Origin of the sequence: uncultured Gordonia sp. (assembly GCF_937858515.1) — a bacterium.
Taxonomy (GTDB): domain Bacteria; phylum Actinomycetota; class Actinomycetes; order Mycobacteriales; family Mycobacteriaceae; genus Gordonia.
Genome location: NZ_CALLZT010000060.1, coordinates 1 through 45,166, shown reverse-complemented (window position 1 = coordinate 45,166; position 45,166 = coordinate 1). Strand labels below are relative to the sequence as shown.

General features: G+C 66.3%; 43 protein-coding genes, 1 pseudogene and 2 CRISPR repeat arrays. Of the genes and pseudogenes, 17 read left to right on the top strand and 27 right to left on the bottom strand.

What is annotated here, in order from left to right; translation table 11 throughout:
* The 7 genes and pseudogenes from Q0627_RS05275 to Q0627_RS05245 all read right to left on the bottom strand — a co-directional run.
* Positions 1 to 143: pseudogene (locus Q0627_RS05275) on the bottom strand (50S ribosomal protein L2); the annotation flags it as partial.
* 33 nt (positions 144 to 176) lie between these two features.
* Complete coding sequence (gene rplW / locus Q0627_RS05270) at positions 177 to 482, bottom strand: 50S ribosomal protein L23 (RefSeq protein ID WP_291011810.1); 306 nt, start codon at positions 480 to 482, stop codon at positions 177 to 179.
* A 2-nt stretch (positions 483 to 484) separates the two neighbouring features.
* Positions 485 to 1,165 (bottom strand): 50S ribosomal protein L4, encoded by a 681-nt coding sequence (gene rplD / locus Q0627_RS05265; RefSeq protein ID WP_291011807.1) that lies wholly within the window; start codon positions 1,163 to 1,165, stop codon positions 485 to 487.
* The gene (gene rplC, locus Q0627_RS05260; protein ID WP_291011804.1) at positions 1,165 to 1,818 is read right to left on the bottom strand and encodes a 50S ribosomal protein L3; all 654 of its coding nucleotides are present in this window, start codon (positions 1,816 to 1,818) and stop codon (positions 1,165 to 1,167) included. The genes rplD and rplC overlap by 1 nt, the downstream gene beginning before the upstream one ends.
* A gap of 19 nt (positions 1,819 to 1,837) precedes the next feature.
* Positions 1,838 to 2,143: a 30S ribosomal protein S10 gene (gene rpsJ, locus Q0627_RS05255; protein WP_003938093.1), complete on the bottom strand. Its 306-nt coding sequence runs from the start codon at positions 2,141 to 2,143 to the stop codon at positions 1,838 to 1,840.
* A 397-nt stretch (positions 2,144 to 2,540) separates the two neighbouring features.
* Positions 2,541 to 4,151 (bottom strand): MDR family MFS transporter, encoded by a 1,611-nt coding sequence (locus Q0627_RS05250; RefSeq protein ID WP_291011802.1) that lies wholly within the window; start codon positions 4,149 to 4,151, stop codon positions 2,541 to 2,543.
* An 84-nt stretch (positions 4,152 to 4,235) separates the two neighbouring features.
* Entirely contained in the window at positions 4,236 to 4,670 is a 435-nt protein-coding gene (locus Q0627_RS05245) for a MarR family winged helix-turn-helix transcriptional regulator (protein ID WP_291011799.1), read from the bottom strand.
* A 196-nt stretch (positions 4,671 to 4,866) separates the two neighbouring features.
* On the opposite strand from Q0627_RS05245, the gene Q0627_RS05240 reads away from it, so the two are divergent.
* From Q0627_RS05240 to Q0627_RS05225, 4 genes are all read left to right on the top strand, one after another.
* Complete coding sequence (locus tag Q0627_RS05240; protein WP_291011859.1) at positions 4,867 to 5,574, top strand: GntR family transcriptional regulator; 708 nt, start codon at positions 4,867 to 4,869, stop codon at positions 5,572 to 5,574.
* A gap of 156 nt (positions 5,575 to 5,730) precedes the next feature.
* Positions 5,731 to 7,296 (top strand): NCS1 family nucleobase:cation symporter-1, encoded by a 1,566-nt coding sequence (locus Q0627_RS05235; protein ID WP_291011797.1) that lies wholly within the window; start codon positions 5,731 to 5,733, stop codon positions 7,294 to 7,296.
* A gap of 85 nt (positions 7,297 to 7,381) precedes the next feature.
* Positions 7,382 to 8,107 (top strand): aspartate/glutamate racemase family protein, encoded by a 726-nt coding sequence (locus tag Q0627_RS05230; RefSeq protein WP_291011856.1) that lies wholly within the window; start codon positions 7,382 to 7,384, stop codon positions 8,105 to 8,107.
* A 33-nt stretch (positions 8,108 to 8,140) separates the two neighbouring features.
* A complete protein-coding gene (locus tag Q0627_RS05225; protein ID WP_291011795.1) occupies positions 8,141 to 8,629 on the top strand; it encodes a hotdog fold domain-containing protein in 489 nt (162 codons plus the stop codon).
* A gap of 57 nt (positions 8,630 to 8,686) precedes the next feature.
* Here the strand turns inward: Q0627_RS05225 and Q0627_RS05220 are convergent, their stop codons facing one another.
* From Q0627_RS05220 to mftE, 4 genes are all read right to left on the bottom strand, one after another.
* Positions 8,687 to 9,529 carry a DUF559 domain-containing protein gene (locus Q0627_RS05220; RefSeq protein WP_291011793.1) on the bottom strand — a complete coding sequence of 281 codons (843 nt, stop codon included), beginning with the start codon at positions 9,527 to 9,529 and terminating at the stop codon, positions 8,687 to 8,689.
* A gap of 155 nt (positions 9,530 to 9,684) precedes the next feature.
* Complete coding sequence (gene mftG / locus Q0627_RS05215) at positions 9,685 to 10,962, bottom strand: mycofactocin system GMC family oxidoreductase MftG (RefSeq protein ID WP_291011791.1); 1,278 nt, start codon at positions 10,960 to 10,962, stop codon at positions 9,685 to 9,687.
* Positions 10,962 to 12,410 (bottom strand): mycofactocin biosynthesis glycosyltransferase MftF, encoded by a 1,449-nt coding sequence (gene mftF / locus Q0627_RS05210; protein ID WP_291011789.1) that lies wholly within the window; start codon positions 12,408 to 12,410, stop codon positions 10,962 to 10,964. Before mftF ends, mftG begins: the two co-directional genes overlap by 1 nt.
* The gene (gene mftE / locus Q0627_RS05205; protein ID WP_291011786.1) at positions 12,407 to 13,144 is read right to left on the bottom strand and encodes a mycofactocin biosynthesis peptidyl-dipeptidase MftE; all 738 of its coding nucleotides are present in this window, start codon (positions 13,142 to 13,144) and stop codon (positions 12,407 to 12,409) included. Before mftE ends, mftF begins: the two co-directional genes overlap by 4 nt.
* A gap of 198 nt (positions 13,145 to 13,342) precedes the next feature.
* On the opposite strand from mftE, the gene Q0627_RS05200 reads away from it, so the two are divergent.
* The gene (locus tag Q0627_RS05200; RefSeq protein WP_291011784.1) at positions 13,343 to 14,452 is read left to right on the top strand and encodes a CaiB/BaiF CoA-transferase family protein; all 1,110 of its coding nucleotides are present in this window, start codon (positions 13,343 to 13,345) and stop codon (positions 14,450 to 14,452) included.
* A 59-nt stretch (positions 14,453 to 14,511) separates the two neighbouring features.
* On the opposite strand, the gene Q0627_RS05195 is transcribed toward Q0627_RS05200, so the two are convergent.
* From Q0627_RS05195 to mftA, 5 genes are all read right to left on the bottom strand, one after another.
* The gene (locus tag Q0627_RS05195) at positions 14,512 to 15,324 is read right to left on the bottom strand and encodes a mycofactocin-coupled SDR family oxidoreductase (protein ID WP_291011781.1); all 813 of its coding nucleotides are present in this window, start codon (positions 15,322 to 15,324) and stop codon (positions 14,512 to 14,514) included.
* Positions 15,325 to 15,434: 110 nt separating this feature from the next.
* A complete protein-coding gene (mftD, locus tag Q0627_RS05190) occupies positions 15,435 to 16,646 on the bottom strand; it encodes a pre-mycofactocin synthase MftD (protein ID WP_291011778.1) in 1,212 nt (403 codons plus the stop codon).
* A 50-nt stretch (positions 16,647 to 16,696) separates the two neighbouring features.
* A complete protein-coding gene (gene mftC, locus Q0627_RS05185; RefSeq protein ID WP_291011775.1) occupies positions 16,697 to 17,986 on the bottom strand; it encodes a mycofactocin radical SAM maturase in 1,290 nt (429 codons plus the stop codon).
* A 71-nt stretch (positions 17,987 to 18,057) separates the two neighbouring features.
* The gene (gene mftB / locus Q0627_RS05180) at positions 18,058 to 18,402 is read right to left on the bottom strand and encodes a mycofactocin biosynthesis chaperone MftB (protein ID WP_291011773.1); all 345 of its coding nucleotides are present in this window, start codon (positions 18,400 to 18,402) and stop codon (positions 18,058 to 18,060) included.
* A complete protein-coding gene (mftA, locus tag Q0627_RS05175; RefSeq protein ID WP_291011769.1) occupies positions 18,402 to 18,506 on the bottom strand; it encodes a mycofactocin precursor MftA in 105 nt (34 codons plus the stop codon). Before mftA ends, mftB begins: the two co-directional genes overlap by 1 nt.
* 243 nt (positions 18,507 to 18,749) lie before the next feature.
* Between mftA and mftR the strand changes: the two genes are divergently transcribed.
* Positions 18,750 to 19,379, top strand: a complete 630-nt coding sequence (gene mftR, locus Q0627_RS05170) for a mycofactocin system transcriptional regulator (RefSeq protein WP_291011766.1) — start codon at positions 18,750 to 18,752, stop codon at positions 19,377 to 19,379.
* A 14-nt stretch (positions 19,380 to 19,393) separates the two neighbouring features.
* Here the strand turns inward: mftR and Q0627_RS05165 are convergent, their stop codons facing one another.
* The gene (locus tag Q0627_RS05165) at positions 19,394 to 20,506 is read right to left on the bottom strand and encodes a DUF6924 domain-containing protein (protein ID WP_291011765.1); all 1,113 of its coding nucleotides are present in this window, start codon (positions 20,504 to 20,506) and stop codon (positions 19,394 to 19,396) included.
* A 127-nt stretch (positions 20,507 to 20,633) separates the two neighbouring features.
* On the opposite strand from Q0627_RS05165, the gene Q0627_RS05160 reads away from it, so the two are divergent.
* Positions 20,634 to 21,689 (top strand): ferredoxin--NADP reductase, encoded by a 1,056-nt coding sequence (locus tag Q0627_RS05160; protein ID WP_291011763.1) that lies wholly within the window; start codon positions 20,634 to 20,636, stop codon positions 21,687 to 21,689.
* 51 nt (positions 21,690 to 21,740) lie between these two features.
* Here Q0627_RS05160 and Q0627_RS05155 read toward each other — a convergent pair whose 3' ends face one another.
* The 6 genes from Q0627_RS05155 to Q0627_RS05130 form a co-directional block, all read right to left on the bottom strand.
* Complete coding sequence (locus Q0627_RS05155) at positions 21,741 to 22,976, bottom strand: FAD/NAD(P)-binding oxidoreductase (protein WP_291011760.1); 1,236 nt, start codon at positions 22,974 to 22,976, stop codon at positions 21,741 to 21,743.
* A gap of 93 nt (positions 22,977 to 23,069) precedes the next feature.
* Complete coding sequence (locus Q0627_RS05150) at positions 23,070 to 23,693, bottom strand: hypothetical protein (RefSeq protein WP_291011758.1); 624 nt, start codon at positions 23,691 to 23,693, stop codon at positions 23,070 to 23,072.
* The gene (locus tag Q0627_RS05145; RefSeq protein ID WP_291011756.1) at positions 23,693 to 24,322 is read right to left on the bottom strand and encodes a hypothetical protein; all 630 of its coding nucleotides are present in this window, start codon (positions 24,320 to 24,322) and stop codon (positions 23,693 to 23,695) included. Before Q0627_RS05145 ends, Q0627_RS05150 begins: the two co-directional genes overlap by 1 nt.
* Entirely contained in the window at positions 24,319 to 24,843 is a 525-nt protein-coding gene (locus Q0627_RS05140) for a hypothetical protein (protein ID WP_291011753.1), read from the bottom strand. The genes Q0627_RS05145 and Q0627_RS05140 overlap by 4 nt, the downstream gene beginning before the upstream one ends.
* On the bottom strand, positions 24,840 to 25,412 hold the full coding sequence (locus Q0627_RS05135) for a hypothetical protein (RefSeq protein WP_291011750.1): 573 nt from the start codon (positions 25,410 to 25,412) through the stop codon (positions 24,840 to 24,842). The genes Q0627_RS05140 and Q0627_RS05135 overlap by 4 nt, the downstream gene beginning before the upstream one ends.
* Positions 25,413 to 25,558: 146 nt before the next feature.
* Complete coding sequence (locus Q0627_RS05130) at positions 25,559 to 27,484, bottom strand: hypothetical protein (protein WP_291011747.1); 1,926 nt, start codon at positions 27,482 to 27,484, stop codon at positions 25,559 to 25,561.
* A gap of 331 nt (positions 27,485 to 27,815) precedes the next feature.
* Here Q0627_RS05130 and cas6 point away from each other — a divergent pair, with 331 nt between their 5' ends.
* The 9 genes from cas6 to cas2 are packed head-to-tail and all read left to right on the top strand — an operon-like array spanning position 27,816 to position 36,481.
* Positions 27,816 to 28,505, top strand: coding sequence for a CRISPR-associated endoribonuclease Cas6 (cas6, locus tag Q0627_RS05125; protein WP_298808078.1), 690 nt, complete (start codon positions 27,816 to 27,818; stop codon positions 28,503 to 28,505).
* Positions 28,502 to 30,940 carry a type III-A CRISPR-associated protein Cas10/Csm1 gene (gene cas10, locus Q0627_RS05120; RefSeq protein ID WP_291011741.1) on the top strand — a complete coding sequence of 813 codons (2,439 nt, stop codon included), beginning with the start codon at positions 28,502 to 28,504 and terminating at the stop codon, positions 30,938 to 30,940. The genes cas6 and cas10 overlap by 4 nt, the downstream gene beginning before the upstream one ends.
* The gene (gene csm2, locus Q0627_RS05115; RefSeq protein ID WP_291011739.1) at positions 30,940 to 31,320 is read left to right on the top strand and encodes a type III-A CRISPR-associated protein Csm2; all 381 of its coding nucleotides are present in this window, start codon (positions 30,940 to 30,942) and stop codon (positions 31,318 to 31,320) included. The genes cas10 and csm2 overlap by 1 nt, the downstream gene beginning before the upstream one ends.
* A gap of 2 nt (positions 31,321 to 31,322) precedes the next feature.
* Complete coding sequence (gene csm3 / locus Q0627_RS05110; protein ID WP_291011736.1) at positions 31,323 to 32,048, top strand: type III-A CRISPR-associated RAMP protein Csm3; 726 nt, start codon at positions 31,323 to 31,325, stop codon at positions 32,046 to 32,048.
* Entirely contained in the window at positions 32,026 to 32,973 is a 948-nt protein-coding gene (gene csm4, locus Q0627_RS05105) for a type III-A CRISPR-associated RAMP protein Csm4 (protein ID WP_291011733.1), read from the top strand. The genes csm3 and csm4 overlap by 23 nt, the downstream gene beginning before the upstream one ends.
* Positions 32,970 to 34,088 (top strand): type III-A CRISPR-associated RAMP protein Csm5, encoded by a 1,119-nt coding sequence (gene csm5 / locus Q0627_RS05100; RefSeq protein ID WP_291011730.1) that lies wholly within the window; start codon positions 32,970 to 32,972, stop codon positions 34,086 to 34,088. The genes csm4 and csm5 overlap by 4 nt, the downstream gene beginning before the upstream one ends.
* Positions 34,085 to 35,149 (top strand): type III-A CRISPR-associated CARF protein Csm6, encoded by a 1,065-nt coding sequence (locus tag Q0627_RS05095; RefSeq protein WP_291011728.1) that lies wholly within the window; start codon positions 34,085 to 34,087, stop codon positions 35,147 to 35,149. Before csm5 ends, Q0627_RS05095 begins: the two co-directional genes overlap by 4 nt.
* On the top strand, positions 35,127 to 36,146 hold the full coding sequence (gene cas1, locus Q0627_RS05090) for a CRISPR-associated endonuclease Cas1 (protein WP_291011726.1): 1,020 nt from the start codon (positions 35,127 to 35,129) through the stop codon (positions 36,144 to 36,146). The genes Q0627_RS05095 and cas1 overlap by 23 nt, the downstream gene beginning before the upstream one ends.
* The gene (gene cas2, locus Q0627_RS05085; RefSeq protein WP_291011723.1) at positions 36,143 to 36,481 is read left to right on the top strand and encodes a CRISPR-associated endonuclease Cas2; all 339 of its coding nucleotides are present in this window, start codon (positions 36,143 to 36,145) and stop codon (positions 36,479 to 36,481) included. The genes cas1 and cas2 overlap by 4 nt, the downstream gene beginning before the upstream one ends.
* A gap of 48 nt (positions 36,482 to 36,529) precedes the next feature.
* Positions 36,530 to 38,064: a CRISPR direct-repeat array (repeat unit 36 nt; unit sequence GTCGTCAGACCCAAAACCCCGCGAGGGGACGAGAAC).
* 92 nt (positions 38,065 to 38,156) lie between these two features.
* A CRISPR array of direct repeats spans positions 38,157 to 38,859; the repeat unit is 36 nt; unit sequence GTCGTCAGACCCAAAACCCCGCGAGGGGACGAGAAC.
* Between the two features lie 487 nt (positions 38,860 to 39,346).
* On the opposite strand, the gene Q0627_RS05080 is transcribed toward cas2, so the two are convergent.
* The gene (locus Q0627_RS05080; RefSeq protein WP_291011721.1) at positions 39,347 to 39,616 is read right to left on the bottom strand and encodes a helix-turn-helix transcriptional regulator; all 270 of its coding nucleotides are present in this window, start codon (positions 39,614 to 39,616) and stop codon (positions 39,347 to 39,349) included.
* Positions 39,617 to 39,709: 93 nt separating this feature from the next.
* On the opposite strand from Q0627_RS05080, the gene map reads away from it, so the two are divergent.
* Positions 39,710 to 40,486 (top strand): type I methionyl aminopeptidase, encoded by a 777-nt coding sequence (gene map / locus Q0627_RS05075; RefSeq protein WP_291011718.1) that lies wholly within the window; start codon positions 39,710 to 39,712, stop codon positions 40,484 to 40,486.
* 7 nt (positions 40,487 to 40,493) lie between these two features.
* Here map and Q0627_RS05070 read toward each other — a convergent pair whose 3' ends face one another.
* The 3 genes from Q0627_RS05070 to Q0627_RS05060 form a co-directional block, all read right to left on the bottom strand.
* The gene (locus Q0627_RS05070; RefSeq protein WP_291011854.1) at positions 40,494 to 41,027 is read right to left on the bottom strand and encodes a TetR/AcrR family transcriptional regulator; all 534 of its coding nucleotides are present in this window, start codon (positions 41,025 to 41,027) and stop codon (positions 40,494 to 40,496) included.
* A 90-nt stretch (positions 41,028 to 41,117) separates the two neighbouring features.
* Entirely contained in the window at positions 41,118 to 42,086 is a 969-nt protein-coding gene (locus Q0627_RS05065) for an o-succinylbenzoate synthase (protein WP_291011851.1), read from the bottom strand.
* A 76-nt stretch (positions 42,087 to 42,162) separates the two neighbouring features.
* Entirely contained in the window at positions 42,163 to 45,090 is a 2,928-nt protein-coding gene (locus Q0627_RS05060) for a WD40 repeat domain-containing protein (RefSeq protein ID WP_298808067.1), read from the bottom strand.
* Between the last annotated feature and the right edge of the window lie 76 nt (positions 45,091 to 45,166).

Sequence of the window (45,166 nt, the reverse complement as noted above, 5' to 3'; positions counted from 1 at the left end):
CGACCGTGCGCGTTACGGCCACCGCGGCCGTGCAGCGGGCGGACCAGCGACTTCTCCGGATGGTCACGGGTGACCTCGGCGAAGTCGGAGCCGCTGGCGCCGCGGCGACCGGGGGTTGTCGGCTTGTACTTACGAATAGCCATAGTTAGTTCTCAGTCCCTACTTTCGAAACCCGGTCAGCTGACCGGACCTCCGAAGATCTCGATGGACTTGCTGCCCTCGGCCAGCGTCACGATGGCGCGCTTGGTGTCCTTGCGCTTGCCATAACCGAAGCGGGTGCGCTTGCGCTTGCCCTGACGGTTCAGCGTGTTCACCGAAGACACCTTCACACCGAAGATCTTCTCCACGGCGATCTTGATCTGCGTCTTGTTGGCGTCCGGGTGCACCAGGAAGGTGTACACGTCGTCCTCGATGAGTCCGTAGGACTTCTCCGAGATCACCGGCGCCAGAATGATGTCGCGAGGATCGGCAATGGTAGCCATGCTCACGCCTCCTCTGTCTTGGCGGTCTTCGTGTTCGCGGCGATGAACGCGGTCAGCGTCTCGACGCTGAACACCACGTCGTCGGAATCGAGGACGTCGTAGGTGTTGAGCTGATCGGCGGCGATCGGCAGGACGTTCTGCAGGTTCGCCACGCTCTTCCACGCGGTGAGGTCCTCACGGGCCAGCACCACCAGGAACTTCTTGCGGTCGCTGAGCGACTCCAGGAAGCCGCGCGCCGACTTGGTGGACGGAACCTGCCCGGCGACCAGTTCGGTGACCACGTGGATGCGCTCGTTGCGCGCCCGGTCCGAGAGGGCTCCGCGCAGGGCGGCGGCCTTCATCTTCTTGGGAGTGCGCTGGCTGTAGTCACGCGGCTGCGGGCCGTGTACGGTGCCACCGCCGACGAACTGCGGTGCGCGCGTGGAACCCTGACGTGCCCGGCCGGTGCCCTTCTGGCGGTACGGCTTGGCGCCGCCACCGCTGACCCGGCCACGGGTCTTGGTCGCGTGGGTGCCCTGACGCTTGGCGGCCTGCTGTGCGATGACGACCTGGTGCAGCAACGAGATGTTGGCCGGTGCGTCGAACAGCTCGGCCGGCAGGTCGACGGTGCCGTTGACCGAACCGTCGGCGGCCTTGACCTCGAGCGTGAGCTTGGTTGCGGATTTGGTCAGATCGGTGCTCATTACGCACCACCCTTCACTGCGTCGCGGATCACCACGATGCCGCCCTTACGGCCGGGGATCGCGCCCTTGATCAACAGCAGACCCGCCTCGGCGTCCACCTTGTGGACGGTGAGGTTCTGCGTGGTCACCTTGTCGTTACCCATGCGTCCGGCCATCCGCATGCCCTTGAACACGCGGCCCGGGGTGGCGCAGCCACCGATCGAACCGGGAGCGCGGTGCACGCGGTGCACGCCGTGGCTGGCGCCCAGACCGGCGAAGCCGTGACGCTTCATGACGCCGGCGAAGCCCTTGCCCTTGGAGGTGCCGGTCACATCGACCAGTGCTCCGTCGGCGAAGATATCTGCGGTCAGCTCCTGTCCGACGCTGTACTCGGCCACATCGGCGACGCGGATCTCGGCCAGGTGCCGGCGCGGGGTGACCCCGGCCTTGGCGAACTGACCGGCGACAGGCTTGTTGACCTTGCGCGGATCGATGGCGCCGTAGGCGAGCTGCACGGCGGTGTAGCCGTCCTGCTCGGCGGTGCGCAGCTGGGTGACGACGTTCGGGCCCGCCTGGACGACGGTGACCGGAACGACGCGGTTGTTCTCGTCGAAAACCTGGGTCATGCCGAGCTTGGTGCCCAGGATTCCTTTGGTACTCGCTTGGTTGCTCATGTCTTTTCTCGCCCCCGCCCTACTGGATGTTGACGTCGACGCTGGCCGGAAGGTCGATGCGCATAAGCGCGTCGACGGTCTTCGGCGTCGGGTCGAGGATGTCGATGAGTCGCTTGTGAGTGCGCATCTCGAAGTGTTCGCGGCTGTCCTTGTACTTGTGCGGCGAACGGATGACGCAGTACACATTCTTTTCGGTGGGCAACGGCACCGGGCCGACGACGCGTGCACCCGTACGGGTCACGGTCTCCACGATTTTGCGCGCCGAAGCGTCGATCGCCTCGTGGTCGTAGGCCTTGAGCCTGATGCGGATCTTCTGTCCCGCCACGCTGTGTCCTCTTCCGTCAGTTGTTCTCGACAGACGAACACCGCGTGGCCGCCACAGCCAGGTGCCACCAAAGCACCTGAGACATCGGCGCGTGAGGCCGACGGTCACATGACCACCCGTGTGAGATTCGGGGATCGACGCTGTTCATCTATCGTTGTACGTTGGCTTTCCACTGGAGAAAGCCGGTTGTGCTCCGGCACCCGCGGTCGGGCGTGTCGTGACCGTGAACCTATGAGGGTTGCACGCGGAACACGCCAGACCCCGTGTCGGGAGCCTGGGAGTTATTCACCTGTTCCGGGGCCGCGTTTCACCGCAGCCCCGGGCAAGGCAACCTGACAATTATGCACCATCGGGGGTGCGGTGTTCAAATCAGCGGACCTCGCACCCCCTTCGCGCCTCAACCAGCAGTACGGCTCGGCGCGTCGGCTTCCGTACCGGAGGCCTCGACGGCCGGCGTCTCGATGTCGATGGTCTTGCGCAGCGGCCGGTTCGGGATGAACAGGATCGCGATGATCGCGACCACGGCACAGGCGGCACCGATCTGGAAGATCGTCGCCGTCGCGTCACCGTAGGCGTGCCTGATGACATCGGCGACGGGTTCGGGCAGCGACTTGATGTCGAGATTGCCGCCGCCGGACTGTTTGCTGGTGTCGATGCCGAGCTTGGCCAGTCCGCTCTCGGACAGATCGGCGACGTGGGTCGCCAATACCGAACCGAGCACCGAGACACCGATCGCACCGCCGAAGGTCCGGAAGAAGGCGACATTGGCCGAGGCCGCGCCGATGTCCTGCACGCTGACGGTGTTCTGCACCGCCAGGACCAGGTTCTGCATCAGCGAACCGGTGCCCAGGCCCATGACGAACATGTAGACGCTGATCGCGGCGATCGGTGTGGCGTGGTCGATGGTGCCCAGCAGGGCCAGGCCGATGGTCAACAGGATCGACCCGCCGATGATGAAGGGCTTCCATTTGCCGAAGCGCGTGATCATCAGACCGGAGAACATGGTGCCGGTGAGCATGCCGACGACCATCGGGATGGTCAGCAGTCCGGCCTCGGTGGGGCTGTAGTGCCGCGCGGTCTGGAAGTACTGCCCCAGGAACGTGATGGCACCGAAGAGTGCCAGACCGACCATGACCGAGGCGATGATCGCCAGCGCGGTGGTGCGCTCGGCGATGATCTTGAGCGGGATGACCGGATCCTTGGCCTTGGATTCGACGTACACGGTCAGCCCCAGCAGGGCCAGGCCACCGATCACGTAGTAGGCACTCTCGGGCGAGATCCACTCGTAGTAATCGGCCTTGCCGGCGAACGAGACCCAGATCAGCAGGACGCTGACGCCCGCGGTCATCAGGGTGGCGCCGAGCCAGTCGATGCTGACCTCGGACTTGCGCTGCGTCTCCAGATGCAGGGTGCGCTGCAACAGACCGAGCGCGACGACGGCGAGCGGGATGCAGACGTAGAAGCACCAGCGCCAACCGAGCGGGCTGTCGGCGATGACACCGCCGAGAACCGGACCGCCGGCCATCGCCACGGCCATCACCGCACCCATGTAACCCGAGTACCGGCCGCGTTCGCGCGGCGGGACGATCGAGCCGATGATCGCGACGACCAGCGCGGTCAGACCGCCCATGCCCAGGCCCTGCACGACGCGCCCGACGAGCAACAGTTCCATGTTGTGGGCCGCTCCGGCGAGCGCCGAACCGGCCACGAAGATGATCAACGAGAGCTGAACCAGGAGCTTCTTGTTGAACAGGTCCGACAGCTTGCCCCAGATGGGTGTCGATGCCGCGTTCGCCAGCAGTGCCACGGTGACGACCCAGGCGTACTGGGTCTGGGTCCCCTTGAGGTCACCGACGATGGTCGGCAGCGCGGTCGAGACGATGGTCGTCGACAGCAGGGCCGTGAACAGGCCCGCCAGGAGACCGGTCATCGCCTCCAGCACCTCGCGGTGCGTCATGGCGACGGTCGGCGACGATGCCGTGTCCGCCGCGCTCGTTGGTGCACTCAATTTCCTCATCCTCTACTTCTTCAAATCTTCAGAAAAACTTGTTCGATTGCGCGACCGGGCCGTGCATTACCTGCCGCGCGCCGCTCACTCGGCGATCGCCTGCCGGAGTCTGGCGATCGTCTCGAGCACCTCCCGGGTCTGCTCCTCGGACCAGTCGGCGAACTTGGGCGCGTACTCGTCCACCCGGTGTTCGAGTGCGGTATTCATCCGTTCCCGGCCCGCCTCGCTGATCTGTACGAGACTCACGCGCCCGTCGTCCTCGCACCGGGCGCGTTCGATGAGCCCGTCGGCGGCCAGGACCGCGATCTGCCGGCTGAGTGCGGATTCGCTGATGCACAGCTTCTCGGCGAGCTGGTTCTGCCGCAGCGCACCGTGGACATACAGCGTCCACAGGAGTCCGAGCAGCGGCGCGGGCATGTCGACCCGGGCCGACGTGCGCTGTGCCATCGCGCGTGCTGCGCGCAGCAGCAACGACATCTCGTCGACGAGTTCGACGACCGTCTCGTGTCGCGGCGCCATCGGCAAAGCCTCCTAGATAGTTGATTGACGAAAGTAAACGTTACGCCGCCGGCGGAGCTCCGTCACCATCGTCGTCAAGTGACTTTGGTCCCACCGCCCGTCCCGGCCGCCCCCTCGCCACACCGACCGCCCGCTTGTTCGCGCTGCCGCGAACGCACGACGGGATTACGCTCTTGAGGTGAGGCCCCCACGTCCGGTGTCCAACCACCTCGTCGCCCAGCTCGCCGAGACCCGCTCGGGCAACACCCGCGCCAACGTCCTGGAAGAATTGCGCCGCCTCATCCTGTCCGGGTCAGTGCCGCCCGGCACCCAGATCCCGCCGGCGGAGGTGGCATACGCGTTCGCCGTGAGCGCCATCCCGGTCCGCGAGGCACTCAAGACGCTGATCGGTGAAGGCCTCGTCGACCACCGGCCGCACGGTGGCTACAACGTCAGCCTGCTGTCGGTGGAGGAGTTGCACGAGATCTACTTCGTCCGCGGCGTCCTGGAGGAGGCCGCGCTCGCCCGCGCCGTCGACAAGGCCACCGACGACGACCTCGCCCGCGCCCGCCGGTATCACGAGCAATTGCTGACGGCCACCAAATTCCGTGACCGCAAGTCCTTTCACGACGTCTCGCGCAAATTCCACCGCCAGCTCGTACTGCCGTGCGCGATGCCGCGCCTGCTCAACATGTTCGAATCGACGTGGAATCTCACCGAACCGTTCCAGGTGATGCGATCGGTGTCCGAGGACATTCAGCACACCCTCAACGACGACCACGCGCGGATACTCGACGCGGCGGCCGCCCACGACACCGACACCGTCCTGAATCTCGCCCGGCGCCACCACACCCGGCTTGGCGAGGCGATCGTCACCGCCGAACCCGATCTCACGCTGCGGCCGGATCATTCTGGCCCACAATAGGACTCATCTATCCGGGACCGATCAGCCGCAATGCTCATCAGATCGATCCGGGCCGGAGGAAAAATATATCGGCGAGGTAATCGCCGAGTAACACACTGTTCCTAGGTTGAAAACCGTCAACGTCGACCCGACGTCCGGCTTAACCGAGGAGAAATCATGACCGCCACGGAAAACGCCCCTGCGACCGCGCACAGCGCCGCCGGTGAAAGTGTCATAAAACTCGAGTATCACCAACGATTGACCAACAGCGACCTCGCACCACTGCGCAAGCAAAGCTGGACCTGGTACAACATCTTTGCTTTCTGGATGTCCGATATTCACAGTGTCGGCGGATATGTCTTCGCCGGCAGCCTCTTCGCCCTCGGTATCGCCGCCTGGCAGGTGCTGGTGGCGCTGATCATCGGCATCGTGGCCGTCAACATCCTGTGCAACCTGGTGGCCAAACCGTCACAGCTGGCGGGGGTTCCGTATCCGGTGACCACCCGGGTGTCATTCGGCGTGATGGGCGCCAACATCCCGGCCATCCTGCGCGGGCTGATCGCCGTCGCCTGGTATGGAATCCAGACCTACCTGGCCTCGGTGGCATTCGGCCTGCTGGCCATCAAGTTCTGGCCGAGCCTGGCGAAATATGACGTCGTCGACGACTACGGATTCCTCGGCCTGAGCATCCTCGGATGGGGCGGCTTCATCCTTATGTGGATTCTGCAGGCCATCGTCTTCTGGAACGGTATGGAGACCATCCGCAAATTCATCGATTTCTGCGGACCCGCCGTGTACGTCGTGATGGTGATTCTGGCCGGCTACCTCATCGCCAAAGCGGGCTGGAGCAACGTCTCACTGGATCTGTCCGTCGGACCCGGAAAAGTGGGCTGGGATTCGGTGACCGCCACCATCGGAGCGATAGCCCTTGTGGTGTCGTACTTCTCGGGACCGATGCTCAACTTCGGTGACTTCTCCCGCTACGGAAAGACATTCGGCGAGGTCAAGAAGGGGAACTTCTGGGGACTGCCGGTCAACTTCCTGTTCTTCTCGCTCCTGGTGGTGTGCACCGTCTCGGCGGGCGTCACCGTCATCGGCAAGGATGAGAACGGCGCGATCATCACCGACCCGGTGCACATCGTCGACCGCATCGACAACACCACCGCCGCGGTCCTGGGCGTGCTCACCTTCGCGATCGCCACCATCGGTATCAACATCGTCGCCAACTTCGTCTCCCCCGCCTTCGACTTCTCCAACGTCGCGCCGACCAAGATCACCTGGCGCACCGGCGGAATGATCGCCGCGGTCGGTTCGGTGCTGATCACCCCGTGGAACCTGTTCAACAACCCCGACGCGATCCATTACACGCTGGACACCCTCGGCGCGGTCATCGGCCCGCTGTTCGGCATCCTCCTGGTCGACTTCTATCTGATCAAGAAGCAGAAGATCGTCGTCGACGACCTGTTCAGCATGGAACCGGGCGCCACGTACGCATACCGCAAGGGCTGGAATCCGGTCGCGGTGATCGCGACCGTCGTGGGTCTGATACCGCCGCTGTGCGTGGTCATCTGGGGTACCGCCTACGCCGCGAGCTTCACCTGGTTCATCGGCGCCGGTGTCGCCGGGGCCGTCTACTGGACCGGGATGAAGTACGCGCCGAAGACATTCCTCTACGACTCCGGTGTCGAGCCCGTGGTCGGTGCCGACGCCGCCGACGGATCCGCCGAACGCACGCTGTACTGAGCGGTCCTGTGTTCTCGCGCCGGCCCCCTCGTGAGTCACGAGGGGGCCGGTGTCGTCACCACTCCTCCTCACCCCGGGAGCCCACATGCGCATCGTCGTCATCAACCCCAACACCACCGCGTCGATGACGGCCGTCATCGACAGTGCCGCCCGTACCGTCGCCCGGCCCGACGCCGAGATCGTCTCGGTCACCTCCACGATGGGGCCGGCCTCGATCGAAAGCCACTACGACGAGGCGCTGGCCGTGCCCGGCGTCCTCGCCGCGATCGCGGACCACCCGGGAGCCGACGGCTATCTGCTGGCGTGCTTCGGCGATCCCGGACTTGACGCCGCACGCGAGGTCGCCAAGGCCCCGGTACTCGGGATCGCCGAGGCGGCAATGCATCTCGCCGCACCGCTGGGCCGCGGATTCTCGATCGTCACCACCGCCGGCCGCACCATCGGCCGAGCCGCCGACCTGGTCGGGCACTACGGATTCACCCGCAGCTGCCGCGGCATTCACGCCTGCGAGATCCCCGTTCTGGAGTTGGAGACCGATCCCGAGGCGCTCGCCGTCATCACCAAGATGTGCGCGGAAGCGCTGACCACCGACGGCTCGGACGCGGTGGTCCTCGGTTGCGCCGGGATGGCCGAATTCGCCGCCGGCATCGGTGACGACGTGGGTGCGCCCGTGATCGACGGCATCGCCGCCGGGGTGGGGATGCTGACCGCGATGGCCGCGATGGGCCTGCGCACCGGCACCCGCACCGGCGAGTTCGCGCCGCCGCCGGCCAAGCCGTATGCGGGCCTGCTCGCTCCGTTCGCCCAGTAGTCCCACTTCTTACCAAGCAGTAAGATGGCGCGCATGTCGATCTCCACCGCGGCCGGAAGCGCCACCTACCGTCTTCGTCGCAAACTGCCCGACAACGTCGTCGGCAATGCACTGTTCTCCCTGGGCATGGTGGCCCGGGTCCCCTACTTCGGCACGATCCTGCCCTACGTCTCGGAGATGGAACCCGGACGCTGCGTGGTCTCCGCACCCAAGTGGTTCGGCATCCACAACCACATCGGTACCTTCCACGCCATCGCCGCCTGCAACCTCGCCGAGGTCGCCATGGGCATGTTGATGGAGGCCACCACCCCCACCACCCACCGCTGGATCCCCAAGGGCATGTCGGCGCAGTACCTGACCAAGGCCAACACCCGCCTCACCGCCACCGCCACCCTCGCCCATCCGATCGACTTCGCCACGATCACCGAGGGCACCGACGTGGTGGTCTCCATCGAGATCCGCGACACCGACGGCATCGAGGTGGTCCACTGCGACATCACCACCTGGGTCACCCCCGCCTGACCCTGTCACAAACCCCACCGCTGAGACCCGGCGGGGAGATTATTGCGATGCGGGGCCTCAGCGGTGGAGTTTGTGACGGAGGTGGTCGCGGCGCCGGACAATTTCAAGAATGGATTCCTCTGCGGCGGCCCAGTCACGGACTATGTCGTGGTAGGTCAACCTGACCACCAGGTATCCCTTTTCGACGGCAATGCGGTCACGTTCCCGGTCTTTGTGGAACTGCGCGACGTTATGATGAAACTCCTCACTGTCGACTTCGATGATCAGCCGGTTGCCCACCAGGAAGTCCACCCGGCCGATCCCGCGGATCCACACCTGTGGGGTCAGCTTGACGTTGTGGGCCCGCAGGCGGCACCGGACCATCGTTTCGGTCCCGGATTCGGCGGTGTCGCATTTGTCCACGAGATTTCGGACCTCGGCGGGACACTGTCGTAGCAGGTGGGCGACCTCATCCCTGCCTGCCAGGCCCAGGTTGATGATCGAGTCGACGACCACGATGATTCCCTCGCCATCGAGGCACCGCACAGCGTGACGCAATGCCACATCGACGCCGTCGACGGCCTGGTCTTCCGGCTCCGGTCGGCCGTATTGCCTGCAGAAGTCGTTGTCCGGCCTGGCGCGGTGAGCCGCGCCGCAGGCACGGGCGTGGGTGCGGCGACCTATGTTCGGCACCCACACCCCGGCCAGCTTGAGCGCTGACACACAACTGCACACCCCGCCCGAGGCGACCGCTGCGACGACGGTCTTATCGGCCCACGGCGCTGCATACCACCCCCTGCGTACCGGTCGGAGTTGTCCGGCTGAGATCAGTCGCCGGATCTCCGCGTGGGCGAGGGCCGACCGCAGGGTCGCGAACGAGACGACCCCATGACCATGGGCAAGGGCGGTGCGCGAGTTCATCCACCCAGCGTGGACAGCAGACCCCCGGATGTCACGGCGCCCATCCACAGGCCGGCCGACTGTGGATGCGTCGGTTGACGGGCGAGGCCGTCACAAACCCCACCGCTGAGGCTCGGCGAGGAGATTATTGCGATGCCGGAGCCCACCGGTGGGGTTTATGACGAAAGCGCCGCGACCATAACGGTGGTGGCGTGCGGTCCGCTGCGGCCGCCGGGCGGGAGGATGGATCCGTCCACAATCCGCAGGCCGTGGACTCCGTCCAGCGCGCCGAACCTGTCCGTCCGGTCGCCCATCGGCAGTGATCCCGACGCGTGCTGGGATGTGCGGACCACCGGGTCCACGCGCACCGATCCGGGTTCGATGATGCCCCGGAAGTCCCCTGAATTCAGCATGTCCTGGACCTGGTCGAGTTCGGGGGCCAGGCGCGCGGGTAGGTCCGGTGCCGAACCCAGGTCGACGGTCAGGGTGGCACCGTCCCAGACCAGGGTGCCGGGAGTGCCCGGCGACATGGCGGCCACCCCGATGGCCGGTCCGAGTGGTGGGACACCGTCGATGTAGTCGGCAAAATCTCCTCCGTAACAGCGGATCTCACAACCAGATGCGGTGTGTGCCACCGTTGGGAGCAACGGTGTGGGACGCCCCGGCGAGTGCCGTAAACGGTAGTGCACCAGCATCTCCCGATGTTCGACAACGCGCAGCGGCCCGGTAGCCAGACCCGAGGCGAAAAGGATCGCCGCAGTTCCGAGTGTCCCCGCGCAGAGGACGACTTCGTCGCACCGGATCGACTCAGTGTCGCAACGCACGCCCAGCACCCGGTCGCCCTTCGACTCCAGCGCGGTCACCGTGGTCGACGTCCGGACGGTGAGGTTCGGCCGCCCGAGCGCAGGACGCAGGAATGCCTCGGCGGTGGTCACCCGGCGTCCGCCCGCCGCGTCGCGAATGCTGTTGGAGTGGATCCGATTGACCCCGACGGCCGGCCACCGCTCACCGACCGGTCGGGTGGGCAGCAGCGCGCCCCACCATTGTTCGAAAGCCCTTGCCGCGTCGGGGAGTTCGTCGTCGGCGAAAGGGCTTGCCGACATCACCGACTCGACCTCGGCGTAGGCAGCTTCGATGTCGGCGATCGGGTGCTCCCAGGACACGAAATCGTCGCGGTGCCAACGCAGAAAATACGCACCGTTCACCGCGGCCGACCCTCCGATCCCGTGACCACGCACCACCGCCAGGTCCGGCGGTGACACCGGATAGCTGACCGTTCGCCCGACCGTGGCAGCATCGGCGCCGACAGGCAGGTGGTACAGATCGGTCACCTCGGCGTAGGGCCATCCCGGCCCACGTTCGAGCAGCAGCACCGAACGGTCGGGGTCACGCGAGAGTCTTTCGGCCAGCACACATCCGGCACTGCCCGCGCCGACGACGACGACGTCGTGCATCACTTGCTCAGGACCGGCCGCAGCGCCCCCGGATCGCGGTGGGCGATCACCCCTTGCCACAGCCCGAGACCGTAGGCGAGGTCGTCGAGGCGGCGCATGATCACATAACCCACGGGACCGAGCGCGGGCCGTACGCCTGGCTCACTGATGAACCGGCGGGTCCAGTCGATGAGGCCCTCGGCGATCGCCACCTCCACGACCAGTGTCCGGTATCTGCGGGAAAACAGTGTGGGCACAAGGGCTATCGGCCAGTAGTGCCGGCAGATCGCCGCCCCGGCCTGCAGAAGTCCGAAGCCGGCGGCGCGACCGGTCATCCGGGCGGCGACCAGCGGGGCCTGCGGCAGGCCGTCGAGCCGACGGCGCAGGCGCACCGCCATCTGCCCGAGCAGCAGCATCGCAACCGCCGTACCCGTGGCGGTACGGGTGAGCAGCGCGACGACGGCGGCGGCCATGGTGACCGACATGACGATCGGCGCGGCAAGAGTCTGATGCCTGTCGGCCAGATAGGCCGCACCGGTGCCGTAGAAGCGGCGACGTCCGAGCACCTCGCGCATTCCGGTGCGGTGGTCGTGGGCCACGCGCGCCACCGGGTCGTACCGCAGCCGCCAGCCGGCCTCGTGCAGACGCCAGCACAGGTCCACATCCTCGGCCACGCGCAGCGACTCGTCGAAACCGGGAAAACTGCTGCGGCGCACCAGCATCGCGGCACTCGGCACGTACGGCATCGGGGTGGACGGCACCACCGGAGCCTCCGTCGGCCCCATATCGAGCGAGGAGTATCCGTTCTCGTAGCGGGCGGCGAGAGCGAACAGGCCTGGGCGCGTGTTCAATCCGACGATGCGGGGTGCGGCCACCGCCACCGCAGGGTCGGAGAAATGCGGCAGCAGCATCGTCAGCCAGTCGGGTTCGGGCACACAGTCCGAATCGACGAAAGCGACGAAATCTGTTGTCGCGGCTGCCGCTCCGGCGTTGCGAGCGGCGGCGGGGCCGCGATTGCGGTCTAGACGCAGCACACTCACCCCGTCGCCGTGCACGGTGATCGGAACGTCCGAACCGTCGTCGACGACGATCATCCGGGCCTCACCCCGGGTCGCGATCAACCGGTCGATGCCCTCCTGGTTGTCACGCACCGGGACCACGACGGTCACCTGATCGGCAGACGGCCCGAACATCGGCCGCGGGTGGGCGATCCCGGCATCGAGCAGGCGACGGCAGAGGGTTCGGGTTGCCTTGTCACACACAGCAATACGACCATCGGAAGACATCATTCCGAGGGCGGCGTCGGACAGCCGCAGCATCCGGGTCGGGGAACCGCCGACGAGGTAACGCAGGTCGCCCCGCTGGGCGCAGCGCAGGTCCACCTGCACCTGGAAACCATCGGGCAGGTCGGTCGGCACGGCCGCTACCTCGCCGCCGGTACTCCCGTCGCGGCTGTCGACGACGCTCACGCGGCGGCACCGCCCCGCAGCAGACCGCGGTCGTCGACATCCCACCGGGCGACCGCCGACACCAGTGCCGAGGTGAACGCGCCGACGAGGTCGGCGCCGCGCGCCGCGGTGGCGGTGGTGGGATCGCCCAGCACCCCGTTGGCACTCACCGCGGCCACCCCGCCGGCCCGCATCGGCGCCAGTAGTTCCGCGATCGGCGCGCGATTGCCGGGCGCCGCGTCTGTCAGGCGCACATCGCCGGGCGTCAGATGCAGCAGCACCGATGTCTCGGTATCTCCGGCGTGGGCATCGCCGGCCGGATGTCCGCAGGCGAACCAGGCCACGTCGCGGCCCTCGTAGCGCAGCAGCCGCACCGCTTCGACCAGAGTCCGGCCGTTGCCGCCGTGCCCGTTGACGAACACGATCCGCCGTGCCCACCGGCATGCGCTGCGCCCGTACTCGATGAGCACCAGCCGCAACGCCTCGTGACCCAGCGAGATCGTCCCGGGAAAGCCCTCGTGCTCGCCGCTGGCCCCGTACGGCAGGCCCGGTGCCACCAGGAAGGTCTGATCGGACGGATTACCGGCTAGCTGCGGCTGGGCGCGGCGGGCCACCGCATCGGCGATGCGGATGTCGGTGTCGAGGGGAAGGTGCGGTCCGTGCTGTTCGACGGCGCCCAGCGGAACGAGCAATGTCACCGCGGAGCCGTCGAGCTCAGGCCATGAGAGAGCACCGAGCCCCGAGCCACGCGTCATTCGGTCAACTCTAGCGATAGGACGGCACCGGGGTAAGGGTGACCGCAGGCAGGTTCATATATGGTTCCGGGCCCCCTTCCCGAACGTTCGCTCGGGTGTGCCAAGCTGTGGTGACCGACGACACAATCACACGATCGCGCGGCCACGAGTACCACCGGAGGCAGGCGGGGTCCCCATACCCGAGGAGATTCGGAATCCATGACATCCACACCGAACGTCACCAGTGGAAAAAGCGGTCCGCTGCACGCCATCCGGGTCATCGAATTTGCCGGAATCGGTCCCGGACCGCACGCCGCGATGCTGCTGTCGGACCTCGGTGCCGATGTGGTCCGCGTGCAGCGGCCGGGCCAGCTGCCGAAACCCGGAAAGGTCGGTGACGCCCTGCTGCGCGGCCGGAAGGTCATCGAGGCCGATCTCAAGAATCCCGCCGACCGCGAGACGGTGCTCGGGCTCATCGCCAAGGCTGACGTACTCATCGAGGGTTTCCGCCCGGGAGTGATGGAACGTCTCGGTTTCGGGCCCGACGACCTCGCCGAGGTCAATCCCGGACTGGTGTACGGGCGCATGACCGGCTGGGGCCAGGACGGCCCGCGCGCCGACCGCGCCGGACACGACATCAATTATATCTCCCTCACCGGTCTGCTGCACGCCGTCGGCCGCGCCGGTGAGCGTCCGGTGCCGCCACTCAACCTGTTCGGCGACTTCGGCGGCGGATCGATGTTCCTGGTCGTCGGTGTACTCTCGGCGCTCCTGGAACGTCAGGTGTCCGGGCGCGGGCAGGTCGTCGACGCCGCGATGGTCGACGGCGCCTCGCTGCTGGGGCAGATGATGTGGGCCTTCCGGGCCACCGGCATGTGGTCGGATGTGCGCGGAGTGAACTTCCTCGACTCCGGCGCCCCCTACTACGACGTCTACGAGACCTCCGACGGCAAGTACATGGCCGTCGGCGCCATCGAGCCGCAGTTCTACGCCGAACTCCTCAAAGGCCTCGAACTCGACGACGCCGACCTGCCCGGACAGGGCGACATCACCCGCTGGACGGAGCTGAAGAAGATCTTCACCGACACGTTCGCCTCCCGTACCCGGGAGGAGTGGACCGCGGTGTTCGACGGTACCGATGCCTGCGTCTCGCCCGTCCTCACCTTCGGCGAGGCACCCGACGAGCCGCACATGGCCGCGCGCGCCAATCTCGTCGAGATCGACGGTGTCCGGCAGGCGCAGGTAGCGCCCCGGTTCTCACGCACCTCGCCCGACACGCCGGCCGGACCGACAACGCAGGCAACCGATCCCGCAACCCTCTGGGTGTAGTCCGACGACACAGCGAGGGCCCTTCCGACCGGGAGGGCCGTCGCCGTCTGCGTGGTGGGTCAGACCTTGGAGTGACCCATATCGATCGGAAGCTGTACGCCGGTAAGAGATTTGGCGGAATCTGAACACAGGTACAGGACGGCGTCGGAGATCTCGTCGGGTTCGGCTATCGGGTTGTAGTCCATCAGTGACGGGAAGAACCGGGTGAACTTCGGATTCCCGAACACCTCGATGGCGGAGGCATCGCCGACCCCCATCGGCGTGTTGACCGCATACGGATGCAGCGAGTTGACCCGGATCCGGTAGGGCGCAACCTCTTTGGCGACCGTCTGGGCCAAGCCGGTCAGGCCGTACTTGGATGCGCTGTAGGAGGCCTGCACCGGCATCGCCTTGAGCCCGGCCACCGACGACACGATGACGATCGAGCCACCGTTGCGCGCCTCGATCATGGTGGGCAAGGTGGCGCGCAGGGTCTTCCAGGCGCCGACGAGGTTGACGTCGATGACATCGGTGAACTGTTCCTCCGACATCTCCCAGCTCAGACCCCAGGTGAGTACGCCCGCATTGACCACGACGTAGTCCAGGCCGCCGAACTGCGTGACGCCGTCGGCCACCAGTTGCTGCTGGAATGCCAGGTCGCGCACGTCGCCCTGCCGGGCCAGGATCTTGCCGCCGACCTCCTCGACGAGCCGGACCGTCTCGGTCAGATCGTCCGGCGTGGCGGGCGGATAGGTGGTGTGCTCGGCGATCGGTCCCGCGATGTCCAGACCGATGATCGACGCCCCTTCACGCGCGAAGCGGAGTGCGTGATTGCGGCCCTGACCACGGGCGATGCCGGTGATGTAGACGACCTTGCCGTCAAACTGTCCCATTCCAGAACTGTAACACGTTCTAGTTTGGGTCAGCTGTCACAAACCCCACCGCTGAGGGCCGGCATCGTAATAATCTCCTCGCCGGGGCTCAGCGGTGGGGTTTGTGACGGCTACCCCCCGTAAGACCGTTCGAAGCCTTCCGGAATGATCAGGTCCGCCCGGCTCAGCTCGTGGACCGACTTGTGACCGGTGCCCATGAGCACGCCGTCCAGACCCATGCGCAGCAGGTCGAGGACGTTCTCGACGCCCGTCTGGCCGTTGGCGGCCAGACCCCACAGGTAGGCGCGGCCGATCATGACGGCCTTGGCGCCGAGCGCCACGGCCTTGGCGACGTCGCTGCCCCGGCGGATTCCGCCGTCGAGCAGCACATCGATGTCCTTGCCGACGGCGTCGGCGATGGGGCCGAGCACGCGGATCGTGGCGGGGGTGCCGTCGAGGTTGTTGCCGCCGTGGTTGGAGACGGAGATGGCGGTGGCGCCGATGTCGACGGCGCGCTTGGCGTCATCGATGCGGGTGATGCCCTTGACCATGAACGGCCCGCCCCACTTCTCCCGCAGCCATTGCAGGTCTTCCCAGGTGGGCGAAGGGGTGTTCATCCACTCGCCGTAGGCGCCGAAGAAGGTGGGACCGGGCAGGCCCTTGCCGTGCGAGACGTTGGGGGCGGTCAGATCCGGGATGACCAGGTTGCCCTTGTTGAACCAGTCCCAGGCGTACTTCGGTTTGACCGCGACCTCGGGCGCCAGCCGGATCAGCGCCTTGAGGTCCATCTTCTCCGGGATCTCCGGGCTGCCCCAGTCGCGGCCGATGTTGAACACCCAGTCGGTCGTGACGATCAGGCCCTTGGCGCCCGCCTCACGCGCCCGCTCAGCCCGGGCCAGGATCTCTTCCTTGGTGCCGAGCCAGTAGATCTGGAAGAAGATCTTGTCGTTGACCGCGGTGACCTCCTCGATGGGATGGCTCGCGAAACTCGACAGGCCCATGGCGGTACCGCGTGCGGCGGCCGCCCGGGCCACCGCCACCTCACCGTCGATGTCGACAGCCTGCACACCGGTCGGCGAGATCATCACCGGGAACGGCAGATCCACGCCCATCACCGACGTCGACAGGTCACGGTCGTCCTGGGCGCCGATGACGTGCGGGGCGAATCCGAGTTCGGAGAACGCGTCGACGTTGTCGTTGACGGTGATGCCGCCCTGGGTGCCCGCCACCAGGGAGGAGTACACCGACTTGGGCAGGCGCCGCTTGGCGCGCCGCTGAGCCTCGGCAACGGTCTCGAACCACGGGTTACGCGCCCACGGGTTGGTCAGCTTGAAGTTCGCCATTGAATTTCGCCTCGGGATCTTTCGCTTGTTGCTGTCGGAGGGAATGCGCGTCAGCCGACGGGGCTGAAACCGGCCAGGGGGTTCTCGTCGCAACTCTTCGACGGCCGGCCGAGCGGGGTGAAGCTGCCGTCGGAGCCACGGGTCATCAGCGTCAGCGGGGTGCCGCGCGAATGGTCCTTGTTGGCGGTCGGTTTGCTGCGTTCGCCCGCCAGCAACGATTCTCCGTAGCCCTGAACACATTCGGGGTCAGGACCGTCGAGGGGCAGGCCGGTGAAGAACTTGGCGGCCATGCAGCCACCTCGGCACGAGTCGAAGTGGGTGCACTTGGCGCAGGCCCCGGCCGACTGTGGTTCGCGCAGTTCGGTGAACAGGTCCGAGCGCTGCCAGATCTCCTGGAAACCGCCGTCGGACAGGATGTTTCCGGCGAGGAAGTTCTCGTGGATCGCGAACGGGCAGGCGTACACGTCGCCCACCGGGTCGATCAGGCACACCACGCGGCCGGCTCCGCACAGGTTGAGCCCGGGCAGGCCTCCCCCGCTGCCGCCGAAGGCCGACAGGTGGAAGAACGAGTCACCGGTCAACACCCGATCACCGTGTGCGACAAGCCAGTTGTACAGGTCGAGCTGCTGCTCGGGGAGCGGGTGCAGGTCGTCCCACACGTCGGCGCCGCGCCCGGAGGGACGCATGCGGGTGATGCGCAGCGTGGCGTTGTACTTGTCGGCGAGAGCCTTGAAGTCGTCGAGCTGTGAGACGTTCTGGCGGGTCATCACCACGGAGATCTTGGCGTCCTTGAAACCGGCCTCGTGCAGGTTCTCCAGCGCCCGCACCGCCATGTCGAACGAGCCCTTGCCGCGCACGGCGTCGTTGACCTCGGCGGTGGCCCCATCGAGCGAGATCTGCACGTCGACGTAGTCCGACGCGGCCAGGCGGGCGGCGACCTTCTTGTCGATGCGCAGTCCGTTGGTGGAGAACTTGACGCCCACCTTGTGGCTTGTGGCGTAGTCGACGAGTTCCCAGAAGTCCGAACGCACCGTGGGCTCGCCGCCGCCGATGTTCACATAGAACACCTGCATACGTTCGAGCTCATCGATGATGGCCTTGCACTGCTCGGTGGACAGCTCACGCGGGTCGCGCTTGCCCGACGACGACAGGCAGTGCACGCAGGCGAGGTTGCAGGCGTAGGTCAGCTCCCAGGTGAGGCAGATGGGGGCGTCGAGGCCCTTCTCGAACTGGTCGACGAGGCGGCCGACCTTGGGCGGTGCCTGTAGGTCGAGCCTGGGCGTCGCCCGTACCCGGGCTGCCAGATCTGCTGCGCTGGGCGGCATCTCAAGTGTTGTCATCGGATCTCCCGGTGGTGGTGGGGTACGGGCAGGGGCCTGCTTGTGGGGTGAGTACGAACACGGCGCCGACGTCAGCGCCGGGTGATCATTCCCGAGTCGGCGAGCGCACCGAGCGCCTGCAGGTAGAGGGGCCGCTCGATGTCGGTGATGCCGTGTTCGGCCAGCGCGGCCTCCCCCGAGGGCTGCTCGGCGAGGGACTGCACGATACCGACGACGGTCAGGTTCTTGAGAAACGAGAGCTTGCGGGTACCGAAGTGGTACAGCAGCGCGCCGAACGGCTCGGGGCGCAGCGCGACCTTCGGGTTGAGCTCCCAGGCAGCGGCCAGATCGAAACCGCGTGCGTGAGTTTCCGCCGGCGTCCCGGCGGCCGCGTCACCGCGGCCGCCGGAATCCGGCACGGTTGCCGGGGCCGACATCAGTAGACCCCGCACATCCCATCGATCGACACCTCTTCAACGAGCGATTCGCCGACGAGTTCCGGGCTGGTCACTTCGGTCACATTGGCGCTCTGGTCTGCCATGATCCATCCTCCTGTATCAGTAGTGATGCGGATCACGACATACTATAATGGCACCCGGTGCATCAATCTAGTCATTGGGCCGAAACTAGCCGAAAAGACAGCCCGGCCCGCGCCTGTTCCACTATGCGCGGCACAGGAATACGATGATGTTCCAAGCGCGAGGGGTGCGCCGGGCAAGCGCGCCGGGCAGGGGGCATCTAGCACTGGGCATCTCAGGCAGGGCCGGGACACGGGGAGGTGATCATGGCCGTTCGGGAGACCACTCGTGCGCCGGACCCGGTCGACACGGCCCCGCAACCCGGGCGCCGACCGGTCACCTCGCACTCCCAGATCAGCACCATCGCCATCGATCTGTTCACCGCCAAAGGCTTCGACGAGACCAGCGTCGACGACATCGCCGAGGCCGCGGGCATCGCCCGGCGCACCCTGTTCCGCTACTTCCCCAGCAAGAACGCGATCGCCTGGGGGGATTTCGACGCCCATCTCGACGCGATGCGCACACGGCTCGCACTGATCCCCGACGACCTACCCATCGCGCAGGCCCTGCGGCAGGCCCTCGTGACATTCAACGAGGTGCCCGACGGCGAGCTCGGCAATCACCACCGGCGCTTGCGGCTGCTTCTGGAAGTACCTGCGCTACAAGCATATTCAATGCTGATGTATGCGGACTGGCGGCAGGTGATCGCCGGCTTCTGCGCCGCCCGGCTCGGTGTCGACGCCGACGAACATCTCCCGCAGACCATCGGCTGGCTGTGCCTGGGTACGGCGCTGGCCGCATACGAGCAGTGGCTCGCCGATCCCGACACCGACCTGATCGATCTGATCGAGGCCGGCAGCGACCTGCTCGCCGTGGGCGTCGCAGCCCTCCACTGAACACTCCACCGGGTTCACCGATAGATGCCGTCGCTCCCTGCCACACCGGCGAGTTCGGCGATGGTCTGCTCGGCGATCGACAGGACGGCGTCTACGGTCGCCACCGAGCGGGCCGCAACCCGAACCCGGTCGCCGCGCCCGGCCCATTCGGCACCGGAGTCGGCCGTGGACAGGAACACCACAGGCAGGTCCGGGTGACTCATCGTCACCGAGTCCGCGATGAGGATGTAGTCGGGCACACCGTCGATGACGTCGAGGAACCGCGCTGCCGTCCAACCGGTGTAGGCCGGATTGTCGATGAGCGTGACGTCGGGTTGGTCGCCGTCGGCGGTCGGGCTGGTGACGACACCGACGACGGCCTCCCACGAGGCGGTATCGGAGAAGTCGGTCCGCACGAGCAGCGGCGCAAATGTACCGACATACCGCTCGATGGTGTTCCCGGCGCCACGCGCCTGGCGGTAGCGGTCCTCCTCGCGCAGACCGCGTTCGGCGTCGCGGCGCACCTGCGCGATGTCGACGTAACGTCCGTGAAATCCGAAGACGGCCGGCGAGAAATGATCGGCGACCACCAGGTCCGCCAGTTCGATCGCGCCGAATCCGCCGGCGTCGCGTCCGATGACCACACCGGTTTCGTCGTCGAAAGTCCACGCGACCAGGAGTCCGCTCGCGGTCTGCACGCACGGCACCGTCCACCCGGTGCGTCCCCGGACCGTCGCCGCCTCGATCGGCCCGGCCGGCCGGTATGGGGGTTCGGGAGCGTCGGGTGTGCTGAAGGTGGCCGAGCGACCCTCGATGATCTGCAGTTCCGCGGTGCGCTGCACACGGGCGGGCCACTCGCGGTGCAGCGTCAGCAATTGTTCGGGACCACCGGAATACGAGGCGGCGGGACGGGCGAAACGGTCCGAGCGCACCATCACCTCGCCGGATCTGTCGAAGCACCAGCGCGTTCCGGCGATCCGCTCCGGATTGCCGGCGGCGTCCTCGATCCGCCACAGGTCCGGCGGCGCGTGCCAGAGGCGACGTTCACGGGTGCCGGCCGGCCCGGCGGTGTGGATGGTCGCGCTGATGGCGTCGGCTGCGGTCGCACGGTTGCGGCGAAGGAGTTCTGCCCACGTCGGGGTGACCATTCGTAGAAGATAACAGCGGAAGGACCGAGAGCACGTGGCCGGCATGTGCCGCAGGCAAGGGGACTGGCGACCAAAACTAGAACATGTTCTACTTTGTGGTGTACAGCACCCCGAAGCGGAGACATCGATGACCGACCTGACCCCCCACAGCTCCCGCAGTGCGATCCTGACTGTAGCCGATGTGGTCGACGAGACCGCCGACGCACGGTCGATCGTCTTCGACGTCCCCGCCGCGATGGCCGACAAGTTCACCGCGTACAAGCCGGGCCAGTTCCTCACCCTGCGCATCCCGAGCGAGGAGACCGGTTCGGTCGCCCGCTGCTACTCGCTGGCGTCCTCGCCCGTGTCCGGAGAGCTGCCCAAGGTCACGGTCAAACGCACCGTCGACGGCTACGGCTCCAACTGGGTGTGCGACAACCTCACCATCGGATCACAGATCGAGGCGCTACCGCCGAGCGGGGTCTTCACCCCCGCCGACCTCGACGCGCCGCTGCTCCTGATCGCCGCCGGCAGCGGCGTCACGCCGGTGATGTCGATCCTGAAAACCGCTCTGGCCGCCGGCAACGGGCCGATCGTGTTCTTCTACGCCAACCGCGGCGAGAACGACGTCATCTTCGCCGCCGAACTGCGCGAGCTGACCCACGCCCACGACGACCGGCTCACCGTCATCCACTGGCTCGAAAGCCTCTCCGGGCTGCCCACGGTGCCGACGCTGGCGCGGATCTTCTCCCCCTTCGCCGGTCACCACGCCTATCTGTGCGGCCCCGGACCCTTCATGGACGCGGTCCACAAGGGTTTGGCCACAGCGGGATTCGCGCATCACGACGTCCATTCGGAGGTGTACTCGTCATTGTCGGGCGACCCGTTCGCCGACATCGCGCACGAGGCGCCGACCGCTGAGGAAGAGGCCGACGCCGCGACCGTCGACATCGAACTCGACGGCGAAACCCACACACTGAGCTGGCCACGCGGGCGCAACCTCGTCGACGTTATGCTCGCCGCCGGACTCGACGCCCCGTACTCCTGCCTGGAAGGCGAATGCGGTTCGTGCGCTTGCACTCTCACCGAGGGTACCGTCGAGATGGGCAATCCGGGCGCGCTCGATGAAGACGACATCGCCGACGGCTACATCCTGGGCTGCCAGTCGACACCGACGTCGGACAGGCTGCGCGTCGAATTCTGATCGGCGACTGTGGTACCCACGCACCGATGAGTACGTGGGTACCACAGTTTCTCAGATCAGTTCGCTGATAGGGGTTTCGGTCATCAGCCTCGGCCGGGTCTTCATCACCGCCGCCACCTTACCGGCACCCACGACGGCAGTCAGGATCCCGTCTCGGCTGTAGTAGGCGAGGAACTTCTTGCCGTCGTCATCGACGATGTGTACGTCGTCGTCGGCGCGCGGTTCGCCGAGTACCTGGATCTTGACGTCGTACTGATCGCTCCAGAAGTAGGGCACCGCCCCCCGCACCGACTCGCCGCCGGTGATGGTCGCGGCGACGACCGAGGCCTGCTCAACGACATGGTTCCAGTGCTCCACTCGCTTCGGATTCCCCTCTCCGTCAAGCCAATTAGCTACATCACCGACGGCGTACACGTCGTCGGCGCTGGTCTTGCCCACCGCGTCGCAGGCGATGCCACCGCCGACCGAGCGGTCCGCGAGTTCGATGCCCGAGCCGTCGAGGAAGCCGGTCACCGGGATCGATCCGATACCGACCACGACGATGTCGGCGGGCAGTTCGGTACCGTCATCGAGCTTCACCGCAGTCACCCGGTCGCCGGAGCCGTAACCCCCGGATTTCTCACCCCCACTGACGATTTCGGCGACACCGACGCCGGCGCGGACGTCCACCTCGTTGTTGATGTGCAGCCGGGTCACCAGCTCACCGATCTGCTCGCCGAGCGCTGCGGCCAGCGGTGTGGGTGCCGGTTCCACCAGTGTCACCGGCACGCCGTACCCGCGCAGAGTCGCGGCCACCTCGCAGCCGATGAAGCCCGCGCCGATCACCACAGCCGAACGCGCACCGTCGATCTCGGTGCGCAGGCCAAGGGCGTCGTCGATGGTCCGCAGGGTGTGCAGACCCGCGAGGCTCTCGTCGGCGCCCGGGAAGGCGCGCGGTGTCAGGCCCGTGGCCAGCACCAGCGTGTCGTAGGCGACCGTCTCGGTGTTCCCCGGATCGTCGGTGTGGGCAACGGTCAGCGAATGTGCCTGCGGATCAACCGAAACCACGGTCCGTCCGGTACGCAGATCGATCGACGAGTCGGCGAAGAACTCCGCCGGCTTGAGGTCCGGGCGTTCCTGCTTGCCGGCGAGCACGTTCTTCGACAGCGGCGGCCGATCGTACGGTGGATGCGGCTCCGCGCCGATCAGCGTGACAGATCCCTCGTACCCGGCACTGCGTACCGACTCGGCCACCCGGATCCCGCCGAGTCCCGCTCCGACGATGACCACTCCGGCATTGTTCCCCATGTGTGGTTGTTCTCCTTGTCTGCCCGGTCGGGCCGAATGTCGTGTCCGGCTGCTTCCGGACCAGCGGTCAGCCGGATATCGCACGTCGCGAAGCTAACCCGCCGCACTGCCGACCCCCGCCACACTGCCGACGGTGGTGAGATCGGACAGAAGCCAATGTCCCCCGACATTACGCATAAAAGCCCACCGGGCGATAGAGCTTGTCTCGCCGCCCGCCACGGTCCGCCCCGGAATCGAGACCCGCTGGTCGATGAACACCAACATGCGCAGCTCGCCGCGATCGTCATGACCGGCCGCACTCACCCCTACCCCGACGACCTTCGCCGTCATCGCCACCTTCAACTGCCGTGCCCCTGCCAGCACCACGTCCGGTCCGCGGGAGCGGTATTCGGCCACCAGCCGGCCCGTGAGCCGGGCGGCGACGCGCTCCCGGTCGCGGTTCTGTGTCGTCGGGGCGAATGTCATCAGGTCCTCCACGGCGTCGCGTGTGGCGGTCTGCAGCACATCGCGGCGCTCATCGCTCATCCCGGTGCCCGACCGTGACCCGGCCATGAACGCCACCACCGCCACGGTCAGCGCTAGCACCACGATCGCCGCGCTCGCGGTCAGCCACCGCCGTTGCCGCCGCCCGGGGCCGCGTTCGCGCACGGGTGGGGTGAACGGCCGGGCGCGATAGCCGGCCGGGCGCGAGGACCGGCGCCGATCCGCTGATTCCATCACGATCCCGCCTTCACCGGTGAGGCGCCGGTGATCCGCCACCCGTCGGCGGTCCGCAGCAGACTCACCGACAGCATGATGCGGTCGCCCTGGGCCGTGCTGCCGACGAGTTCGGGGTTGGAGGCCTCGGCCACCACCAGCACGTCGGCCGTCGAACCGGCGGCGTCTCCGTCGGTCGGGTCGGTGCGCAGACCCGCGGCGACCACATGGCCCGAGCTGGCGGCGGTGAGCTTTCCCGCTTCGGTGATCAGCGTGTCGCGAGCGGCGATCAGTTGTTCGCGCCGGTCACCTGCCGACACACCGATGACGCGGTCGGCAAAACCGGCGGCGTCGGCGGGATCGGCGGTGAGCATCGTCGTGACACCGTCGGTGGCCGCGGACAGCACCTGCGAGCGACCCGCGTCGTCGTCGCCCGGAGTGCGCGTGAACAGCGCGATCGCGGTGACGCCGAGTACGAGCGCGAGCACGACCAGGGCGGCGACTGCGGACTTGAGCAGCCCGGTGCGTGACACCGCGCGAGCCCACAGGTCGTCGGCGGCGGCGATCCGGGCCAGCCGGGCCTCGCGTTCGGCGGCCCGCACCCGATCTTCGGCCGCGCCGAGGTTGCCGGCCACGGTGGTGTCGCTCATGCTGTCTCCTCGACCCGGGCCAGTTTCCAGGCATCCCCGGACCTGACCAGTCGCACCCACAGCGTGCGGGAACCTGTCACCGCCTGCCCCGACTCGGGTGTCGTGGTCACGTCGAAGACGGTCAGCATCTCGCCCCAGCCGGGTCCGTCGTCGATCACGGCCGACGCCGTGGGGCGCCACACCACGCTGCGTACCCCGGACTGCGGAGTGCCCTGCAGCAGCGCCCCGTAGGTGGCCGCGAAATCACCGGTCACCAACGAGGTGACATCCTTGCGAGCGTCCGCCTGCCCGGGTGCGTCGACGGAGAACACCGCCGCGACGATTCGTCCGGACTCGGCGCGCAGCCCGTCCCGGTCGGGTGCACTGTCGCGGCCGGTGGCCGCGACCAGCACCAGCACGGCCAGGATCGCGGCCACCAGCGCCACGATGATCAGACAGAGGGCTCCGGCGCGGACACCGACGATCGGGCGCCGTAACACCGGCGGTAGTCGGGACCAGGTATCCCCTGAAGTCGCGTTCATGGTAGGTATTGCACCGCCGCGAGTTTGGGACCACCGTCGGAGTCGGCCAGGAGCACCCGCAGCCGGAAGCTCTGGGACCGCTCGTCTTGTGCGCCGGTGAAGCGGACCGTGGCCGCCACCAGAACGGTCGCGCGTCCGGGGGTCCGCCCGCTGATCGCCGCACCGTCGACCGTGCCCTCGGCGACCGTTCCGCGGGACTTGACGAACTTGGTATAGGCATCGGCGGACTGCGCGAACTCGTCGTAGAACTCGCCGGTCGCGCCGGCCAGGATGCGCTGGGCGCGGCCGGGCTGCCGGTAGTCCGGGCTCAGCAGCATCGTCACCCGGTCCGTCGCCGCCTGCTCGTAGTCAGCGTCGGTGGTGTGGCCGGAAGCGTCGTACCAGCGCGCGATACCCCAGCCGGCCAGGGCAACCGACAGCACAACGGCCAGCGCCGCGGCCCATCGCCACCATCGGGGCGTTCCCGGGACGGCACCGGCCGCGACCCGCGCATCCCGCAGATCGTCGACGGCCTCCCGCAACGCGGTACGCGCGGCACGCTCACGTGCGAGCACCTCGCTCCGCCCCATCGCTGCCTCCCCTGGTCGTTCCCGTCCCTATTACAGTAGCCACCCCGGCATCGGTGCCCACCGCGTGCTCGTCCCAAACCCCACCGCTGACGGGCGGCACGACAATTATTGCGATGCCGCCCGTGAGCGGTGGGGTTTGGGACGGCCTACCCCCGCACCAACCGCTGTAACTCGGCCTGGGCCGCCTCCCGCTCCTGTTCGGCGGCAGCCCCGGTTGCGGCGATCTCGTCGTCGAGCGCCGTCTCCCGATCCTGCAGGGCGACCAGCGCGGTGACGGTCCGCTCCCGTACCCGGCCTTCCTCACCCGCGTCGCCGAGCACCTTGAGCTGCTCGGCCACCCGGGTCTGGCCGGCGTATACGGTTTCGCGTTCGTCCTCGAGCTCGGTGACCTTCTCGTCGCAGCGCCGGGCCAGCTCCCAGTGCTCGAGCACCGAGGACAGTTCGTCGAAGGTGGTGCGGTCGAGCAGTCGCTGCGACAGCCATTCGCCGAGGGCGTGCGACGTGAGATCCAGATAGGCGGTGTACCGCAACAGCACCCGGGATTCAGCGACCTTCACCTCGGTCTTTCCCCGGCCCGTCACCGATACCCGGAACCGGTGATGATCGGCGGTCTCCTCGAACGGCACGAGATACTCGGCCCCCGGCGTCAACACGGTGTCGTAGCCCTTGGGCAGTTCGACGATGACGTCGACCGCAGTCTCGTCGTCGTGTTCCACCCGGATGGTGTGCACCTCGTCGCGGCGCATCTCGGTGATCAGCTCACCCGGATCCAATCGCAACGCGGTATTGACGGTCTGCACCGTCGACGTGCGGCTGCAACGCACCGCGAGGTCGCGGGCGAAGCCGAGCCGCACATGGGTGCCGCGCGTGGTGTACGGCATCATCGACTCACCCGCGTAGCTGTCGTCGTCATAGACGACCGCCGGGCCTTCTTCCAGGACCACGCCGCTGGTGTTGTCGAAGCTGAGCACGATGTCGGGGTTGGGGCCCGATCCGTCCCGCCAGATACGTTCGGTGACAACGTCATCGAGCTCGGCCACCACGAGCGGGACCATTGCCGCGGTACCGCGCTTGAGCGACACCGGAGTTCCGACGCGGTACTCGAAATACTCACCGGCAGCACCGGTTTCGGCCAGCTCTTCGCGTGCGAAGGACCGGGCCATGGCTTTGGCCGCTCCCGCGGGGGCCGGCACGCCGAGCAGGACCTCCGGCAGCGCACCCGTCGGCGGCCCGGCGTCCAGGCTGTCGTATGCCTGCCCGTAGCTGGTGGGTACCGTTCCGCCACGCTCGGACTCCTCGATCACCGTCCGCTCGGCCCAGCGCGCCTGGTACAGGTCGATGTCGAACGACACCGGCTGCCCGGTGGTGAGCGTCAGTTCGATGTCGGTGAGGTCCTCGTCGACCGGATTGTGCACGATCCCCATCGCGATGAGAGTCACCGAATCACCCGACTGCACAAGGCGATACGAGATCCGCCAGACCGGGGCGGCCAGCACGTACGACACGTCGAGACGGTCGGCCCGACCGTTGACCGCCACGCGCACGGTCCGGTTCTCCCCCGCGGTCGCCGCTCGTGAGCGGTCGATGAGATAGGCCAGATCATCGCGGGAGGAGTCGTCGGCGAAGCCGAGGGAACGCACCTGCGCCAGATCGACCAGCCCGATGGCCGCGGAATCGGTGCGGATCGCGAGCAGTCGCTGCACTCCGGTGGTGCCGGTCTCGTTCTCGTCGACCCCGATCACCTCGCCGCGGTGGGTCACCCCGTCAGCGGTCCGCACTTCCACGACCCGGCCGCGCACCGCTGTGAGCAGACCGGGTAGCGCCTCGCCCGGTTCGAGGTACAGGTTGCGGCGGGCCAGTTCGTCGTCGGGATCTGTCGGTGCCTCGTACGCCAGCGCCCCCACCGTCGCATCACCGGAGACAACTCCGACGGACAGCGACTTGAGCACATCGTTCATGTCACCCTTACGGAACGACAGCTCAAAGGGCCCGTCGGCCGGACCACTGCGTTCGAGATAGGCGATCCCATGCTTGAACAACACCAGTCGCGTCACATCAGGTCGGGAGCTCATGTCGTCGATCGTATGCCCCACCCCCGACAATCCTGCCCGCCTCGGCTCCCGCTGGGTGCGCACCGCGCGAGCGCAGGTACAGCGAAGTTGCCACCGCCAGTCGATTTACCACCGTCCCGCCCTTGCAGGATCAGGTGTCCGACACGCGATCTTGCGTGTCATTGGGGAGGAGCGCCGCCCGGACGTTAGTCTTCGGGGATCACCAGTCGACAAGGAAGTGTGGATGGCCCCGCGACTCGCCCAAATTGCGCTCAGGTTGCGGGCAACCCAACCACTGCCCCGACACAACATCGCAGACCTTGGCCCATTCTTCCAAGGCGCGCTCATGGAGTTGCTCGCCCCGGAGTACGCCGAACATCTGCACGCCCTGGCCGTCAATCCCTACAGTCAGCATGTGATCGCCGATGCAACCTCAGAGCAGGCCGCTCCGCTGGTGCGGTGGGTGATCAAGACGCTCGATGACGAGGCCGCCGCGCATATCACTGCGCCATTCACCGGCGGCGCAGTCCAACGCGTGGCGTTGTCCAACCCCGGGATCGTCTTCGGAGTCGAAGATGTCTCGGCGGGTCCTTCACTGACAACAGCCGACCTCAACTCGATCTTCTACTCCGGCTCAGCGTCGAGCCGCTTCCGGGTTGTGTTCCAGACCCCCACATCTTTCCGCACCCAAGGCTCGTACACGTTCTGGCCTGAGCCACGCCTCGTGTTCCAGAGCTTGGCTCTCAAACACGCGGCCGCATTCGACGGTGATCAGCCGGACCAGGAACTGGTCGATGAACTCGGGCGGTCCATCCTCCTGACGTCGTATCGACTTGCGTCCCGACCGTTCAAGGTCGGCGCAACCCGAATCCCCGGTTTCACAGGCTCAGCAGTCTTTTCGGTCCGGGGCGCTCCCACCTTCCGGAACTATGTCGAGATGCTGCTGCGCTTCGGCGAATTCTCCGGCTGCGGCATCAAGAGCTCCATGGGCATGGGCGCGATCGCCGTCGAGGCAATTTTGCGGAAGGATCAGGCCGCGTGAGCACAGCCCTCCCCGCCGGCCTCATCGAAACCGTGCTCGGTTGCCTGCTCCACGACATCGGCAAGCCGGTCCAGCGCGCGCAGCTCGGCTACCGTGGGAAGCACAGCGCGATCGGCCGCGCGTTCTTGAAGAAGGTGTGGCTGGCCGACGCCCGGAACCCGACTGAGTTCGATGATGTAGTCGACGAGCCAGATATTGACGCCCGAGATCGGGCGATCCTGGACGCGGTCAGTTATCACCACGGCGCGGCGCTCAGCGCCGCTGCCGAGCATGGGAGGCTGGCGCCCGACGCCGTCGCCTACATCACCTATATCGCTGACAACATCGCAGCCGGCACCGATCGACGCAAGGCGGCCAGCGACAGCGACGCCGAGGGTACGAGCCAGTGGGAACGTGACACCCCCCTCTACTCAGTCTTCAACCGTTTCGGCGAAGGCACCCAGGCACTTCGGTTCCGACCCGAGTTGCTCGACGACCGTGAGCCGATCAATGTGGCGGTCGACAAGGACTTCGACTTCGACAAGTACCGCTACACCGAGATCACGGAGAAGTTGCGCGAGCAGTTGTCCGGCCTGGAGCGCAGCGAGTCCTATGTCACGAGCCTGCTCAACGTCCTGGAGGCGACGCTCTCCTTCGTGCCCTCCTCCACCGACGCCGCCGAAGTGGTCGACATCTCGCTCTTCGACCACCTGAAGCTCACGGCAGCGTTCGGGAGTTGCATCTGGCATGTGCTCCAGGAGGAGCGGGTCAGCGATTACCGTTCCGCTCTGCTGGACGGGCAGGAGAAGTTCTACGCCACCGATTCCTTCCTGCTGACGACCTTCGATCTCTCCGGCATTCAGGACTTCATCTACACGATTCACTCCGACGGCGCGGCGAAGATGCTGCGGGCACGCTCCTTCTACCTCGAGATTCTCACCGAACATCTCGTCGACGAGTTGCTCTCGCGGGTCGGGCTGACCCGAGCGAACCTCAACTACTCCGGTGGCGGCCACGCCTACCTGCTGCTGCCGAACACAGATGCGGCGCGCAACGCGTTGGCACGCTTCGAGGACGAGGCCAACGACTGGCTGCTGAGCACTTTCGGCCCGCGGCTCTTCCTCGCAACCGGCTCGGCGCCGCTGAGCGCCCAGGATCTCATGCGTCGCAAAGGCGAGTCGCGCGACGCTGCGGCCGGACGCGCAGCACGCTACGCCGACCTCTACCGCAACATGAGTGAGCAGGTGTCGGCGCGCAAGTTGGCGCGGTACGACGCGGGGCAGATCCGTCGCCTTAACGCCGCACACGGCGCGCCTGAGTCCGGCCGTCGCGAATGTAAGGTCTGTCACTCCGTCACCGCCGACATCAACAACCAAGACCTGTGCGGCCTCTGCGACGCCCTCACTTGGGCATCGCCCAAGATTCAGGATGAGCCGTTCCTCGTCATTCGCGACGGCGGGTCCGGTCTCCCGCTCCCCTTCGGCCACGTCCTCGCCTTGAAGGACGCAGCGGGAGCAGCCGCCGCTCTCCAGGACGGCTCCGCCATTCGCGTCTATGCGAAGAACAAGTTCCACACCGGCGAAGCCCAAGGGACTCGGTTATGGATCGGTGACTACTTCAAAGAGCGCGAGTTCTCGCGGTACGCCACCAACGCCGGCGGTATCGATCGCCTCGGCGTGCTGCGCCTCGACGTCGACAACCTCGGCCAGGCGTTCACGCAGGGCTTCGGCAAGCAGGGTGGCGGCGCCTACAACACGATCAGTCGCACCGCGGCCTTCTCTCGGATGCTGTCGATGTTCTTCCGCCAGCACATCAACCACCTCCTTGAACATCCGAAGCAACGCCCCATCACCGGGGGCCGCGAGCGGCCCCGCAACATCACGATCATCTACTCAGGCGGTGACGACCTCTTCGTGGTCGGCTCGTGGGACGACGTTGTCGAGTTCGCCGTCGAACTCCGCGACAGGTTCGCGGAGTATACGCAAGGCAAGCTCACCGTCTCGGCTGGGATTGGAATGTTCCCCGACAAGTACCCGATCTCGGCCATGGCCGCCGAAACGGGTGCGCTGGAGGCTGCCGCCAAGTCCTGGCGGGCGGAGAAGGACGCGGTCGCGCTCTTCGACACCGACCTGACCTTCGGCTGGGAGGAACTTCGCGATGATGTCATCGGCGTCAAGTACGCTCACGTCGCCGACTATTTCAAGGACAACCCTGAGCGCGGCAAGGCGTTCATCTACCGCATGCTCACCTTGATCGATGAGCGTGAGGACCGGATCAGCCACGCCCGATGGGTCTACCTGCTGACCCGAATGCGTGACCTGACCGATGACTCGGCGCGCTTCCAGGGCTTCGCCAATCAACTCCACCAATGGTTCCAGAGCACGAGCGACGCCAAGCAGTTGCGCCTCGCGCTCTACCTCTATGTCTATGCCACCCGCGAGAAGGAGAACGGCTGATGGCCGTCATCGAGAAGGACTATGTCAAACAGGCCGAGCAGGTCATCAGCGCCCTGCCCAAGAACCGACGCGGGGATTTCGAGCTCACCACGACCCAACTTCGGGGGCTGCTGAGTCTGACCGCGCAACTCTTCGACGAGGCGGAGCTGAGCCTCGACTCGGTCCTTCCTCAGCCCTTGCAGGACAAGGTGCAGTACCTCCGCGTCAGGTTCGTCTACCAAGCTGGGCGCGACAAGGCGGTCAAGGACTTCGTGACACGGGCGAAGCTCCTCGACGCACTTCAGGAGATCGGCGACTCCAGGGAGGACCTGTTGCGTTTCTGCCGCTACATGGAGGCCTTGGTCGCCTATAAGAAGTACCTCGACCCGAAGGACAACTGACGATGACGGACAACCAGCGGGCGACCCAGTTCGCCAAACTCGAGATCACCGGGACCTTGGAAGTGCTCACTGGTCTGCACATCGGCACCGGCGGCGGCTTCTCCGCCATCGGCGCGACAGACAAGCCGGTCGTGCGCGACCCCCTCACGAAACTGCCACTGATTCCCGGCACCAGCCTGAAGGGCAAAGTGCGCACCCTGCTTTCGCGGCAGTACGCCGCCGATGAAGGTTCCTTCGCCGACAAGCCCGCCGCTGACCACCCGACGATCAGGCGACTCTTCGGTGACACCGAGGAGTTCATGACAGGGCGGCTGATCTTCCGTGACACCCGCCTCGCCAACAAGGACGAGTTGGTCGCCAAGGGGGCCAAGACGTTGACCGAGATCAAGTTCGAGAACACCATCAACAGGATCACCGCGATCGCGAATCCCCGGCAGATGGAGCGGGTCATCCCAGGCAGTCGCTTCGACTTCTCACTCATCTACGAGGTCTCATTCGGTGCCAAGCGCCAGGGCACCGAGCCCACCCTCCCGTCGTACGAAGAGATCGGCGAGGACTTCGAGACCGTCGTACGCGGCCTGCGCCTGCTCGAGTTGGACTATCTGGGCGGCAGCGGCACCCGAGGCTACGGCCGGGTGAAGTTTCACGATCTCTCGGCCACTGTGCCTGTCGGCAAACTCGGTGACACCCTGTTGGGAAGTCTCAATGACAAGCTCGCGACTTTTTAGGCTCGACTTCGCCGCAGTCCACTTCGGCGACGACGGCCTTGACGCCTCCACCGTGACCTGCGCGGCCGACACTCTTTTTTCAGCGCTCTGCATCCAGGCGCTGCGTGCTGCTGGGTATCAGCTGCTCGATGAATTGGTCGCCGCAGTCACCAGCGGATCGCTGCGGTTCACCGACCTGCTGCCCTATGCCGACGATGTTCTCTTCGCACCGAAACCGATCCTGCGGGTCGCCGGCGATTCAGGCGCGGACGCGAGTGCCGCGAAAAAGGCCGCCAAGCGCTTGACCTTCGTCCCCGTCGGCGAACTCGATGGGTTCCTTGCCGGCCGCGCCGATCTTGATCGGCTCGCACTTCTCCAAGAACGGATCGGCGTCCACGGTCTGGCCGAGCGCGCCGCGATCCACAACGGGAAGGACGACGCCGAGCCTTATCGGGTGGGATTCTTCAGGTTCGAACCCACCGCCGGCCTGTGGTGCCTCGCGCAAGGGTCCGGCTCGGAACTCGACCTGTTCGCGGGTTTGCTGGAAAATCTCTCGGCGCTCGGCGGCGAGCGCTCGAGCGGGTACGGCGGATTCTCCTTCACGGTCACCGACGGCGTTCCGCCCGAATTGCAGACGGTCGCTGACTCCAACAGACCACTCGACGCACAGCGGTGGCTGGCACTCACCACAGCACTCCCCACCGACCCGGAGTTGGAGACCGCTCTTGCCGGTGCCACCTACCGGCTGATTCGCCGCAGCGGTTTCGTGGCTTCCGCAACCTATGCCGACTCGCCGCTGCGCAAGCGCGACATCTACAAGTTCGCCGCTGGGTCACTCTTTGCGCACCGATTCGACGGAGTCGTCGCCGACGTGGGCAACGGTGTCGCTCACCCCGTCCACTCCTACGCGAAGCCGCTGTTCCTCCCACTTCCGGAGGTAGCATGACCACTTACCTGAGGCAGTTCGATCTGACCTTCACCTGTGTCGGACCGGTCTTCATCGGTTCCGGGCAGAAGTACTCCAGCAAGGAGTACGCAGTGGTCGAGGGGAAGTCCCGGTGGGCTTACTTCCCTGACATGGAGAAGTTGTACGCACTGGTCGTCTCACGCGGCCTGGCTGCCTCGTTCGAGCAGTTCGTGCTCAACACAGGTGGTCAAGGACAGCGCGGCACCCGCCTCGGCGATTGGCTCACCCGCAACGGGATCAAGAACACACCTGGATCCCACGGCGGCTATGCGGTCGAGATCGGCCCGCTCCAGAAGAGCAAGCCCCAGCGTGGCCGCGATGGCTCGGTTCCGGCGATGAACGACATCCACGAGTTCATCAAGGATGGCTTCGGAAACCCGTATGTTCCGGGCAGCAGCGTCAAGGGCCTGCTGCGCAGTCTCGTGCTGCAGCATCAACTCCACCGAGTTGTCTCCGGGCGCCCTAACCCACGTCCTGATGAGCGCACCGAGATGGCGCGGCTACGACGAGCCAACCGGCCCGGGCCCAAGCCGGACGACGCAGTCAACGACCTCCTGCAGGCCATTCGCGTCTCGGACTCACCGTCTCTTCCGCTCGCAAGCCTCCAGATCGTCCAGAAAGTTGATCGCCCGCTTGAGGGAGCAGACTCCGGCATGCCCCTCTATCGCGAGGCGCTCAAGCCAGCAACCGCGTTCACGGTCCGCGTCGTGGTGGACACCAGTGTTGAGCAGCACGGTGGCTGGCCAGACGGAGCGCAGTTCCTGACCGACATAGAGCAGGTTGCGGCAGGCGTCAATAAGGCTCGGTACGCTGACTACGCCGCGAAGTACATGGGTGGCGATCCATTTGACGGGCCATACGTCTACCTGGGTGGCGGGGCGGGCTACCGCAGCAAGACGATCGTGACAGACCAGAATCAGATGGCCGCGATCTTGGACAAACAGTTCAACCGGGGAAGCCGTCCAGTGCCCCATAAGGCGAAGACCCAGCAACTCGACGTCTCTCCACTCGCCCTCAAGGTGGCCAAGACCGGCGACAACGAATACGAGGAGATGGGCTTGTGCGAGATCTCCGTCAAGGAGGTCACAGAATGAGCGATCGCATCCTCTTCTCCCCCGTAGGCAGTCGCGACCCGTTCTCTGGCGGCGACGATGGCGCGTTGGTCCACATCGTCCGCCACTACAGGCCGGACGTGGTCGTGCTCTACCTGTCGGAGGAGATGGCGAATAACGAGGCCAAGGACCAACGCTACTCACGCGCCGCGCAGAGCCTCAACCCTAAGGTCTCCGTGCGGAAGATCGAGTCCGCAGTGCCGGACATTCACCGCTCTGACGTCCTGATCCCTGAGTTCCGCAGTATCCTCACCGAGTTGTCGTCGAAGTACCCGCAAGCTGAGTTGCTCCTCAACACGACCTCAGGGACCCCTGCGATGCAGGCCGCTCTGATCGCGCTCAACGCATTTGGCCTGCCGCCGACTCAGGCCATTCAGGTCGCCGACCCGCTCTACGTCAGCAGCGAGAACCGCTGCCTGCCGGTCACCTCGGCAGCTCTTGGCGTACTGCTTCAGCGTGAGAACCTGCGACGTCTCGTGGAGAACTACGAGTACGAAGGCGCAAGGAGTCTCGCGTCTGCCGCGTGTATTCCTGAGTCCGCGCGGTTGCTGGTGATCGGCGCCGCGGAGCGACGCCGCCTTGACCTCAAGGGCGCACAGCCACGATTCCAGGGCAGTCCCTTCACTGTCGATCCTCGGAAGGATCTCAGCGAAGCCGTATCAGCCCTGGAGGTGCTTCGCAAGAAGGGGACCTGGCTCGACTTTGCGCGATCCATCACGCCAATCGTCGATGACTTGGTGAACAAGCGCCTCGGAGTACCGCGGCGTGACCTTCCACGCGAGTTCCCTTCCCGCTTCGGCATGTTGGACGAACGAACACGAAAGGAGTGGCAACCGTTCTTGGACTTCCACCAACGTGTGCGAAACAACGCGGCTCACGAACTCGTCACCCTCGACGACAAACGCATCAAAGACCAGTGCGGCCATTCGCCAACGAAACTCCTCAGCCTGCTTGCGGAGGCAACCCGTGCCGATCTGACTCTCTACGATCAGATCAACGCCGAAATAGTGAGCCAGGTCGATGGTGCACCTCTACATCTCTGACTCCGCGTCCCGCGTGAGTCTGTCTCGGGGCCGGATCATCGTGTGCTCCGATGAAACGGGCGAGACCTCCCATCCGGTGGATACCGTCGATTCGGTCGTCATCTTCGGGCGTCCATCGATGACGACGCCGTTCATCATCGAGATGATCGGTCGCCAGGTCGACATCCAACTCTTCACCACGGACGGCCACTACCAAGGCCGCATCTCCGGACCCGGCACGACATACGCTCCACGGCTGCGTGCACAGGTCCAACGTAGCGACGACCCCGTATTCGCGTTGACGATCGCGAAACGGCTTGTCAGCGCGAAGATCCGCAACCAAATCGCCCTTGTTGAGGCCCATGTTGCCGACAGAGACCGGGTCGACAAGCCCCTTCAAGCAATGCGTCACTCGCTGACGTGGATCGAGCAGGCTGTCTCGATCTCCGAGGCCAACGGCTTCGAAGGCAACGCTGCCAAAGCCTACTTCACCGCGTTGGCCACCCTGGTGCCCAGCGACTTCACCTTCAAGGGCCGCTCGACCCGTCCGCCAAAGGACGCCTTCAACTCGATGATCAGCCTCGGCTATTCCCTGCTCTACAAGAACATGATCGGCGCTGTCGAGAGGCATGGCCTGAACGCCTATATCGGGTTCCTTCACCAAGACAGCCGAAACCACGCGACCTTGGCGAGCGATGTGATGGAGACGTGGCGAGCACCGATCATCGATGACACCGTCCTGCGCCTGTTGTCGGAGGGCGAAGTCAGCCGAGACGACTTCACTCGACGCGATGACACCGGAGCCGTCTACGGCAACCGCGATAACATCCGTTCCATCACCCGAGCCTTCGGTAATCGCATCGCACGCCCCGCCGCCTACCTCGCTGACGACCCACGGCGCTACACATTCCAGTATGCGCTTGACCTTCAACTCCAGAGCCTTGTGCGCGCCATCGAGGAGAGCGACCCTTCTCGCCTGGCTGATGTCGACATCCCCAGAGGTACCGCTACGCCATGACCGCAGCGCGCGAGGAGTACTTCAATCTCCCTCTGGGAGTCGATGAGGCCACGGGGCAGGAGGCCAAGACCTTCGTCCTCGTCATATACGACATCTCCGACAACCGTCGCCGGACACGATTCGCCACGCTATTGTCGGGCTTCGGCTTCCGGGTCCAAGAGTCCGCGTTCGAAGCCACCCTCGCCAAGCGCCACCTGACTCGCCTGCTCGAGCGCGTCGACAGGTTCGCGCGCCCCGAGGACAACATTCGGATCTACAGGATCCGAGGAACAGGGGCAGTCACCTTCTACGGAGCAGGAGCACTGCCCAACGCCGAGGACACAGAGTTCGTATGACGAAACGGACAGCACCTAGTACCACGGCTCGACCAGGAGTACAATAGAGTCGTCAGACCCAAAACCCCGCGAGGGGACGAGAACATCCAGGCCTGATCAATGCGGTGCTCTTCCATGATTGCAGTCGTCAGACCCAAAACCCCGCGAGGGGACGAGAACTGGCCGTGACCTCGTTCGTGACCGACGACTTGTAGGTCGTCAGACCCAAAACCCCGCGAGGGGACGAGAACCTCTGGAAGTGGTCATTGATCAGGATCGGGTTCATGTCGTCAGACCCAAAACCCCGCGAGGGGACGAGAACGGAGTAGTCCCGATGACACCCTCGGGCAGCGTAGCGTCAGGTCGTCAGACCCAAAACCCCGCGAGGGGACGAGAACCCTGCTGGACGTGGTCGAGGATGTGACCGTTGTCGGGTCGTCAGACCCAAAACCCCGCGAGGGGACGAGAACTCAGGAACGTAATGACCGGTGGTGGCGGGCCTGGTCGAGTCGTCAGACCCAAAACCCCGCGAGGGGACGAGAACTTGGCCAGGTTACGCGGACCCGCGTAAATGTTGACCGCTTCGGTCGTCAGACCCAAAACCCCGCGAGGGGACGAGAACTCGCGATTTCCGCGAACGGGACGTACGAGAAGTCGCCGGTCATGTCGTCAGACCCAAAACCCCGCGAGGGGACGAGAACTGGAGGCCGGGTTGCTGATCCAGGATCGTCTCGGCGCGCTGGTCGTCAGACCCAAAACCCCGCGAGGGGACGAGAACTTGCACTCCGGCGGAGTGGTTCCGCACTCGTTCTTCGGGTCGTCAGACCCAAAACCCCGCGAGGGGACGAGAACTTCCCCGTCGCCATCGTCGGACATCTCGTCGTCCTCTTCGTGTCGTCAGACCCAAAACCCCGCGAGGGGACGAGAACCTCGTGGAAGCCATCGGCTCCCGCGTGATGCACCTCGTCGTCAGACCCAAAACCCCGCGAGGGGACGAGAACTACAGAAGAACCGTCCATACCAAAGTGCCCAAGTCACTATGTCGTCAGACCCAAAACCCCGCGAGGGGACGAGAACTCGTCGGGTGCGTGGATGGTGATGTTGACCCAGTCGGTGTCGCCGAGTCGTCAGACCCAAAACCCCGCGAGGGGACGAGAACTTGACTGGGGCTTTGAACAAGCGATTCGACCTCACGTCGTCAGACCCAAAACCCCGCGAGGGGACGAGAACTCGTGACCGCGTACCCGCACAGGAATCCCAGGCCCGAGTCGTCAGACCCAAAACCCCGCGAGGGGACGAGAACTTACAGGCGCTTGCCGACTGTCGCTTATCGGTGTGTCGTCAGACCCAAAACCCCGCGAGGGGACGAGAACGTGGGCTGGCACCGCTGGGACGGGCGCCGCTGGGCAGTCGTCAGACCCAAAACCCCGCGAGGGGACGAGAACTTCTCCACTGCGCGAACGAGAAGAGCCGCCGCGTCGTCAGAGTCGTCAGACCCAAAACCCCGCGAGGGGACGAGAACCGCTTTCCACTTGAGACAAGTGGACGTACGAGAAGTCGCCGGTCATGTCGTCAGACCCAAAACCCCGCGAGGGGACGAGAACACGCCTTGCTTCTCCACTGCGCGAACGAGAAGAGCCGCCGCGTCGTCAGGACGAGAACTTTTGTCGGTGAGCGCGTCCATCCGGGTCGTGAGGTCGTCAGACCCAAAACCCCGCGAGGGGACGAGAACCGGAGAGATGAGAGAGCAGCGGGACCAGCAGAGCTGGGGTCGTCAGACCCAAAACCCCGCGAGGGGACGAGAACCTGAGGGTGCGTCGACGAAGGTCTGTGTCCGTTGGTCGTCAGACCCAAAACCCCGCGAGGGGACGAGAACTTGCGGTGGAACGGCCAGTCGAGGGTGCCCGCGATGGAGTCGTCAGACCCAAAACCCCGCGAGGGGACGAGAACTCAATGCCCAGCTCGGCGGCCATGTCAATGAGGTCGGCGTGTCGTCAGACCCAAAACCCCGCGAGGGGACGAGAACCCTCGATATCGGGAACATTCGCCCACTCGCTCCGGATGTCGTCAGACCCAAAACCCCGCGAGGGGACGAGAACTTGTACTGCTCGCGGGTCAGTGTCTTCGCCGACTTCCCGAGTCGTCAGACCCAAAACCCCGCGAGGGGACGAGAACACGACCGAAGTCGCCAACCCTCAGGATGCGACCGAATAAGTCGTCAGACCCAAAACCCCGCGAGGGGACGAGAACCCCACGTCTTGGTGACGTAAGCCGGTGTCGTGGCCGGTCGTCAGACCCAAAACCCCGCGAGGGGACGAGAACTCGGCGGAGCTCAGGTCGGCGGAGCTCAGGTCGGCGTAGCGGTCGTCAGACCCAAAACCCCGCGAGCGGACGAAAACAGGTCGGGGCTGTCGACGACAGCCACCCTCGACAGCGGAAAACCACCCGCCGGCGGCCGTGAGACTTGTAATCACCGGGAACCGCTGACGGCGACGCGCGGGCTCAGCGTTCGCCGAAGGTCAGCGCGAAATCTCATGACAGGAGACCCCAGCGGCTGATCGCCTCGATCATCAGGACAGGCGCAACACCGAGCGTCTCGGAGCCTTGGACTAAGAGGGGGCCTGCGCTCTCCGCGAGCATCCCTCGTTCACGGAATCGACGGTCCTCGCGCAGAGTGCGCCCGATGTTCCGTGCGGAGACCGCGATATCGCCCGCTCGAAGTGGAAAACGTCGGCCATGGGAGACCCTCTCGAAGTCGCCACAACCTTAGCGGTCGGATACGACAGAGTCCCGGTGGACCAACACCAAGCTCCGGCTCACCGCTTTCGGTCCCGCTCAGGAGATTCGAGTCGGGTGAGCGTAACCGGAACCGATAAGCGGGAACCCTCAGGCCATGGACTGGTTGGAGGCGACGTGTCCTCGCCAGGCGTCGACGGCGTCGACCAGAGGCAGGTCGAGGGCGTCGCAGAGGCCGACGATCGTGCCGAAGCCGGGGCTGGGCATCCGACCGCCTTCTATCTTGCGCAGCGTCTCCGGCGAGATGCCTGCGGCGACGGCGACCGTCCTGGGGTCCCGGTCTCCACGGGCGGTCCGGATGACGGCTCCGAGACGGCGACCCGCCGCAACCTGCTCTGCGGTGAGGGGAACGCGAACCATGGGGCCAGCCTAGCCGGTATTTGTATACCGAACCAGTCGTAGTACAACAATACCGGTATTGTTATACCAGTATCATCGAGCCAGGAGCACGCCGTGACCGAACTGAAGACGCCGCAGGAGATCGACAAAATAGCGGTGACCGGACAGTTCGTCGCGCAGACCCTGGCCACCCTGGGTGCGCAGGCACAGCCGGGGGTGAACCTTCTCGACCTCGAACATCATGCGCGAGAACTTGTTTCGGAGCGTGGTGCCGAGTCGTGTTACTGGGATTACGCGCCGTCGTTCGGCGACGGACCGTTCCGTAACGTGATCTGCCTGTCGGTGAACGACGCTGTGCTGCATGGCAAACCACGCAGCCATGTGCTCGCCGACGGGGACGTGCTCACCCTCGACTTCGCCGTCTCCATCGACGGCTGGGTCGCCGACGCCGCGATCACCGTCATCGCCGGCGACGGCGGTCCCGACCGCGAGGCCAACCAGTGTCTGATCGACTCCACCCGGACCGCCCTCGCCGCCGGTATCGCCGCCGCCGTCCCCGGCGGGCACCTCGGCGATATCTCCGCCGCCATCGGCGCCGTCGCCATCGACTCGGGCTACACGGTGAACACCCAGTTCGGCGGGCACGGCCTGGGCCGCACCATGCACGAGGACCCGCACATCCCCAACCTCGGCGAACGCGGCAAAGGCCTGCCCCTGAAAGCGGGGATGACCCTGGCGATCGAACCGTGGTGGGCGCGCGGCACCAACCGTCTGGTCGTCGACCTCGACGGCTGGACGCTGCGTTCGGCCGACGGGTCGATGACCGCGCACACCGAACACACCATCGCCATCACCGCCGACGGCCCCCGCATCCTCACCGAACCGAACTGAACCGGGCCTACCAGACCATCGGGGCGATGAACTTGCCGACGGTGGCTCGCACCTTTTCCGGCGACCACCGGCCGGTGTCGGACGGCGGTACCTCCATGAACGAGATCACCAGCCGCACATGGATTTCCACCACGTCGTGCAGGTCGTCGGCGGGCATCTGCGCACCGGCCCGGCGCAGTGTGGCCGCGACGCGTTCGGTGGCCAGTTCGATGAACAGCGACGGCATGTGCGCGGTCAGTATCTTCACGTCGCCGTCGACGAGCAGCCGGCGCACGAGTTTGTCCTGTTCGATCAGCGTCGCACCCGCGACAAACGCTTCGACCACCGCCTCCTGCGGCGACAATCCGGCCACCGCCGTGTCGAGATCGCGCATCACCCGTTCGTACTGCCGCTGCGCCACCGCGACGAGCAGTTCCTCCTTGTTGGCGAACCGCCGGTACAGCGTGCTCCGGCTGACCCCGGCCCGTGCGGCGACGGTGTCGACGTTCGCCTTACGCACCCCGGTCTCGGCGAACTCCACCTCCGCGGCGGCCAGGATCATCGATTCCTGGTCCTGCGAACTCAGTGTGTTCCGGGTCTTGCGGCCCGCACTCACGTCCTTCTCACCCACTCCCGTGTCACCTGCACATCTTCACCCGGCCAGCACCGCATGGCACCGGGCGAGTCGGTCCCGCCACCATCGCTCACGAGACGCACCGGCGCGCACCGCATCGGGTATCACCACATCGTCGCCGGTGAACCAGCGCGGCCCGACCACACCACCTGACGGCACGAACGCCGGTGCCACATCCTCGGTGAACAACGATCCGGTCCCCAGCCCACAGGCCATATTCAGTTCGGGCAGTGCCGCGGCCGCGGCCACACCCGCCGCGATACCCACCGCCGAATCCAGGGCGCTCGACACCACCACCGGCAGCCCGATCTGTTCGGCCAGCGTCAGCACCGCCCGCATCCCGCCGAGCGGGGCGATCTTGAGAATCGCGATGTCGGCGGCGTCGGCGGCCACCACCCGCATCGGGTCGTCGGCTTTACGAATCGACTCGTCGGCCGCGATAGGCACATCGACCCGCCTGCGGACCTGCGCCAGCTCCTCGACGGTCCGGCACGGTTGTTCGACGTACTCCACGTCTCCGATCGCCGCGATCGCAGAAACGGCCTCGTCCACCGACCAGCCACCGTTGGCATCGATCCGTACCGCCGGCACCACCTCGCGGGCGGCGGCCACCCGCTCGACGTCGTCGGCCAGGGACTGACCGGGTTCGGCCACCTTCACCTTGGCGGTGGTGGCTCCGGGATAGCGTGCCAGGACCGCGGCGACGTGGTCCGCGGGCACCGCCGGAACGGTCGCGTTCACCGGGATCCGGTCACGCAGCGGCGCGGGCGGTCCGAGATAGGCGGCCTCGATACCGGCCGCCAGCCACGCCGACGACTCGGCGTCGCCGTATTCGGTGAACGGTGCGAACTCACCCCATCCGGCCGGTCCGCGCAGCAGCATCACCTCACGTGCGGTGATGCCCCGGAACCGGGTGCGCATCGGCAGACTCACCACCACCGCCCCGGCCAGGAGTTCGGCGGCCGGGGGCAGCTCGCTCGTCGTCAATCGCACCCGCCCAGTATCGCGCACGTGCCGTGCCGCCCACACTCCGCCGGTCCCCGGCACACCGGCCCATGCCCGGTCAGGACCGCCCGCAGGGCGGCGAATACTTCCGGCCCTGCATGTACTTCGCCCATTCGTCACGGCCGAGCGGATCACCGGGCCGGGCACACTGGCGGGCGATGAGGGCGTCGGGGTCGGGCAACCACGTCCGGACGGTTCCCCCGTCCCCCACCGCCACCAGCATCCGGTCGGCCAGGAAGCGCACGTCGTACACCCCGCCCGGGAACGACCGCAACACCACATCCGGCTCGCGCTTGCCAATCTGCCAGATCCAGACCTCCGAGTTGCCGCTTCCGGCGACGACCCTGGTCCCGTCCTTGCTGAAATCGACCGCGTACACCAGTTCGGCGGTCCCCGACCACTCCGTGATCGGCTTGGGACGGGACGGATCGGAGACGTCGACGACGGCGACGGTGGCCGTCTCCGAGCCCACCGCGAGTTTCCGTCCGTCGGGACTGAACCGGGCCGCCATCGCCATCCCGCCGAACCGGTAGGCCTGCGAGATGACCCTGGGCTTGGCGGGGTCGGTCAGGTCCACCAGTTTGACGGCGCCCGAGACGGTCGCGACGGCCGCCCGGCGCCCGTCCGGGCTGAGCGTCACCAGCACCGCCGGGCCTCCGATATCCACGTTCGCGATCTTGCGCGGCCTGCTGATGTCGGTGGCATCGACGATGCCCATCATCGGCGAGTCCATGCTGCCCGCGATCACCAGCCCCGATGCCTCGTTGTAGTCGATCGAAATGCTGATCGTGTCCTGGGCCTTGACCTGGCTGACGTAGTGCGGCCGGGCGGGATCGGAATAGTCGGCGAAGTTCAGCTCCCCGGACAAACCGCCGACGACCACGACACGGCCCGATCCGCCGGTTGCGAGGATCCCGGACGCTCCGCCGGTGGCGGGCACGGACAGCGGCGGGCCGCTTACCGACAACGCGCCGTCGGCCGCGCGCCACTGGTGGAGTCGGCCCGCGTCAGGTTCCACCGCGAACACCCGGCTGCCATCCGTCGAAGCCGCGACCTGCTGAACAGTTCCCGCGCCGATCCTGGTGGAGGCCCGCGCCAGCGGCCAGTCCAGTATCCGGCCCGATGGATCGACGGTGATCAGGTGCTCACCGGAGAACACCATCGAACGGGCGGGACTGCGCAGCAGCCTGGGCGCCGAATCGGGAGTGGCGACCTCGTAGATGCGCACCGTGTTGTCCGAACTCGCCACCGCCACCCGCGAGCCGTCGCCGCTGAGCCCGAACCCGCTGACGAACGCCGACGACGAACGCCACATCCGCGACTGTTTCGGTTGCCGCGGATCGGTGATGTCGTACATCGCCACACCCTGTAGCCGGAGTCTGGTCACCAGCGATCGTCCGTTGGCGGCGAACGCCAGGCCAGTGGCCAGCTGCAGGTCCGGACCCGGCAGCGTCATTGACGACACCGGGGCGAGGCCGTCGTCGGACACCGCCCACAGGTCGACGCGCTGGTAGTCGGTGCCGGTGGCCAGGAGCCGACCGTCGGGCGAGAAGGCCACCGACCGCGCGTTCTCGCGCAGGACTGCGGGTACCGCGACCTGACGCCAGCGGTTCCCGGCCCTGGCCCAGAACGCGACCGAGTTCGCCTCCGTGACCGCCGCGACATGGTTTCCGTCCGCCGCGACGGTGATCGAGGTCGGTGTACCCCGAACCCCGGGCAGCGACGTTCCCCGGACAGGCCGGCCGGAGTCGGTCAGGTCCCATCCGATGATCCGGTCCTTACCGCCGGAGAGAACCGTGCGGCTGCGCGGTAAGAAGGCGAGAGCCGACGACCTGTCGCCCGAGCCGAACGTACCGGTCCGGGGGTACGCCGCGATCCCGTGCTCGCCGAGCGGCATGATGCGGAAACGGCCGTCGGAGTACGCGGCCAGCATCATCGACCCGTCCGAGGTGGTCGCCGTCGCCATCTCGCGGGCATCGTCGGCGAGCGGTTCGATCCCCGCCGGCACCGGACCGGAGACCAGATCGATCAGCGCCGATCGCGCCTCCCGCGTGGGAGCCTGCCGGTAGGCGACCATCGACAACTGCGCCGCCAGGAACGGGTCGCGGTTGCTCAGCTGGATCGCCTCGGCCGCCAATTGCCGGCTCAGCGATTCGGTGCCGGCCCGTTCGGCGCGGTCGCGCTGGACCGCGGCGTTGATACTCGTCGCGATCGCCAGAACCGCCGCCAGCACCGCGACGAGGCCGAAGATCAGCGCGAACCTCGTCCGGTCACGAAGTTTGCGGGCGCTGCGTTCCTCGGCCTCCACCTGCGCCCTGCGCTTCGCGTCACCGGCGTCGAGGTAGGCGCGGCTGGTCTGGTCGAGAGCCGAATCACCGACCAGCTCGTCGAACATCTGTAGCCGAGCGGGCCCGGGCAGCAGATCATCGATACGGCCGTTGGCATCCCACACCTCACTGACCGAACGCAACCGGCGCACCAGCGACAGACGTTCACGGTCGGTCGCGATCCATTCGGTCAGTCGCGGCCACGCGGTCAGCAGCGCTTCGTGAGTGACCTGGACATCGTCCTGCGACACCGTCAGCAGCCGCGTGGCGGCAAACCGTTCGAGCAGGTCGGCGCGGGGTCCCTCGTCGGCGGCCAGGTCGGCGAGCGGCACCACCCGCCGGGTGACCATGTCCTCGTCGACGTTGACCATCGCCAGCAGCAGTTCCCGGGCGGCAGCCTGCTCGTCGTCGGTCAAGGACCGGTAGACGTCCTCGGCGGTCTTCTCGACGGCCCCCGCGATACGTCCGGTGGCCAGGTAGTCGCGGACCGTCATCCGCCGCCCGTCCGACTCGAGCCAGGTGGCCCGCAATGCGTGCGACAGCAGCGGCAACGCACCCGCGGCCGGTACCCCGGAAGCGGAGCTGACGTCGTCGAGCAGCATCTTCACGAGGTCGTCATCGACGGTCACGCCGGCGGCCTCGGCGGGGGCCCCGGTCACCGCGCCCAGGGGGTCGATTGGCCTCCGCCTCACCAACATTCGTTCCCCCCACGCGCCCCCCCCCTACCAGCCCGCG

Coding starts and splice junctions, on each gene's coding strand:
- mftE (WP_291011786.1), bottom strand. CDS start 13,144: ATGACGCGTGGCTCGGGGCTCGGTGCTCTCTCATGGCCTGAGCTCGAC.
- Q0627_RS05070 (WP_291011854.1), bottom strand. CDS start 41,027: ATGATCCTGGCCGCCGCGGAGGTGGAGTTCGCCGAGACCGGGGTGCGT.
- Q0627_RS05225 (WP_291011795.1), top strand. CDS start 8,141: ATGTCGATCTCCACCGCGGCCGGAAGCGCCACCTACCGTCTTCGTCGC.
- csm4 (WP_291011733.1), top strand. CDS start 32,026: ATGACAAGCTCGCGACTTTTTAGGCTCGACTTCGCCGCAGTCCACTTC.
- mftA (WP_291011769.1), bottom strand. CDS start 18,506: ATGGCAGACCAGAGCGCCAATGTGACCGAAGTGACCAGCCCGGAACTC.
- Q0627_RS05235 (WP_291011797.1), top strand. CDS start 5,731: ATGACCGCCACGGAAAACGCCCCTGCGACCGCGCACAGCGCCGCCGGT.
- csm3 (WP_291011736.1), top strand. CDS start 31,323: ATGACGGACAACCAGCGGGCGACCCAGTTCGCCAAACTCGAGATCACC.
- mftB (WP_291011773.1), bottom strand. CDS start 18,402: ATGTCGGCCCCGGCAACCGTGCCGGATTCCGGCGGCCGCGGTGACGCG.
- Q0627_RS05195 (WP_291011781.1), bottom strand. CDS start 15,324: ATGGGACAGTTTGACGGCAAGGTCGTCTACATCACCGGCATCGCCCGT.
- Q0627_RS05130 (WP_291011747.1), bottom strand. CDS start 27,484: ATGAGCTCCCGACCTGATGTGACGCGACTGGTGTTGTTCAAGCATGGG.
- Q0627_RS05135 (WP_291011750.1), bottom strand. CDS start 25,412: ATGGGGCGGAGCGAGGTGCTCGCACGTGAGCGTGCCGCGCGTACCGCG.
- Q0627_RS05140 (WP_291011753.1), bottom strand. CDS start 24,843: ATGAACGCGACTTCAGGGGATACCTGGTCCCGACTACCGCCGGTGTTA.
- cas2 (WP_291011723.1), top strand. CDS start 36,143: ATGACCGCAGCGCGCGAGGAGTACTTCAATCTCCCTCTGGGAGTCGAT.
- Q0627_RS05145 (WP_291011756.1), bottom strand. CDS start 24,322: ATGAGCGACACCACCGTGGCCGGCAACCTCGGCGCGGCCGAAGATCGG.
- rplW (WP_291011810.1), bottom strand. CDS start 482: ATGGCTACCATTGCCGATCCTCGCGACATCATTCTGGCGCCGGTGATC.
- mftC (WP_291011775.1), bottom strand. CDS start 17,986: ATGACAACACTTGAGATGCCGCCCAGCGCAGCAGATCTGGCAGCCCGG.
- csm2 (WP_291011739.1), top strand. CDS start 30,940: ATGGCCGTCATCGAGAAGGACTATGTCAAACAGGCCGAGCAGGTCATC.
- csm5 (WP_291011730.1), top strand. CDS start 32,970: ATGACCACTTACCTGAGGCAGTTCGATCTGACCTTCACCTGTGTCGGA.
- mftR (WP_291011766.1), top strand. CDS start 18,750: ATGGCCGTTCGGGAGACCACTCGTGCGCCGGACCCGGTCGACACGGCC.
- mftG (WP_291011791.1), bottom strand. CDS start 10,962: ATGCACGACGTCGTCGTCGTCGGCGCGGGCAGTGCCGGATGTGTGCTG.
- mftD (WP_291011778.1), bottom strand. CDS start 16,646: ATGGCGAACTTCAAGCTGACCAACCCGTGGGCGCGTAACCCGTGGTTC.
- Q0627_RS05160 (WP_291011763.1), top strand. CDS start 20,634: ATGACCGACCTGACCCCCCACAGCTCCCGCAGTGCGATCCTGACTGTA.
- Q0627_RS05150 (WP_291011758.1), bottom strand. CDS start 23,693: ATGGAATCAGCGGATCGGCGCCGGTCCTCGCGCCCGGCCGGCTATCGC.
- Q0627_RS05080 (WP_291011721.1), bottom strand. CDS start 39,616: ATGGTTCGCGTTCCCCTCACCGCAGAGCAGGTTGCGGCGGGTCGCCGT.
- Q0627_RS05165 (WP_291011765.1), bottom strand. CDS start 20,506: ATGGTCACCCCGACGTGGGCAGAACTCCTTCGCCGCAACCGTGCGACC.
- Q0627_RS05230 (WP_291011856.1), top strand. CDS start 7,382: ATGCGCATCGTCGTCATCAACCCCAACACCACCGCGTCGATGACGGCC.
- rplC (WP_291011804.1), bottom strand. CDS start 1,818: ATGAGCAACCAAGCGAGTACCAAAGGAATCCTGGGCACCAAGCTCGGC.
- Q0627_RS05245 (WP_291011799.1), bottom strand. CDS start 4,670: ATGGCGCCGCGACACGAGACGGTCGTCGAACTCGTCGACGAGATGTCG.
- rplD (WP_291011807.1), bottom strand. CDS start 1,165: ATGAGCACCGATCTGACCAAATCCGCAACCAAGCTCACGCTCGAGGTC.
- Q0627_RS05200 (WP_291011784.1), top strand. CDS start 13,343: ATGACATCCACACCGAACGTCACCAGTGGAAAAAGCGGTCCGCTGCAC.
- Q0627_RS05155 (WP_291011760.1), bottom strand. CDS start 22,976: ATGGGGAACAATGCCGGAGTGGTCATCGTCGGAGCGGGACTCGGCGGG.
- cas1 (WP_291011726.1), top strand. CDS start 35,127: ATGGTGCACCTCTACATCTCTGACTCCGCGTCCCGCGTGAGTCTGTCT.
- Q0627_RS05095 (WP_291011728.1), top strand. CDS start 34,085: ATGAGCGATCGCATCCTCTTCTCCCCCGTAGGCAGTCGCGACCCGTTC.
- Q0627_RS05220 (WP_291011793.1), bottom strand. CDS start 9,529: ATGAACTCGCGCACCGCCCTTGCCCATGGTCATGGGGTCGTCTCGTTC.